The 55,857-nt window shown below is 51.0% G+C and carries 65 protein-coding genes and 1 tRNA gene (2 of these 66 running past the window's edge); 62 read left to right on the forward strand and 4 right to left on the reverse strand.

Going from position 1 to position 55,857, the window contains the following annotated elements; translation table 11 throughout:
- The 56 genes from tuf to HMPREF1091_RS02190 all read left to right on the forward strand — a co-directional run.
- Positions 1–236, forward strand: the 3' end of a protein-coding gene (tuf, locus tag HMPREF1091_RS01915) for an elongation factor Tu (protein WP_002563143.1). The gene continues 955 nt to the left of window position 1, outside the view; only the last 236 of its 1,191 coding nucleotides appear in the window; the start codon falls outside the window, past its left edge; it ends in the stop codon at positions 234–236.
- A 220-nt stretch (positions 237–456) separates the two neighbouring features.
- Positions 457–597, forward strand: a complete 141-nt coding sequence (gene rpmG, locus HMPREF1091_RS08210) for a 50S ribosomal protein L33 (RefSeq protein ID WP_443111233.1) — start codon at positions 457–459, stop codon at positions 595–597.
- Positions 598–608: 11 nt separating this feature from the next.
- Positions 609–684: transfer RNA gene (locus tag HMPREF1091_RS01920), tRNA-Trp, on the forward strand.
- Between the two features lie 76 nt (positions 685–760).
- Complete coding sequence (gene secE / locus HMPREF1091_RS01925; protein ID WP_002563145.1) at positions 761–1,129, forward strand: preprotein translocase subunit SecE; 369 nt, start codon at positions 761–763, stop codon at positions 1,127–1,129.
- The gene (gene nusG / locus HMPREF1091_RS01930) at positions 1,129–1,668 is read left to right on the forward strand and encodes a transcription termination/antitermination protein NusG (protein WP_002563146.1); all 540 of its coding nucleotides are present in this window, start codon (positions 1,129–1,131) and stop codon (positions 1,666–1,668) included. The genes secE and nusG overlap by 1 nt, the downstream gene beginning before the upstream one ends.
- A gap of 97 nt (positions 1,669–1,765) precedes the next feature.
- Entirely contained in the window at positions 1,766–2,194 is a 429-nt protein-coding gene (gene rplK, locus HMPREF1091_RS01935; protein WP_002563147.1) for a 50S ribosomal protein L11, read from the forward strand.
- A gap of 89 nt (positions 2,195–2,283) precedes the next feature.
- On the forward strand, positions 2,284–2,988 hold the full coding sequence (gene rplA, locus HMPREF1091_RS01940) for a 50S ribosomal protein L1 (protein WP_002563148.1): 705 nt from the start codon (positions 2,284–2,286) through the stop codon (positions 2,986–2,988).
- A gap of 250 nt (positions 2,989–3,238) precedes the next feature.
- The gene (locus tag HMPREF1091_RS01945) at positions 3,239–3,913 is read left to right on the forward strand and encodes a hypothetical protein (protein WP_002563149.1); all 675 of its coding nucleotides are present in this window, start codon (positions 3,239–3,241) and stop codon (positions 3,911–3,913) included.
- A 603-nt stretch (positions 3,914–4,516) separates the two neighbouring features.
- Complete coding sequence (gene rplJ, locus HMPREF1091_RS01955) at positions 4,517–5,038, forward strand: 50S ribosomal protein L10 (protein ID WP_002563150.1); 522 nt, start codon at positions 4,517–4,519, stop codon at positions 5,036–5,038.
- Between the two features lie 72 nt (positions 5,039–5,110).
- Positions 5,111–5,482: a 50S ribosomal protein L7/L12 gene (gene rplL / locus HMPREF1091_RS01960; protein WP_002563151.1), complete on the forward strand. Its 372-nt coding sequence runs from the start codon at positions 5,111–5,113 to the stop codon at positions 5,480–5,482.
- A 356-nt stretch (positions 5,483–5,838) separates the two neighbouring features.
- The gene (gene rpoB, locus HMPREF1091_RS01965) at positions 5,839–9,348 is read left to right on the forward strand and encodes a DNA-directed RNA polymerase subunit beta (RefSeq protein WP_002563152.1); all 3,510 of its coding nucleotides are present in this window, start codon (positions 5,839–5,841) and stop codon (positions 9,346–9,348) included.
- Positions 9,349–9,353: 5 nt separating this feature from the next.
- Complete coding sequence (locus HMPREF1091_RS01970; RefSeq protein WP_002563153.1) at positions 9,354–13,790, forward strand: DNA-directed RNA polymerase subunit beta'; 4,437 nt, start codon at positions 9,354–9,356, stop codon at positions 13,788–13,790.
- Positions 13,791–14,128: 338 nt separating this feature from the next.
- Entirely contained in the window at positions 14,129–14,497 is a 369-nt protein-coding gene (gene rpsL / locus HMPREF1091_RS01975) for a 30S ribosomal protein S12 (protein WP_002563154.1), read from the forward strand.
- A 48-nt stretch (positions 14,498–14,545) separates the two neighbouring features.
- Positions 14,546–15,016 (forward strand): 30S ribosomal protein S7, encoded by a 471-nt coding sequence (gene rpsG, locus HMPREF1091_RS01980; protein WP_002563155.1) that lies wholly within the window; start codon positions 14,546–14,548, stop codon positions 15,014–15,016.
- Positions 15,017–15,037: 21 nt separating this feature from the next.
- The gene (gene fusA, locus HMPREF1091_RS01985) at positions 15,038–17,134 is read left to right on the forward strand and encodes an elongation factor G (RefSeq protein WP_002563156.1); all 2,097 of its coding nucleotides are present in this window, start codon (positions 15,038–15,040) and stop codon (positions 17,132–17,134) included.
- Positions 17,135–17,181: 47 nt separating this feature from the next.
- Complete coding sequence (gene rpsJ, locus HMPREF1091_RS01990; protein WP_002563157.1) at positions 17,182–17,490, forward strand: 30S ribosomal protein S10; 309 nt, start codon at positions 17,182–17,184, stop codon at positions 17,488–17,490.
- A gap of 89 nt (positions 17,491–17,579) precedes the next feature.
- Entirely contained in the window at positions 17,580–18,224 is a 645-nt protein-coding gene (locus HMPREF1091_RS01995; RefSeq protein WP_002563158.1) for a zinc ribbon domain-containing protein, read from the forward strand.
- 234 nt (positions 18,225–18,458) lie between these two features.
- Entirely contained in the window at positions 18,459–19,079 is a 621-nt protein-coding gene (gene rplC / locus HMPREF1091_RS02000; RefSeq protein ID WP_002563159.1) for a 50S ribosomal protein L3, read from the forward strand.
- A gap of 42 nt (positions 19,080–19,121) precedes the next feature.
- Positions 19,122–19,748, forward strand: a complete 627-nt coding sequence (gene rplD, locus HMPREF1091_RS02005) for a 50S ribosomal protein L4 (protein WP_002563160.1) — start codon at positions 19,122–19,124, stop codon at positions 19,746–19,748.
- On the forward strand, positions 19,748–20,050 hold the full coding sequence (rplW, locus tag HMPREF1091_RS02010) for a 50S ribosomal protein L23 (RefSeq protein WP_002563161.1): 303 nt from the start codon (positions 19,748–19,750) through the stop codon (positions 20,048–20,050). The genes rplD and rplW overlap by 1 nt, the downstream gene beginning before the upstream one ends.
- A gap of 159 nt (positions 20,051–20,209) precedes the next feature.
- A complete protein-coding gene (gene rplB / locus HMPREF1091_RS02015; protein ID WP_002563162.1) occupies positions 20,210–21,043 on the forward strand; it encodes a 50S ribosomal protein L2 in 834 nt (277 codons plus the stop codon).
- 23 nt (positions 21,044–21,066) lie between these two features.
- The gene (gene rpsS / locus HMPREF1091_RS02020) at positions 21,067–21,327 is read left to right on the forward strand and encodes a 30S ribosomal protein S19 (RefSeq protein WP_002563163.1); all 261 of its coding nucleotides are present in this window, start codon (positions 21,067–21,069) and stop codon (positions 21,325–21,327) included.
- 15 nt (positions 21,328–21,342) lie between these two features.
- Positions 21,343–21,705 carry a 50S ribosomal protein L22 gene (gene rplV / locus HMPREF1091_RS02025; protein WP_002563164.1) on the forward strand — a complete coding sequence of 121 codons (363 nt, stop codon included), beginning with the start codon at positions 21,343–21,345 and terminating at the stop codon, positions 21,703–21,705.
- 4 nt (positions 21,706–21,709) lie between these two features.
- Positions 21,710–22,420 carry a 30S ribosomal protein S3 gene (gene rpsC, locus HMPREF1091_RS02030; protein ID WP_002563165.1) on the forward strand — a complete coding sequence of 237 codons (711 nt, stop codon included), beginning with the start codon at positions 21,710–21,712 and terminating at the stop codon, positions 22,418–22,420.
- A complete protein-coding gene (gene rplP, locus HMPREF1091_RS02035; protein WP_002563166.1) occupies positions 22,420–22,848 on the forward strand; it encodes a 50S ribosomal protein L16 in 429 nt (142 codons plus the stop codon). Before rpsC ends, rplP begins: the two co-directional genes overlap by 1 nt.
- 2 nt (positions 22,849–22,850) lie before the next feature.
- Positions 22,851–23,054, forward strand: a complete 204-nt coding sequence (rpmC, locus tag HMPREF1091_RS02040; protein WP_002563167.1) for a 50S ribosomal protein L29 — start codon at positions 22,851–22,853, stop codon at positions 23,052–23,054.
- 17 nt (positions 23,055–23,071) lie between these two features.
- Positions 23,072–23,338, forward strand: a complete 267-nt coding sequence (gene rpsQ / locus HMPREF1091_RS02045) for a 30S ribosomal protein S17 (protein WP_002563168.1) — start codon at positions 23,072–23,074, stop codon at positions 23,336–23,338.
- Between the two features lie 82 nt (positions 23,339–23,420).
- Complete coding sequence (rplN, locus tag HMPREF1091_RS02050; protein WP_002563169.1) at positions 23,421–23,789, forward strand: 50S ribosomal protein L14; 369 nt, start codon at positions 23,421–23,423, stop codon at positions 23,787–23,789.
- Between the two features lie 14 nt (positions 23,790–23,803).
- Positions 23,804–24,112, forward strand: coding sequence for a 50S ribosomal protein L24 (gene rplX / locus HMPREF1091_RS02055; RefSeq protein WP_002563170.1), 309 nt, complete (start codon positions 23,804–23,806; stop codon positions 24,110–24,112).
- 281 nt (positions 24,113–24,393) lie between these two features.
- Complete coding sequence (gene rplE / locus HMPREF1091_RS02060; RefSeq protein ID WP_002563171.1) at positions 24,394–24,960, forward strand: 50S ribosomal protein L5; 567 nt, start codon at positions 24,394–24,396, stop codon at positions 24,958–24,960.
- A gap of 65 nt (positions 24,961–25,025) precedes the next feature.
- The gene (locus tag HMPREF1091_RS02065) at positions 25,026–25,211 is read left to right on the forward strand and encodes a type Z 30S ribosomal protein S14 (protein ID WP_002563172.1); all 186 of its coding nucleotides are present in this window, start codon (positions 25,026–25,028) and stop codon (positions 25,209–25,211) included.
- A 100-nt stretch (positions 25,212–25,311) separates the two neighbouring features.
- Positions 25,312–25,710, forward strand: coding sequence for a 30S ribosomal protein S8 (rpsH, locus tag HMPREF1091_RS02070; protein ID WP_002563173.1), 399 nt, complete (start codon positions 25,312–25,314; stop codon positions 25,708–25,710).
- Positions 25,711–25,739: 29 nt separating this feature from the next.
- Positions 25,740–26,276 (forward strand): 50S ribosomal protein L6, encoded by a 537-nt coding sequence (gene rplF, locus HMPREF1091_RS02075; RefSeq protein ID WP_002563174.1) that lies wholly within the window; start codon positions 25,740–25,742, stop codon positions 26,274–26,276.
- A 62-nt stretch (positions 26,277–26,338) separates the two neighbouring features.
- Positions 26,339–26,707, forward strand: coding sequence for a 50S ribosomal protein L18 (gene rplR, locus HMPREF1091_RS02080; protein WP_002563175.1), 369 nt, complete (start codon positions 26,339–26,341; stop codon positions 26,705–26,707).
- Between the two features lie 11 nt (positions 26,708–26,718).
- The gene (gene rpsE / locus HMPREF1091_RS02085; RefSeq protein WP_002563176.1) at positions 26,719–27,240 is read left to right on the forward strand and encodes a 30S ribosomal protein S5; all 522 of its coding nucleotides are present in this window, start codon (positions 26,719–26,721) and stop codon (positions 27,238–27,240) included.
- Between the two features lie 2 nt (positions 27,241–27,242).
- Positions 27,243–27,431, forward strand: a complete 189-nt coding sequence (rpmD, locus tag HMPREF1091_RS02090) for a 50S ribosomal protein L30 (RefSeq protein WP_002563177.1) — start codon at positions 27,243–27,245, stop codon at positions 27,429–27,431.
- Between the two features lie 12 nt (positions 27,432–27,443).
- On the forward strand, positions 27,444–27,893 hold the full coding sequence (rplO, locus tag HMPREF1091_RS02095; RefSeq protein ID WP_002563178.1) for a 50S ribosomal protein L15: 450 nt from the start codon (positions 27,444–27,446) through the stop codon (positions 27,891–27,893).
- Entirely contained in the window at positions 27,887–29,173 is a 1,287-nt protein-coding gene (gene secY, locus HMPREF1091_RS02100) for a preprotein translocase subunit SecY (RefSeq protein ID WP_002563179.1), read from the forward strand. Before rplO ends, secY begins: the two co-directional genes overlap by 7 nt.
- 15 nt (positions 29,174–29,188) lie before the next feature.
- Positions 29,189–29,815: an adenylate kinase gene (locus HMPREF1091_RS02105; protein WP_002563180.1), complete on the forward strand. Its 627-nt coding sequence runs from the start codon at positions 29,189–29,191 to the stop codon at positions 29,813–29,815.
- The gene (map, locus tag HMPREF1091_RS02110; protein WP_002563181.1) at positions 29,812–30,600 is read left to right on the forward strand and encodes a type I methionyl aminopeptidase; all 789 of its coding nucleotides are present in this window, start codon (positions 29,812–29,814) and stop codon (positions 30,598–30,600) included. The genes HMPREF1091_RS02105 and map overlap by 4 nt, the downstream gene beginning before the upstream one ends.
- Before the next feature lie 93 nt (positions 30,601–30,693).
- Positions 30,694–30,912 (forward strand): translation initiation factor IF-1, encoded by a 219-nt coding sequence (infA, locus tag HMPREF1091_RS02115; protein WP_002563182.1) that lies wholly within the window; start codon positions 30,694–30,696, stop codon positions 30,910–30,912.
- Between the two features lie 136 nt (positions 30,913–31,048).
- Positions 31,049–31,162, forward strand: a complete 114-nt coding sequence (gene rpmJ, locus HMPREF1091_RS02120) for a 50S ribosomal protein L36 (RefSeq protein WP_002563183.1) — start codon at positions 31,049–31,051, stop codon at positions 31,160–31,162.
- A 15-nt stretch (positions 31,163–31,177) separates the two neighbouring features.
- Positions 31,178–31,546 (forward strand): 30S ribosomal protein S13, encoded by a 369-nt coding sequence (rpsM, locus tag HMPREF1091_RS02125; RefSeq protein ID WP_002563184.1) that lies wholly within the window; start codon positions 31,178–31,180, stop codon positions 31,544–31,546.
- Between the two features lie 12 nt (positions 31,547–31,558).
- On the forward strand, positions 31,559–31,960 hold the full coding sequence (gene rpsK, locus HMPREF1091_RS02130; RefSeq protein WP_002563185.1) for a 30S ribosomal protein S11: 402 nt from the start codon (positions 31,559–31,561) through the stop codon (positions 31,958–31,960).
- Between the two features lie 18 nt (positions 31,961–31,978).
- Positions 31,979–32,572, forward strand: a complete 594-nt coding sequence (rpsD, locus tag HMPREF1091_RS02135) for a 30S ribosomal protein S4 (protein ID WP_002563186.1) — start codon at positions 31,979–31,981, stop codon at positions 32,570–32,572.
- 23 nt (positions 32,573–32,595) lie between these two features.
- Entirely contained in the window at positions 32,596–33,537 is a 942-nt protein-coding gene (locus tag HMPREF1091_RS02140) for a DNA-directed RNA polymerase subunit alpha (RefSeq protein WP_002563187.1), read from the forward strand.
- Between the two features lie 35 nt (positions 33,538–33,572).
- Positions 33,573–34,136 carry a 50S ribosomal protein L17 gene (rplQ, locus tag HMPREF1091_RS02145; RefSeq protein ID WP_002563188.1) on the forward strand — a complete coding sequence of 188 codons (564 nt, stop codon included), beginning with the start codon at positions 33,573–33,575 and terminating at the stop codon, positions 34,134–34,136.
- 71 nt (positions 34,137–34,207) lie between these two features.
- Entirely contained in the window at positions 34,208–35,776 is a 1,569-nt protein-coding gene (locus HMPREF1091_RS02150) for an ABC transporter ATP-binding protein (RefSeq protein WP_002563189.1), read from the forward strand.
- The gene (locus HMPREF1091_RS02155; protein WP_002563190.1) at positions 35,773–36,558 is read left to right on the forward strand and encodes an energy-coupling factor transporter transmembrane component T family protein; all 786 of its coding nucleotides are present in this window, start codon (positions 35,773–35,775) and stop codon (positions 36,556–36,558) included. Before HMPREF1091_RS02150 ends, HMPREF1091_RS02155 begins: the two co-directional genes overlap by 4 nt.
- Positions 36,559–36,582: 24 nt before the next feature.
- Positions 36,583–37,392, forward strand: coding sequence for a tRNA pseudouridine(38-40) synthase TruA (truA, locus tag HMPREF1091_RS02160; protein ID WP_002563191.1), 810 nt, complete (start codon positions 36,583–36,585; stop codon positions 37,390–37,392).
- Between the two features lie 25 nt (positions 37,393–37,417).
- A complete protein-coding gene (locus HMPREF1091_RS02165; protein ID WP_002563192.1) occupies positions 37,418–38,173 on the forward strand; it encodes an LCP family protein in 756 nt (251 codons plus the stop codon).
- Positions 38,174–38,367: 194 nt separating this feature from the next.
- Positions 38,368–39,441 carry a glycosyltransferase family 2 protein gene (locus HMPREF1091_RS02170; protein ID WP_021736085.1) on the forward strand — a complete coding sequence of 358 codons (1,074 nt, stop codon included), beginning with the start codon at positions 38,368–38,370 and terminating at the stop codon, positions 39,439–39,441.
- Positions 39,442–39,444: 3 nt separating this feature from the next.
- Positions 39,445–40,125, forward strand: coding sequence for a response regulator transcription factor (locus HMPREF1091_RS02175; protein ID WP_002563194.1), 681 nt, complete (start codon positions 39,445–39,447; stop codon positions 40,123–40,125).
- 19 nt (positions 40,126–40,144) lie between these two features.
- Positions 40,145–41,284: a sensor histidine kinase gene (locus HMPREF1091_RS07965; RefSeq protein ID WP_002563195.1), complete on the forward strand. Its 1,140-nt coding sequence runs from the start codon at positions 40,145–40,147 to the stop codon at positions 41,282–41,284.
- Between the two features lie 150 nt (positions 41,285–41,434).
- The gene (locus tag HMPREF1091_RS02185; RefSeq protein WP_002563196.1) at positions 41,435–42,241 is read left to right on the forward strand and encodes an ABC transporter ATP-binding protein; all 807 of its coding nucleotides are present in this window, start codon (positions 41,435–41,437) and stop codon (positions 42,239–42,241) included.
- Positions 42,231–44,363: an FtsX-like permease family protein gene (locus tag HMPREF1091_RS02190; RefSeq protein WP_002563197.1), complete on the forward strand. Its 2,133-nt coding sequence runs from the start codon at positions 42,231–42,233 to the stop codon at positions 44,361–44,363. The genes HMPREF1091_RS02185 and HMPREF1091_RS02190 overlap by 11 nt, the downstream gene beginning before the upstream one ends.
- 179 nt (positions 44,364–44,542) lie before the next feature.
- Here HMPREF1091_RS02190 and HMPREF1091_RS02195 read toward each other — a convergent pair whose 3' ends face one another.
- Entirely contained in the window at positions 44,543–45,265 is a 723-nt protein-coding gene (locus tag HMPREF1091_RS02195) for a B3/B4 domain-containing protein (RefSeq protein WP_021736059.1), read from the reverse strand.
- A gap of 205 nt (positions 45,266–45,470) precedes the next feature.
- Between HMPREF1091_RS02195 and HMPREF1091_RS07970 the strand changes: the two genes are divergently transcribed.
- The 3 genes from HMPREF1091_RS07970 (at position 45,471) to HMPREF1091_RS02210 (ending at position 47,974) form a co-directional block, all read left to right on the forward strand.
- The gene (locus tag HMPREF1091_RS07970; RefSeq protein WP_002563199.1) at positions 45,471–46,295 is read left to right on the forward strand and encodes a GNAT family N-acetyltransferase; all 825 of its coding nucleotides are present in this window, start codon (positions 45,471–45,473) and stop codon (positions 46,293–46,295) included.
- Positions 46,296–46,401: 106 nt separating this feature from the next.
- Positions 46,402–47,181 carry a Cof-type HAD-IIB family hydrolase gene (locus HMPREF1091_RS02205; protein ID WP_002563200.1) on the forward strand — a complete coding sequence of 260 codons (780 nt, stop codon included), beginning with the start codon at positions 46,402–46,404 and terminating at the stop codon, positions 47,179–47,181.
- 76 nt (positions 47,182–47,257) lie between these two features.
- On the forward strand, positions 47,258–47,974 hold the full coding sequence (locus HMPREF1091_RS02210; RefSeq protein ID WP_002563201.1) for a DUF554 domain-containing protein: 717 nt from the start codon (positions 47,258–47,260) through the stop codon (positions 47,972–47,974).
- Positions 47,975–48,116: 142 nt separating this feature from the next.
- Here the strand turns inward: HMPREF1091_RS02210 and HMPREF1091_RS02215 are convergent, their stop codons facing one another.
- A complete protein-coding gene (locus HMPREF1091_RS02215; protein ID WP_002563202.1) occupies positions 48,117–51,161 on the reverse strand; it encodes an insulinase family protein in 3,045 nt (1,014 codons plus the stop codon).
- Positions 51,162–51,287: 126 nt separating this feature from the next.
- On the opposite strand from HMPREF1091_RS02215, the gene HMPREF1091_RS02220 reads away from it, so the two are divergent.
- Positions 51,288–52,229, forward strand: a complete 942-nt coding sequence (locus HMPREF1091_RS02220; RefSeq protein ID WP_002563203.1) for a DMT family transporter — start codon at positions 51,288–51,290, stop codon at positions 52,227–52,229.
- 96 nt (positions 52,230–52,325) lie between these two features.
- Here the strand turns inward: HMPREF1091_RS02220 and HMPREF1091_RS02225 are convergent, their stop codons facing one another.
- Entirely contained in the window at positions 52,326–52,775 is a 450-nt protein-coding gene (locus tag HMPREF1091_RS02225) for a universal stress protein (RefSeq protein ID WP_002563204.1), read from the reverse strand.
- A 178-nt stretch (positions 52,776–52,953) separates the two neighbouring features.
- On the opposite strand from HMPREF1091_RS02225, the gene HMPREF1091_RS02230 reads away from it, so the two are divergent.
- Together HMPREF1091_RS02230 and HMPREF1091_RS02235 are read left to right on the forward strand one after the other, a co-directional pair.
- Positions 52,954–53,928, forward strand: coding sequence for an undecaprenyl-diphosphate phosphatase (locus HMPREF1091_RS02230; protein ID WP_002563205.1), 975 nt, complete (start codon positions 52,954–52,956; stop codon positions 53,926–53,928).
- A 70-nt stretch (positions 53,929–53,998) separates the two neighbouring features.
- The gene (locus HMPREF1091_RS02235) at positions 53,999–54,478 is read left to right on the forward strand and encodes a low molecular weight protein-tyrosine-phosphatase (RefSeq protein WP_002563206.1); all 480 of its coding nucleotides are present in this window, start codon (positions 53,999–54,001) and stop codon (positions 54,476–54,478) included.
- Between the two features lie 17 nt (positions 54,479–54,495).
- Here HMPREF1091_RS02235 and HMPREF1091_RS02240 read toward each other — a convergent pair whose 3' ends face one another.
- Positions 54,496–55,857, reverse strand: the 3' portion of a protein-coding gene (locus tag HMPREF1091_RS02240) for a DUF3825 domain-containing protein (RefSeq protein ID WP_021736135.1). It continues 462 nt past the right edge of the window; the window shows 1,362 of its 1,824 coding nt (coding positions 463–1,824); its start codon lies off the right edge, out of view; its stop codon occupies positions 54,496–54,498.

Genomic DNA, 55,857 nt, shown 5'->3' on the forward strand with positions numbered 1-55,857 from the left:
GCGGCCGTCACACCCCATTCTTCAATGGTTACCGTCCTCAGTTCTACTTCCGCACCACCGACGTAACCGGCTCCATCGAGCTCCCCGAGGGTGTAGAGATGGCTATGCCTGGTGACCACGTCACCATCAACGCTGAGCTTCTTTACCCCATCGCTATGGAGGAGGGCCTGCGCTTCGCTATCCGCGAGGGTGGCCACACCGTAGGTGATGGTCGTGTAGCTACCATCGTTGGATAAACGATTAAGCTGACGTTATCAGACCCGGCGTCTTCGCAAGAGGGCGTCGGGTTTCTTTTCTCTATTGGCCTTACCGTTTGTTTTGATTGTTTTGTCAAGGATAGTTGCAAGAAGCTCCTGGTGCTTGACAAGATAGGAAGCAAGATGGTAACGTATCCCACCGCGTATAACTGAGAAATACTCTCAGTTATTTGGGTAACTGGGAGGTTTCATGCGTACTATGGTCACCCTCGCATGCACCGAGTGCAAGCGTAGGAATTACACCACAGATAAAAACAAGAGCAACAACCCCGAGCGTATGGAGTTGAAGAAGTATTGCCCTTGGTGCCACAAGCACACAATTCATAAGGAAACCCGCTAGGTTTTTCTAATACGCCAGTAGTTCAATTGGTAGAGCATCGGTCTCCAAAACCGACTGTTGAGGGTTCGAGTCCTTCCTGGCGTGCCAGTCAATACACCGGCCCGTCCCTTACCGGGCGGGCCGGATTTATGAGATGGGGTCATATACCCGAAGGGATGAGTTCATGGCGAACAAGGAGCGCAATAAGAGGAGTGCCCGTAAGGCTCGTGCACAAGAGCGTGCTGAGCGTGAGGCTATCCAGGCTGATGCCGCTTCCAATTCCCAGACCAAGGCGACAGCTAAGCCTGAGGTAAGAAAGGCGGAGGCAAAGCCTAAGGCACACAAGCGTCCTGGCTTTATCAGGCGTTCGCTTGGTTGGTTTGGTGATGTCCGCACGGAGATGCGCAGGGTTACATGGCCTACTAAGCCAGAGCTTAAGAACTATACCGTTGGTGTGCTTGCCATGCTTGTTGTGTTTGGCATTGTCATTTGGGCGGTTGACTTAGGCATCGTTGCGCTTCTTTCTGCATATGCAGGGTTGGGGGCAAAGTAATGGCTAAGCGTTGGTATGTCATTCATACATATTCTGGCTACGAGAATAAAGTTAAGGCAGATCTCGAACATCGTATTGAGACCTTTGGTTTGGAAAACGTTGTTGTAGACATCCAGATTCCTACCGAGGAAGTAACCGAGCTCAAAGAGGGTGGCAAGCGCGAGACCAAGGAAAGCAAAGTATTCCCTGGCTATGTGCTTGTTCGTATGGAGATCGATGACAATTCTTGGGCTGTTGTCCGCAACACTCCGGGAGTTACAGGCTTTGTAGGCATTGATGGAAAGCCTACGCCCCTTTCTCGTGACGAGTTTAACAAGATTATGCGTCGCTCCAGCAAGAGCGCAGATGCTCCTCGTCCTACTTCTACAGATCTTGAGGTCGGACAGTCCATCCGCGTTGTTTCTGGTGCACTTGCAGACTTTGATGGCACCATTTCTGAGATTATGCTCGCTTCGGGCAAAGTTAAGGTTATGCTTGCTATCTTTGGTCGTGAGACGCCCGTTGAGCTTGATATAGACAAGGTCGCGGCAATTAACTAGCTATTCCACCTCTTGCTTCTTTCGGTGAGGAATGCTTCTGAGGCAAGAGCGTATATAGACTTTATTACAGGTAACTATAGGTACACAGGAGAACATCATGGCTGAGAAGAACGTAGTTAAGTTCATTAAGCTTCAGATTCCTGCTGGTCAAGCAAATCCTGCTCCTCCAGTAGGTCCTGCTCTGGGTGCTGCACAGGTAAACATCATGCAGTTCTGCCAGGCATTTAACGCAGAGACTAAGGATAAGGCTGGCGATATCATCCCCGTTGAGATTTCCGTATACGAGGATCGTAGTTTTAGCTTTGTCTGCAAGACCCCTCCCGCAGCCAAGCTCATCATTAAGGAGCTGGGCATCAAGGGTGGTTCTGGTGTTCCTCAGCGCGATAAGGTCGGTCAGCTTTCTCAGGATCAGCTTCGCAAGATTGCTGAGATCAAGATGCCTGATCTCAATGCTAATGATATCGATGCAGCAATGAAGATTGTTGCTGGCACCGCTCGTTCCATGGGCGTTACTATCGCAGAGTAATCTGCACACTCGTTTTTGCTTGCCTCACAAGGAGTGCAAGCTTTAGGTGGGAGGGCACGCCGCCCGCATGTACCACACAAGGAGGATTTATGGCAAAGCACGGTAAGAATTATCGCAACGCTTCTCAGAAGGTCTCTTCAGACCTCTACAGCCCCAAGGCTGCTCTTGAGCTCGTAAAGGAGCTTGCAAGTGCTAAATTCGATGAGACCATCGACGTTTCTATCCGTTTGGGCGTAGACACCCGTAAGGCAGATCAGAACGTTCGTGGCTCCATCTCCCTTCCTAACGGCACCGGCAAGACCGTTCGTGTTGCAGTATTTGCAGAGGGCGAGAAGGCCCGTGAGGCAGAGGCTGCTGGTGCAGACATCGTAGGCGCAGATGATCTGGTTGCTTCCATCCAGGCTGGCAACTTTGATTTTGACGCTGCCGTTGCAACTCCTAACATGATGGCTAAGGTTGGCCGCATTGGTAAGCTGCTTGGACCTCGTGGTCTGATGCCTAACCCCAAGCTTGGCACCGTAACCATGGATGTTGCAAAGATGGTTGGCGAGCTTAAGGCTGGTCGTGTAGAGTATCGTGCGGATCGTTACGGCATCTGCCACGTACCTCTGGGCAAGGCTTCCTTTGAGCTTGCTGCATTGGTAGAGAACTACCAGGCTCTTATCACCGAGATTTTGCGTGTTAAGCCTGCAACCGCTAAGGGTCGTTACGTTAAGTCTGTTGTGGTTTCTTCCACCATGGGACCTGGCGTTAAGGTAGACGGCACCAAGGTTCGCGCCCTTATGGAGGACTAGTACCGCCTAGGTATACCTGTTTTACTTTTTATCTCACCAAACCATCTTCCACTTTCTTTAGGCAAGAGAGGGAAGGTGGTTCTTTTTATGGCTCGTCTCACCAGTAAAGAGGAATGCAACCTATAAGCCTAAAGCTAATAGCCCTATTTTTGTAAGCCTCCTGATAGCCAGATGGTATAGACTTAAATAAAATAATAAAGAAATATTTTTGAGTTGTACTTCTGAAAAGCGGTTTGGGTAGGGGGTTTGTATGAAGAAGATTAGAAACCAGACTATTCGAATGGTTTGTTTTGTCATTATCGGAATCGTGACTTCTCTCATGGTGGTAGCGCATTCTTTTCTTGACACGTCCATCTTTAGAGGGGATGCAGCGCAGGCACTCTTTATAAGTGGTATAGTTTTGCCATTTATTCTAATGTACTACACCATTCGTCTTTGCGATGACACCTCTCAGGTAGTGTTACCAATAGCAAGTGTAAGCCTCATCCTCTTTACCATTGGAGTTTTTCTTTTTACTGAAAGTCTCTGCGAGCTCCTTAAGCTTCCCGTTTATCATGCTGAGTACGCTGAGTATACTTTAAATTCCAAAAATGTTGTTCGATCGCCGCACTTGCTTTATGTTGGCTGTACCATTTTGTTTTGTATAGTGGAATGCATTATTACGACTATTGTTGTGCGCTTAGGTAAACGCGGGAACTGGGGCGCTTCTGCTGCCAATGGCGTAGGGGTTACAGGTCCTTCTCAGTCCATGCAGTCGATGCATCAGCCGGCACAGCAAATGCAAATGCCAATGTCACCAATGCCGCAGGCACTAGTAGCGCCAACTGCACAGCAACCTCAACACGGCGATGGATCTTTTCAAAGAGCTGCTCAATCAGGCGATAAAAACTCAGATTACGATCTCGATTCTTTCTTAGGAAATTAGCGTAGCTGAGATAAGTATGCAGCCCTGCAATATGTATAGCTGCGGGATACCTGTTTATTCCTAAAGCACCTCATCTCACCGATGGGGTGTTTTTTTGTATAGCAAATACAGGTATTGTTTATGGTTGACGATAGGGTTTGGCAAATTTACTCAACAAGCTACGCTACTTAAGGCAAACACTAAAGTTTCTGATAATGACCATGAGAAAAAAGATAGTAAGTCTGCAGTAGATACCTATGGTGATGAGGCGGTAGCAAACTACCTTTATAACTTGATTCAAGAACCGAGTGCTTAAGCATGACAAAACTATGGAATAACAGCGCAGTACGCAGGACCTTCTCGCTTGTACTTGACGAGAAGACCGTCTCGTTGCAAAATAATCAATTGCTAAAACACAAGTTTTAGCAGACGTTTAGCACGTCCACTGCCAGAGACAGCTGGTGCCCACAAGGGCCTAAGGGGAGCAGTTGCACCCGCCCGCCGAGGTGGTCTAAAGAGCTTGTATCTTCTGACCCCGTCTGGCAAAAGTTGGCGGGGTCTTTGCATGCAAGGGCCCACCGTGCAGGTGGTTCGTGCCCGAGCTATGCATAAAGGAGGTGTCACATGCCAGCACAGTCCAAGTTCGATATGCTCGAGAAGGTATCTGCCTCTCTCGAGAATGCTGCAGGTCTTTTTGTAATCGACTATCGCGGTCTTTCTGTAAAGGAAGCACAGCAGCTTCGTCGTAACCTACGTGAAGCCAATGCAGAGATGAAGGTCTACAAGAACAACATCGTAAAGATTGCTCTTGAGAAGGCCGGTCTGCCTGCGATTGATGAGGTACTGATCGGTACCTGCGCATACGTTTTTTACGAGAACGACCCTGTAGATGCAGCTAAGGTCATCAAGGAGACAAGCAAGTCTCTGAAGAAGATTGAGTTCCTTGGCGGTATCGCAGACGGTAAGGCAGTTAACGCAGCAGAGGCAAACGCTATCGCAGATCTTCCTTCTCGCGAGGAGCTTATTGCCAAGTTCGTTGGTTGCATTTCCAATCCTCTTTCCGGCGTTGTCCGTGTACTCAATGGCCCCGCACAGGGTCTTCACACGGTGCTTTCCGCAGTGGAGGACCAGAAGAGCGCCGCATAGCAGCGTGATTCACCCAACTTTTACATTGAGCTAAGGGCATCAAGAGGGTGCCCCTAACAAAGGAGAATTGACATGGCTGTCACCAAGGATGAAATTATTGAGGCTCTCAAGGAGATGCCAGCGCTCGAGCTTTCCGAGCTTGTACACGAGCTTGAGGAGGTATTCGGCGTATCTGCAGCTGCTCCCGTTGCTGCTGTTGCTGCTCCCGTTGCTGCTGAGGCTGCTGAGGAGAAGACCAACTTTGACGTAGTTCTCGAGGGCTTTGGCGAGAACAAGATTGCTGTTATTAAGGTAGTTCGTGAGCTCACCTCTGCTGGTCTGAAGGAGGCCAAGGAGATGGTAGAGTCCGCTCCTAAGGCAATTCTTGAGGGCGCAAAGAAGGAAGACGCTGAGGCTGCTAAGGCTAAGCTCGAAGAGGCTGGCGCTGCTGTAACCCTTAAGTAAATCCTTTTTTGGATATACCTCTTACAAGCCTTACCGCTGTAAGAATAGGTGTGAGGGCAGTTAAGAGAGTAGCTTGTTCACAAGCAAAGACCCCTGGCCACATGCCGGGGGTCTTTTTTCGCTCTGATTTGCCAATAAAATCGTTCACAAAGCCAGCTGTTTGGTGTACACTAATAGGTCCACACGGTACCTACATATTCTTATTTTTGTTTAAGCAGGTAAACAGCTTGTCTGTTTTCTTTACTGTAAAAAACAGCTAAAGTCAAGCATTTTAATTGACCAAACCTACTTCCTTCGGTAAATTATTAGATTGCGATATTTGTCGCATTATGTCGTTCCGAAGGAGGAAACACCTGGTGCCTACCACAAAGATTTCCACTACTACCTCCGCAAATGCACGTGAGCGCGTGAGCTTTAGCAAAATTCGCTCTAACGTCGAGCCACCCAACCTCATTGAAGTTCAGAAGGAGTCGTTCCGTCGTTTTATGACGACCGGTTTGGACGAAGCCTTCGCAGAGGCATCTCCTATCGAGAATGCCGCTGGAACTATGGAGGTTTCGTTTGGCGAGCATCAGTTTGGAGATCCTGCGCACACCATAGCAGAATGCCGTGCAAAGGATATTTCTTATCAGGCTCCCATGCTTGTAGAGGTTCGCTTCGTCAACAAAGAGACAGGCGAAATTAAGGAGCAGCTCGTATTCATGGGTGATTTCCCACTCATGACCGAGCGTGGTACGTTTATTATCAATGGCTCTGAGCGCGTTGTTGTTTCTCAGCTTGTCCGTTCCCCAGGTGTGTATTTCTCTGAGGAGACGGATAGCGGTGTGCTGGTACACCGTGCCCAGTTTATCCCCGCCCGCGGTGCATGGCTGGAGTTTGAGGTCGATAAACGCGGTCAGCTTGTGGTATCTATCGATCGCAAGCGTCGTCAATCTGCAGCCTTGTTACTGCGCGCCCTGGGCATTGCAGAGTCCGATGATGACATTCTCAACCTGCTGGGTGATTCTGACGTAGTCCGCTCCACCATCGAGCGCGATTCCGTACAGACCCGCCAGGCTGCGCTAGAAGAGATTTATCGTCGTCAGCGTCCCGGCGAGCCCGTTACGGCAGATTCTGCTCGCTCGCTGCTTGATGGCCTGTTCTTTAACCCCATGCGCTATGACCTTGCTAAGGTCGGCCGCTACAAGATCAATAAAAAGCTGACGCTTGACACAGAGGCAGATGTCACCACGCTTACCGAGGAGGACATCGTCGTTGCTCTGCGTTATTTGCTTGCGTTGCATGCTGGCGATACTACCAAGAAGGTTGACGACATTGACCACTTTGGTAACCGTCGTGTACGCACGGTAGGCGAGCTGGTACAAAACCAGTTCCGTATCGGCATGAGCCGTATGGAGCGCGTCATTCGTGAGCGCATGGCTTCTCAGGATGCGGACGACATCACACCGCAATCCCTTATCAACATCCGTCCTATTGTGGCAGCAATCAAGGAGTTCTATGGCTCTTCTCAGCTGTCCCAATTTATGGACCAATCCAATCCGCTTGCTGGTCTTACCAATAAGCGTCGTCTTTCTGCGTTGGGACCTGGCGGTCTTGCGGGCCACAAGTCCGGCTCCAGCCGTCGTACCAATGTTCCTACGGCAGTGCGTGACGTTCACAACTCTCACTATGCTCGTATGTGTCCTATCGAGACCCCCGAAGGACCAAACATTGGTCTTATCGGCTCGTTGGCACTGTACGCCCATGTAAACGAGTACGGCTTTATTGAGTCTCCGTATCGTCGTGTTGTGGATGGCACCCTTACGGACGAGGTCGTATGGATGACAGCAGATGAGGAGGAGCAGCACAACATTGCTCCTGCTAACACCCCTGTTGATCCCAAGACGGGCGAGTTTATTGAGCTCGATCCTCTTACCGGCAAGCTTGCCAAGCCCACCCGCGTGGTTGCTCGTACCCGTGACTTTGACGGTTCCTTTGGTGCACCTGCACAGGTGCCCGTAGAGGACATTGACTTCATGGACGTTTCTGCCCGTCAGCTTTTGTCGGTAGCAGCAACGCTCATTCCCTTCCTTGAGCACGATGACGCTAAGCGTACCCTCATGGGTGCAAACATGCAGCGTCAGGCCGTGCCCCTGATCAGGGCATCCGCGCCTTTGGTAGGTACGGGCATGGAGGCTCGTGCGGCGCTTGATTCTGGCGAGATGATCTGCGCTGTTGAGGACGGTCGTGTTGTAGAGGTAGACGCGCTTCACGCAGTGGTTAAGGGTGCCAGTGGCGAGAAAAGCTACGAGTTCCCCAAGTTTGAGCGTTCCAACCAGTCCACCTGCATTAACCATCGCCCCGTTGTTAAGCTTGGCGATGACGTTGTGGCTGGTCAGCCTTTGGCAGACGGTACCTCTATTGATAAGGGTGAGCTTGCTTTGGGCAAGAACTTGCTGGTAGCGTACATGCCTTGGGAAGGCTTCAACTACGAGGACGGTATCGTTGTTTCCGAGCGTGTGGTAGAGGAAGACCTGCTTACCTCTATTAACATTTCTCGTCATGAGGTTGATGCCCGCGATACCAAGCTTGGCGCAGAGGAAATTACGCGTGAAATTCCTAACATGTCTGAGGACATGGTCGCCAACCTTGATGAGGACGGCATTATTCGCGTTGGTGCAGAGGTCGGCCCTGGTGACATTCTGGTTGGCAAGGTTACCCCTAAGGGCGAGACAGCCCTCACCGCAGAGGAGCGCTTGCTGCGCGCTATCTTTGGTGCCAAGGCCCATGATGTCCGCGACACCTCTTTGAAGATGCCTCATGGTTCCTACGGCCGCGTTGTAGAGGTAGTTCGCTTTAGCCGTGAAGCCGGCGACGATCTGCCCCCAGGAGTAAATGACCTGGTCCGCGTCTTTGTCGCCCAGCGTCGTAAGATCCAGCAGGGCGATAAGATCTCTGGCCGTCACGGTAACAAGGGCGTTGTATGTCGTGTTCTTCCCGTTGAGGATATGCCGTATATGGCAGACGGTACACCCATCGACGTGCTGCTCGACCCCCTGGGCGTTCCTTCTCGTATGAATGTGGGACAGCTGCTTGAGTGCCACCTTGGTTGGGCTGCAAGCAACGGTTGGGACACTACGTCGGATCAGTCTGATACCTACGTGCCCGGCCCCATGTTTGTCTCGACGCCCGTCTTTGATGGCGCCAATGATGAAGAAGTGGCAGAGGTGCTGCGTCGTGCCAACGTAAACTTGGTCAACAAGGCCAAGCAGGAGTATGGCGAGCATATCAACGAGGCCTTCATCCCTCAGCTCAATGACATGGGCAAGACCACGTTGTATGATGGCCGCACCGGTGAGCCCTTCCGCGATCAGATCACTGTGGGCACCAGCTATATCTTGAAGCTTGGGCACATGGTTGACGATAAGATCCACGCTCGTTCCACCGGTCCTTACAGTCTGGTAACCCAGCAGCCTTTGGGCGGTAAGGCTCAATTTGGTGGTCAGCGCTTTGGTGAGATGGAAGTTTGGGCTCTGTACGCATACGGCGCTGCCAATGTGCTCCAGGAGATTTTGACCGTTAAGTCCGATGACACCATTGGTCGTGTTAAGACCTACGAGTCTATCGTGAAGGATGAGAATGTACCTGCTGCAGGTACGCCTGAGTCCTTCAAGGTTCTTGTCAAGGAAATGCGTTCACTCGCACTTTCCATTGAGCCTATCAACTACAAGAAGGTTTCCAGGAACACCGCAGCCAACACCGTATCTGACCAGAGTGTGGACGATGTATTCTCCGCAGTAGATGAGGCTGCTTCCTTGATTGGGGACCTATCTAACGCTGCAGACGTCGAAGTTCTTGTCGGCGACGTCCAGAACGATAAGGAGTAACAAACGTGGCAGATTTCGATAGCACCGACTTCGATGCCATTAAGATCTCGCTTGCTTCTGCCGATCAGATCCGTAGCTGGTCTTTTGGTGAGGTAAAGAAGCCTGAGACGATTAACTACCGTACGCTCAAGCCAGAAAAAGATGGCTTGTTCTGCGAGAAGATCTTTGGACCAGTCAAGGACTGGGAGTGCTCTTGCGGTAAGTACAAGGGAATTCGTTTTAAGGGCATCGTATGCGAGCGCTGTGGCGTAGAGGTAACCAGTGCCAAGGTTCGTCGTGACCGCATGGGTCATATCGAGCTTGCCGCTCCTGTGAGCCATATCTGGTACTTCAAGTCTCCTAACAGCTTCCCTCTGGCTCGTTTGCTTGATGTTAAGGGCAAAGACCTTGAGAAAATTCTCTACTTTGCAAGCTATGTCATTACCGAGGTAGATACCGAGGCCCGTGAGGCCGATAAGGACGATCTGCGCGAGGAGCTTGCAGCCGATATTGAAGAGCTGGATGCAGAGCGCGATGAGCAGATTGCGCGCGTTCGTGAGCAGGGAGAAGACTCTGGCAACAGCTTTGATGATGTAGAGCCTCTGACCGCAGATGAGGTGCGCGCCGAGGTAGCAGACATCGAGGAAGAGTACGAGGAAGAAAAGAATCTTCGTCGTGAGGCGTATGAGCGCTTTATGCAGCTCAGCAAGCGTGATCTCATCTCTGATGAGTCCCTGTTCCGTGAGATGAAGCGCTACTATTCCATCTACTTTAAGGGAGGCATGGGCGCCGAGGCAGTACGTGATCTTCTGCGCTCCATTGACCTGGAGAAAGAGTCCAAAGAGCTGCGCGAGATCATCGCAGACGTAGATGGTCAGAAGGCCAAGCGCGAGAAGGCCGTCAAGCGTCTGGAAATTGTCGATGCCTTCCTGGAGGGTCGTAATGATCCTGCGGACATGATCTTGGATGTTATCCCTGTTATTCCGCCAGATCTGCGTCCTATGGTTCAGCTTGATGGTGGTCGCTTTGCCGCGTCCGACCTCAATGACCTGTATCGTCGCGTGATCAACCGCAACAATCGCCTCAAGCGCTTGCTTGATCTGGATGCTCCCGCAATCATTGTCAATAACGAGAAGCGCATGCTGCAAGAGGCGGTAGACGCGCTGTTTGATAATGGTCGTCGTGGTCGTCCGGTAACCGGTCGTGGTGGTCGTCCTCTGAAGTCTCTTGCAGAGGCACTCAAGGGCAAGCAGGGTCGCTTCCGTCAGAACCTGTTGGGTAAGCGCGTAGACTACTCTGGCCGTTCGGTAATCGTTGTAGACCCCCAGCTTAAGCTGCATCAGTGTGGCCTTCCCAAGGCTATGGCACTGGAGCTGTTTAAGCCCTTTGTCATGCGTCGTCTTGTTGAGCTTAACAAGGTTGAGAATATCAAGGGTGCTAAGCGCGCCATTGACCGCGCTATCCCTGCGGTATGGGACGTTTTGGAAGAGGTCATCCAGGACCGCCTGGTATTGCTCAACCGCGCCCCAACGCTGCACCGTCTTTCCATCCAGGCATTTGAGCCCGTTTTGGTAGAGGGTAAGGCTATCCACCTGCATCCTCTGGTTTGCGCACCCTTTAACGCAGACTTTGACGGCGACCAAATGTCGGTACACGTACCTCTTTCCACGCAGGCTCAGACCGAAGCACGCGTTTTGATGCTTTCGTCCAACAATGTCCGCAGTCCAGCCTCGGGCAAGGTGCTTACCGTTCCTTCTCAGGATATGGTCTTTGGCGTGTACTTCCTTACTACTTCCAAGGATGAGGTTGCTGGCCAGGGTCGCGTATTCTCCAACTTCGATGACGCTATGAGTGCGTACGATTCTCGTAGCGAGCTGGATATTCAGGCAAAGATTACGGTTCGTGTAACGGCTGCTGACGCTAACGTAGAGAAGGACGGCAAGAAGTTCTTCCGCGTTCGCAATGGCCGCAATGATGTTGTGGACTTTGATGTAACCGACGCCGCCGCTCGCTTTGAGACCACGGTTGGGCGCATTATCTTTAACCGTCAGTGCCTGCCTGCAGACTATCCCTTTATCAACTACAAGATGGTAAAGAGCGATATGAGCAAGCTGGTTAATGACTGCTGTGATCGCTACTCGCTCACAGAGGTAGAAGAGATTCTCGATAGCATCAAGTATGCTGGCTTCCACTTTGCAACCCGTGCAGGCCTTACGGTCTCTGTATGGGATGCGGTCATTCCTGATGACAAGGAGCAGATGCTTGAAGAAGCACAGACTGCGGTTAATGAGATCAACGAGAACTACGAGGATGGCCTTCTGTCCGAGCGTGAGCGTCACGCCGAGGTAATTCAGGCGTGGACGGCATGCACGGAGGAGCTGGGCTCTAAGATGTTGGATGGCTTTGCAGAGGACAACCCCATTTACATGATGGCTGATTCCGGTGCTCGTGGTTCTAAGACGCAGCTGCGCCAGCTTGCTGGTATGCGTGGTCTGATGGCAGACATGTCCGGCGATACCATCGACCTGCCCATTAAGGCAAACTTCCGTGAGGGCCTTGAGCCTTTGGAGTACTTCATCTCTACCTATGGTGCCCGTAAGGGTCTGGTAGATACCGCGTCTCACACCTCCGACTCCGGTTATCTAACCCGTCGTTTGGTCGATGTGGCCCAGGACGTTATTGTGCGCGAAGAGGACTGCGGTACTGATGAGGGCGTTACCTACAACCTTATCAAGCCTGGTACCACCGACCTCAACACGGATCTTATTGGCCGCTGCGCCCTTAATGACATCGTGGACGAGACGGGCAATGTGGTTCTTGCCAAGGATGAGTACCTTGAGTCCGCAGACGACATTCAAAAGCTTGTTGATGCGGGACTTAAACAGGTTGAGCTGCGCGCTTTGCTTACCTGCCGCTCCAAGTACGGCGTATGCCAGAAGTGCTACGGTTGGGATCTTTCCACCCGTCGTCCCGTCAACATTGGTACGGCAGTTGGTATTATCGCAGCTCAGTCCATTGGTGAGCCCGGTACTCAGCTTACGATGCGTACCATTCACTCCGGCGGCGTAGCAGGTGCAGACGATATTACGCAGGGTCTTCCTACCGTTGCTCGTATGTTTGACGTTGTAGGTAACGTTAACGAGAAGATCTTGGGTCGTGAAGCAGACCTGGCCGAGAACTCCGGCGTTCTTAAGATTATTCCTGAGACTACCGACTACATCCTTCAGATTGTGGATCCAGAAGACACCACCCGCATTATTGTGGAGAAGAAGGTTCCGGTATCTGTTCGCTTTATGCCTGGTATTGAGGACGGCTGTACGGTTCGTGCTGGTGACCAGATTACCAAGGGCTTTGTAAACTTCCGCCGTTTGCGCACGCTGACGGATATTGAATCTACGATGCACATCTTCGTAGAGTCTGTTAAGGATGTTTATACCAGCCAGGGCGTAGATTTGGACGACAAGCACATTGAGGTAATTGCTCGTCAGATGCTGCGTCGTGTTCAGATTACCAACCCCGGCTCTTCTCGCTATCTGCTTAACCAGTATGTGGACCGTTACGAGTTTGCGGATACGGTCAAGGAAATCCAGCTTGCTGGTGGCACGCCTCCCGAGGCAACCCCCGTTATCCTGGGTACCTTGCGCGTTGCAAGCTCTATCGATTCTTGGCTGTCCAGTGCATCGTTTATCCGTACTGCTGGCGTCCTTACCGACGGTGCCATTAGAGGCGAGGTTGACAACCTGCTCGACCTTAAGTCAAACGTTATTGTTGGTAAGCAGATTCCTGCTGGTACTGGTCTTTCCGCCTACAACGATGTTGAGCTTACCTATCACGGTACGCCCATTACTAAGTCAGCAAACGAGAAGACCTTGCCCGAATGGGCACCTGATATGCTTAAGGATATTGAGGAGAAACTCCCTCAGCATCTTGACTGGGTGGGCGATGAGTACCCCATGGGTGGCGTCTATTCCAAGAATGGCCGCACGCTTTCCAGCGAAGAAGCTAAGCTGTATCTGTTTGACGATCTGGGTGTATCTCAGCGTTGGACCAACAAGTTTAGCGAGGTTGGCATCGAGACCGTAGGTGATCTCATTGGTAAGACCGAGGATGATCTGCTACGCATTGATGGCATTGGTGCTAAGGCCATTGAGGAGTTGCGTGACGGTCTTGAGGCACATGACCTGCTGTATATTCTTGAGCCTGATGATGATGTTGCCGATGATGAGGACTTAGCACAGTTGCTTAACATGGTATTTAGTCCCGATGATGACGGCGATATCATGCTGGGCACGGCAGCTCCTGCAACACATCGCTTTACGGATGAGTTGATTGGTGCTCCTTCTTCTAGTGGTAGCTCTGACATGGAGGCTATCAATGAGGATCTGGATTCTCTTGATGACCTGTTAAGTCAGGTGGTTCGTCAGGAAGACGCAGCCGCAGCAGCTGATGACGAAGAAGAGTAGGTCTTTGTAAGCTTTATCTGCTTACGACATAAGCGTGAACAACCTCCCGTTTTCTGTATTGAAAGCGGGAGGTTTTTTAATGTTTCTGTTGTACGTTCATAGCTTGTGGTGTGCAGTTCGTAGTTCAGGGCTCGTCGTTGCGTTATTAAAACTAATAATGCAACGACACAAAAAAATGTGCTCAGGCTGTGAAGTCAGGATACGCCCGGTACCGTGGTGTGTTGACGCTCAAGCTTAAGCGTTGTATCGTTCCACATTGCGACAATTCTAGGTGATGGTGCTGCGTCGCCTTTGAGGGTTAGCATATTTGTTTATCAATAGGTAAGAAGGAGAAAACTTTGCCTACAATTAATCAGCTCGTTCGCCAGGGCCGTGTGAGCGTCAAGGCCAAGTCTAAGAACGCTGCTCTCCAGCACAACCCACAAAAGCGTGGCGTGTGCACGCGTGTATTCACCACCACCCCTAAGAAGCCTAACTCGGCTCTCCGTAAGGTTGCTCGTGTACGCCTGGTAAATGGCATCGAGGTAACCGCATACATTCCTGGTGAGGGTCATAACCTTCAGGAGCACTCCATCGTGCTTATCCGTGGTGGCCGTGTTCGTGACCTTCCTGGTGTTCGTTACAAGATCGTCCGTGGTGCTTTCGACTGCGCAGCAGTTCAAAACCGTAAGCAGAGCCGCTCTCGCTACGGTGCTAAGCGTGGCTAATTAACCAAGGATTACACATTCGTTCCCTAAAGTTCTGAGGAGAAAATAATGCCGCGTCGTGCAGCAGCAGTTCGTCGTGAGGTTCAGCCTGATGCCGTTTATAACAACAGGCTGGTCACTCAACTTATTAACAAAATTTTGCTTGACGGCAAGAAGTCTACCGCCGAGCGCATCGTATACAGCGCCTTTGATCTGGTAGCCGAGAAGACCGGTGAGGATGCCCTTTCCGTATTCAAGAAGGCTATGGACAACGTACGTCCTACCCTTGAGGTTAAGCCTAAGCGTGTTGGTGGCGCTACCTACCAGGTACCAATGGAGGTTAACTCCCGTCGTGCTACCACCCTTGCAATCCGTTGGCTCGTTGGCTTTTCTCGCACCCGCAAGGAGAAGAGCATGTCAGAGCGTCTTGCAAATGAGATTGTGGATGCCTCCAATGGCGTTGGCGCTTCTATCAAGAAGCGTGAGGACGTATTCAAGATGGCAGAGGCTAACCGCGCCTTCTCCCACTACCGCTTCTAATTGGAGGGTCTGGAGTAATTTATGGCAAAGGTTAAGTATAAACTCGAAGATCTTCGTAATATCGGCATCATGGCTCACATTGATGCAGGTAAGACCACAACTACCGAACGTATCCTTTACTACACCGGCAAGACCCACAAGATTGGTGAGGTTCATGACGGTGCAGCTACCATGGACTGGATGGTTCAGGAGCAGGAGCGCGGCGTAACCATTACGTCTGCTGCAACTACCTGCTTTTGGAAGGATCACGTCATTCAGATTATTGACACCCCAGGTCACGTAGACTTTACCGCTGAGGTAGAGCGCTGCTTGCGTGTTCTCGATGGTGCCGTAGCTGTCTTTGACGCTGTAGCAGGTGTACAGCCTCAGTCTGAGACCGTTTGGCGTCAGGCTTCTAACTACAATGTTCCTCGTATTGCGTTCATCAATAAGTTTGACCGCATTGGTGCAGACTTCTTCCATGCTATTGACACCATGAAGGAGCGCCTGTCTGCTAATGCAGTCGCCATTCAGATTCCAATGGGTGCAGAGGACCAGTTCTGGGGTCTTGTTGACCTTGTCACCATGGAAGCATGGGACTTCAAAGAGGACGCCAAGGGCATGATCTTCCCCGAGAAGATGGATGCTATTCCAGAGGAGTTTGCAGATCTTGCTGCCGAGAAGCGCGAAGAGCTTCTCGAGGCTGCTGCCACCTATGACGATGAGCTCATGGAGATGATCCTTGAGGATCAGGAGATTCCTGCAGATAAGCTCAAGAGCGCTATCCGTGCTGGTGTTCTCGCTAACGACCTTAACCCGGTATGCGTTGGTTCTGCATACAAGAACAAGGGCGTTCAGGAGCTGCTTGACGCGGTTATCGATTATCTGCCTAGCCCCTTGGACATTCCTGATGTTGAGGGCACTGATCCCAAGACCGGCAATACGCTCACCCGTAAGGCAGACACCAAGGAGCCCTTCTCGGCTCTTGCCTTTAAGGTTATGACTGACCCCTTCGTAGGTAAGCTCACGTATTTCCGCGTATATTCTGGTCAGGCAGAAGCTGGTAGCTACGTGTACAACTCCGTTAAGGATGGTCGCGAGCGTCTTGGCCGCATCCTTGAGATGAACGCTAATGACCGAGTAGATCGTGAAGAGTGCTCCGCAGGTGATATTGTTGCAGCCGTTGGTCTGAAGAACACCACCACTGGTGACACCCTGTGCGATGAGCACAACAAGATCATTCTCGAATCCATTGAGTTCTCTGATCCTGTAATTGACGTTGCGGTAGAGCCCAAGACCAAGGCCGAGCAGGACAAGATGAGTGTTGGTCTTGCCAAGCTTGCCGAGGAGGATCCAACCTTCCAGGTTCACACCGATCATGAGACCGGCCAGACCATTATTGCTGGTATGGGCGAACTCCACCTGGAGATCATCGTGGACCGTTTGCGTCGTGAGTTCAAGGTAGACGCAAACGTTGGTAAGCCTCAGGTTGCGTATCGTGAGACCGCTGGTCATGCTGTTCAGCATGCAGAGGGCAAGTTCGTACGTCAGTCCGGTGGTCGCGGTCAGTATGGTCATGCCATTATCGACATGGAACCAGCTCAGCCCGGTACTGGCTATGAGTTTGTTAACGCAATCGTTGGTGGTGTTATCCCCAAGGAGTACATTCCTTCTATCGACAAGGGCATCCAGGAAGCTCTGAACAGCGGCGTTGTAGCTGGCTATCCAGTAGTGGACATCAAGGTAACCCTCGTTGACGGTTCATACCATGAGGTTGACTCCTCTGAGGCAGCCTTCAAGATTGCTGGCTCTATGGCTATCAAGGATGCACTCAAGAAGTCCGATCCTGTTTTGCTTGAGCCTATCGAGGACGTCGTTGTCGAGACTCCCGAGCAGTACATGGGCGACGTCATGGGCAACCTGTCCAGCCGTCGTGGCAAGATTGAGGGCATGGAGGACCGCAAGGATACCAAGATTATCCGCGCTAAGGTGCCTCTGGGTGAGATGTTCGGCTATGCAACCGATCTTCGTTCCCAAACTCAGGGTCGCGCTAGCTATACCATGCAGTTCGGCTCTTATGAGGCAGTCCCCAAGGCTGTTGCCGAGGAGATTGTAAGCAAAGCCGGCGGTAACGCCTAAGAGACAAACCCTTACGAGCTCTAAGCTCAATGATGGAGGTACTTAAAGTGTCAAGTCAGAAGATTAGGATTCGCCTCAAGGGCTACGATCACGAGGTAGTAGATCAGTCCTCGAAGCTTATCGTTGATACCGCACAGAAGACTGGTGCTCGCGTTTCCGGCCCCATTCCTCTGCCCACCGAGCGCAATCTCTACACCGTGATTCGCTCACCCCACAAGGATAAGGACAGCCGTGAGCAGTTTGAGATGCGTACTCACAAGCGTCTCATCGACATTCTCGAGCCTACGTCCTCTACAGTCGATTCGCTTATGCGTCTTGATTTGCCAGCAGGCGTAGACATTCAGATTAAGCTCTAAGCAACCAGCTTAGTAAGCAGGTGTTACGTGCTAAGAGCCCTTGGGAAACCAGGGGCTCTTGTTGTATAGCCCATCTATAAGGAGTACCTATGTATTGTTCACAATGCGGCGCTCAAAATTCTGATGATGCAAAGTTTTGTACCAGTTGTGGTTCGGCGCTTCATGCTGTATCAGCCTCTGCTGCTACAAAAGGACCCGCTAACCCAGCAAAGGAGCCGGAGAAAGATTCGGTATCAGAGGCAAAAGCTTCTATGGGTCAGATGTTCAATTCTGCCGAGAAGGGCGTCCAGCAGGTTGCAGAAAACATTTCAAAGAAGCGCTACCGCGTATTTGAAGAGCCTAAAACAAAGCTTACTATCTGCATACTCATAGGGGTTATCGGCAGCGTGCTTGGCTGTATAATGCCCTATTTCACCGCAAGCTTTACGAGCTTTATGCGTGCTTCGCGCAGTGTTTCTCTCATCCAGAGCGGCGATGGCTTTTTGATCATCCTTGGGGCAGTTGTTACGTTTGTTTTGTATAACCTTCGCAAGGATAAGGCAGGTGCGGTGTGTAGTGGCGCTACCGCTGCAGTAGGCCTTATCAATATCTTCCATACCAACTCTGTTGTTGGTAATTCAGGTATGGGCATCTTTTTGTCGTATGGCATCGGTTATTATCTGCTGCTAGCGGCATCAGTGGTCTTTGCGATTGCGAGCTATCTTTTGTTCAAGGAGCTTAAAGCGAGCAAGTAAGCATGTAGGTAAATCTTATAGATACGCCCGACTACGTGGATATGTAAGCCGCAGGTAGATGCCAAGCTATTTATACGTAGACATTGTGAAGTCATAAAAATGCGTCTACAATAGTTAGGCTGCACCTATAGGGTTTATAGGCCTTGTGGGTGCAATCACACAGGTTGTGGTCCGCTGGGGAAGAGCGTAGGGTGCGCTCTGTAGGTCCTATGACCACCGAAGGTAAGGATTAGTATGGTCAGCACGATTCTCGGCCGCAAGCTTGGGATGACGCAGGTATTTGACGAGAATGACAATGTCGTACCTGTAACCGTAATCCAGGCAGGCCCCTGCGTTATTTCGCAGGTCAAGACCAAAGCAACAGACGGCTATGATGCTGTACAGATTGGCTTTGGTGACATCAAGTCCAAGCAGGTAAATAAGCCTATGGCAGGTCATTTTGCCAAGGCTGGCGTTGAGCCCATGCGCACGCTGCGTGAGGTTCGCGTTGAGGATGGTTCTCAGTTCAACACCGGTGACGTGATTTCTGTAGCCGATTTTGCTGAGGTTGCTTCTGTAGACGTTACCGGCACTTCCAAGGGTAAGGGCTTCCAGGGCACCATCAAGCGTTGGAACTTCCACCGTGGACCTATGACTCACGGTTCTCGTAACCAGCGCAAGCCCGGTTCTATTGGCCAGTGTGCATATCCTGCACGCGTCCGTAAGGGCCTCCACATGGCAGGTCACATGGGCGACGAGCGTGTAACCGTTAAGAACCTTAAGCTGGTTCAGGTTGACGCCGAGCAGAACATCATGCTCGTAAAGGGTGCTGTCCCTGGCGGTAAGAACGCTATCGTCTCTATCCGCATGGCCTAAGGCCACACAGTACCAAGTCTTTAGGCTAACAAGGAGAACATGATGTCTAAGATCGAAATCAAAAACGCTGAGGGGAAGGCTGTAGACACAGTCGAACTTTCCTCTGACGTTTATGGCATTGAGCCAAACATCCCTGTAGTACACCAGGTTGTGGTATGCCAGGCTGCTTCTATGCGTCAGGGCACTCACGCAACCAAGAATCGTTCTGCTGTTTCTGGCGGCGGCGTTAAGCCTTGGCGTCAGAAGGGCACCGGTCGTGCTCGTCAGGGTACCATCCGTGCTCCACAGTGGGCTGGCGGTGGCGTTGTCTTCGGACCTACCCCTCGCTCTCACGCACGTCGTACTAACGCTAAGGAAGTAAAGCTCGCACTGCGTTCCGTACTTTCTGGCAAGCTTGCGGACGCCGAGCTCGTAGTAGTGGACAGCCTCAACTTTGATGCACCCTCTACCAAGCAGGCTGTTGCTCTGCTTAAGAGCCTTGAGCTTGCGGGCAAGCGTGTTACCGTTGTTGTTTCTGACGAGGACATAAACACCTTCTTGTCCTTCCGTAATGTCGAGAAGGTCACGGTAATTGGTGCCTCTGAGGCAACGGCAGCATCTCTCATCGACAACAAGGCACTTATCATGAGTGTTGATGTTGCTAAGCACTTCGAGGAGGTGCTCGCATAATGAACTCTGCATATAACGTAATCATTCGCCCTGTCATTTCTGAGCGTTCTTTTGACCTTATGAGCCAGCATAAGTACACCTTTGAGGTAGCACAAAATGCTGCTAAGGAAGAGATTGCTGATGCCGTGGAGAAGCTTTTCAACGTTCGCGTTGTAAAGGTCAACACCATGTCAGTAAAGCCTAAGAACAAGCGTGTTCGCTACGTTACCGGCAAAACTCGCAGCTGGAAAAAGGCAATCGTTACCCTTGCCGAGGGTGATTCCATTGAGATTTTTGGCAACCAGCAGGTAGCCGAAGCGTAAGTTTGGTAGTAAGGCCCCCACAAACGTGGGGGCATACGTAATGTGTCGTGCGTTATATGGATACGCTCGGCACCGTGGTAATCCGGTGTTACTTCGCTCGAGGCGAAAGCCTCAATCCCTTAAACGAAGTGGCTAACGGATAAAGAAAGGGAAAGTTTTATGGGAGTTAAGCACCTTAAGCCCACAAGCGCGGGCCGTCGCTTCCAGACAATTTCGGATTTTGCCGAGATTACGACGGATAAGCCAGAGAAGTCCCTTCTCGCCCCGCTCTCTAAGCATGCAGGTCGCAACAACAATGGTCGCATTACCACCCGTCACCAGGGCGGCGGCCACAAGCGTCAGTACCGCATCATTGATTTTAAGCGCAACAAGGATGGCATTCCTGCTAAGGTTGCCACCATCGAGTACGATCCTAATCGTTCTGCTCGCATTGCACTGCTTCACTATGTAGACGGCGCAAAGGCATACATTCTTGCACCCAAGGGCCTCAACGTAGGTGATACCGTCATTTCCGGCACTGGTGCAGACATCAAGCCTGGCAACTGCCTGCCTTTGTCTGACATTCCAGTAGGTACCTTGGTACACGCTGTAGAGTTCCAGCCTGGTAAGGGCGCTGCAATTGCACGCTCCGCTGGTACCTCCATTCAGCTCATGGGTAAGGATAATGGCTACGCAGTACTTCGTATGCCTTCCTCTGAGCTTCGTCGCGTGCTGCTTACCTGCCGTGCAACCATCGGCGAGGTTGGCAATGCGGATCACTCCAACATTACGGGCGGTAAAGCTGGCCGTAGTCGTTGGCGCGGCATTCGTCCTACCGTACGTGGTACGGTCATGAACCCCGTTGATCACCCCCACGGCGGCGGCGAGGGCAAGAACCACACTTCTGGTCGTCCTTCTGTATCTCCTTGGGGCAAGCCATCCAAGGGTGCTAAGACACGTGACCCGAAGAAGGCTTCTAACCGTCTGATTATTCGTCGTCGTAAGACGAAGTAAACACGAGTAGTAGGAGATATTAAATGAGCAGAAGTCTCAAGAAGGGCCCGTTTGTGGAGACTCGCCTCCTTGCGCGTGTTGCTGCACAAAACGAGGCTGGCACCAAGGACGTAATCAAGACCTGGTCGCGTTCCTCTACCATCTTCCCCGAGATGGTTGGTCATACCATTGCTGTTCACGATGGTCGTAAGCATGTTCCCGTATACGTGACCGAGTCTATGGTTGGTCACAAATTGGGTGAGTTCGCACCAAGCCGCACATTCCGCGGCCACAAGGTTAAGTAGGGGAGGTAACGACAAATGGCAAACAACACCGCCTCTCAGGAGGTTCGCGCAACCGCCAAGTACGTCCGCGTTGCTCCCCGTAAGGCTCGTCTCGTCGTTGGTACGATTCGCAATCTGTCCGTCGATCGCGCTTTGGAGAAGCTCGCTTTTACCGAGCGCGCCGTTTCCGTTGATGTAGAGAAGGTACTGCGCTCTGCAATTGCAAATGCCGAGAATAACAATGGTCTTCGTCGCGAGAACCTCGTTGTTAAGGCTGCCTTCGTAGACGAGGGTCCTACGCTTAAGCGCATTCGTCCTCGTGCTAAGGGCTCCGCTTCACGCATCAACAAGCGCACGAGTCACATTACTGTAGTTGTCGCTCCACGAAAGGAGGCATAAGAGCATGGGTCAGAAAGTTCAACCTACTGGCTTCCGTCTTGGTATTACCGAGAACTGGCGTTCCCGCTGGTTTGCAGGAAGCAAAGAGTATGCTAAGAACCTCGGTAACGACCTCGAGATCCGTCGTTTTCTCGAGAAGCGTCTCGCTCGTGCTGCTCTCTCCCGCGTGGAGGTCGAGCGTGCCGGAGATAAGGTAAAGATCGCTATCTTTACCGCTCGTCCTGGTATTGTCATTGGTAAGAAGGGTTCCGAGATCGATGTGCTTCGCGCTGATCTCGAGAAGCTCTGCAAGGCCGAGAAGGGCCAGGTTACCGTAGACGTTGTAGAGGTAAAGCGTCCTGAGCTCGACGCAAACCTCGTTGCTCAGTCCATTGCTGAGCAGCTTGAGCAGCGTATTGCTTTCCGTCGTGCTATGCGTAAGGCTGTTCAGTCTGCTCGCAAGGCCGGCGCAAAGGGCATTCGTATTCAGTGCTCTGGTCGTCTTGGTGGCGCCGAGATGGGTCGTCGTGAGTGGTACCGCGAGGGTCGCGTACCTCTGCACACCCTGCGCGCAAAGATCGACTACGGCACCAGCACTGCTCGCACCACCATGGGTGCTTGTGGTGTAAAGGTTTGGATTTATCTTGGCGAGAAGCTTCCTGGTCAGCCTGCACCTAATCCTGCACTTGAAGGCACCAGCCGTCCTCGCCGTCGTGGCGAAAGGAGGAGCAAATAATGCTAGCTCCTAAGCGCGTACTGCACCGCAAGGTTCAGCGTGGCTCCATGAAGGGTGTTGCCAAGGGCGGCACCAAGCTCAACTTTGGTACCTATGGTATCCGTGCTGAGGAAGCCCACTGGATCACCAACCGTCAGATCGAGGCTGCTCGTATTGCTATCACCCGTCGCATGCGCCGTGGTGGTAAGGTCTGGATCACCATCTTCCCCGACAAGCCAATCTCTAAGAAGCCTGCCGAGACCCGCATGGGTAAGGGTAAGGGTAATCCCGAAGAGTGGGTAGCCGTAGTAAAGCCTGGTCGTATCATGTTTGAGATCACTGGCGTTGCTGACGACGTTGCTCGTGAGGCTTTGCGTCTTGCGCAGCACAAACTTCCTATTAAGACCAAGATTGTTACCCGCGCCGATCAGGACGGGGAGGATAAGTAATCATGAAATCGACTGAACTCCGCGAGCTCTCTGATGAAGAGCTTGCTCAAAAGCTTGAGGACGGCCGTGCTGAGCTGTTTAACCTCCGCTTCCAGATGGCTACCAGCCAGTTGGATAACACGGCGCGTGTAACCCTCGTTAAGCGTGACATTGCGCGCGTCCAAACAGAGATGCGTGCTCGTCAAATTGCAGCACAGTCTAAGTAGATCGCAGGAGATAAAATATGAGCGATATCGAATCCAGGAATTCGCGCAAGCTCCGCACTGGCGTCGTTACGTCTATCTCTGGCGAGAAGACCGTGACCATCCAGATTGTGGATCGCAAGCGTCATCCCAAGTACGGCAAGATGATGACCATCACCAAGAAGCTTCACTGCCATGATGAGAAGGGCGTTGCTGGTTTGGGCGACACCGTTCGCGTTATGGAGACTCGTCCTCTGTCTAAGACCAAGAGGTGGCGTGTCGTTGAGGTCGTTGAGAAGGCCAAGTAAGCACGATCTTTAAGTATTCCACTCCATGCCATGTGTGCCGCTCGATGGGCACACCTCTGGCAGGATATGTTCGGAGGATCTGATGATTCAAATGGAGACCATGCTCGCAGTTGCCGATAACTCCGGCGCGCGACGCGTGAAGTGCATCAAGATTCTGGGTGGTTCCAAGCGTCGTTACGCCGGCATTGGCGACGTCGTCATTGGTGCTGTTCAGGAGGCCACCCCTGGTGGCAATGTAAAGAAGGGCGATATCGTACGTTGCGTTATCGTTCGTACCGTTAAGGAGACCCGTCGTAAGGACGGTAGCTACATCCGTTTTGATCAGAACGCATGCGTTGTAATCAACAAGGATGGCAATCCTATCGGTACCCGTATCTTCGGGCCAGTGGCTCGTGAGCTGCGTGACCGCAAGTACATGAAGATCGTCTCTCTCGCACCTGAGACGCTGTAGGCAAGGGAGCGAACATGAAAATTAAGAAGGACGACCTCGTAGTAGTTCTCTCCGGTAAGGATAAGGGCAAGCAGGGCAAGGTTTTGCGTGCGCTTCCCTCTGAGAACAAGGTTGTTGTAGAGGGCGTTGCCATCATCAAGAAGGCTATGCGTCCCAACCAAACAAACCAGCAGGGCGGCATCGTATCCATGGAGGCTCCTATCGATGCTTCCAATGTTGCCCTCATTGATCCCAAGGATGGCAAGCCTACCCGTGTAGGTGTGCGTGTATCCGAGGATGGCACTAAGGTTCGCTATGCAAAGCGTTCCGGTGAGGAAATCTAAGCACACGCTTGATTTTTTTGATAACTTACAAGACCTCATCCATCTGGATGGGGTCTTTTGGTATATCAGGCACCCTCATCAAGTCACGGTAGCCATGCCTGTGCAGACAAGGTGTGAAAATATCGAGATAATCCACGAAATAGTGGCATTGTGCGATTCAAATCACTAGACTGTATCGGTGCATGTCTATGCAAAGTGGGCGTGCTATGGCCCTTTGCATGCCAAACAAAGGGGTGCGAGGTGGTCCCCGCGCATAAGCCACCATGAGTTAAGGAGACAACATGGCAGATCAGAAGGACAAAGTAGTCCCTCGCCTTAAGGAGCAGTACTTCGCCACCGTTCGTGACGAGCTCCAAAAGCAGTTTGGTTACACCAACGTAAACATGATCCCTAAGTTTGAGAAGATCGTGGTTAACATGGGTGTGGGTGAAGCTGCAACCGACGCTAAGGCAATTGACGGTGCTGTAGCAGACCTTCGTGTTATTACTGGTCAGCAGCCCATCGTTACCCGCGCTCGTAAGTCTATTGCAACCTTCCACCTGCGCGCCGGTATGCCCATTGGCGCTAAGGTCACGCTTCGCGGTGACCGCATGTGGGAGTTCCTCGATCGTTTGATCTCTGTTGCAATTCCTCGTATCCGCGACTTCCGCGGTATTTCCGATAAGAGCTTTGACGGCCGTGGTAATTTTTCCATGGGCGTAACCGAGCAGCTTATCTTCCCTGAGATTGATTTTGATAAGATGGATCACACGCGTGGCATGGATATCACTATCGTTACCACTGCTCATACAAACGAAGAGGGCAAGGCTCTTCTCGCCGCCTTTAACTTCCCCTTTAAGAAGGACTAAGGCATTTATTATTTTGGTAAGTCGCGCCTTGGTATCCACCAAGACGGCTTTATGAAGGAGGATTTGTGGCTAAGACATCGATGATCGTCAAGGCTTTGCGTGAGCCGAAGTACTCTACGCGCACCCAGAACCGTTGCCAGCGTTGTGGTCGTCCCCACTCCGTGTATCGCAAGTTTGGTCTGTGCCGTGTGTGCTTCCGTGAGCTTGCAAGCAAGGGCGAGCTTCCTGGCGTAAAAAAGGCCAGCTGGTAAGCAGCTGCTTGCTTAAGGAAGCAGCCATGTAAAGGCGCTTTTACCACGGGTTTAAGCGAACCAAACATGGAAATTCATCTCTAACAAAGGAGAAAACTACATGAACGTTACCGATCCTATTGCTGATATGCTTACGCGCATCCGCAATGCGAACTCTGCTGGTAAGGCAAGCGTATCCATGCCTTCCACCAAGGTTCTCGTTGAGATTGCTCGTGTTATTAGCGAAGAGGGCTACGTAGAGGGCTATGTCGTAGAGGACACCAAGCCCCAGAAGACCTTGACCATTACCTTGAAGTATGGTCAGCGTCGCGCTAAGACCATCAAGGGCATCCGTCGTATCTCAAAGCCTGGTCTGCGCATTTACTCTGCAGCGCAGGATCTGCCCCGTGTATTGGGTGGTCTTGGTACCGCAGTTATCTCTACCTCTAAGGGCATGATGTGTGACCGTGACGCACGCAAGAAGGGCGTTGGCGGCGAGGTCATCGCTTATATCTGGTAAGACTCTAAGGAATTAGGAAAGGAGACACCGTGTCTCGTATCGGTAAAAAGCCTGTCCAGATTCCTTCTGGAGTCACCGTGACAGTAGATGGTTCAAAGGTAAGCGTAAAGGGCTCCAAGGGCGAGCTTACACGTACCTTCTCTGAGCTAGTTAACATTGCTCAGGAGGGCGAAGAGATTTTGGTTTCACGCGTAGATGATTCCACCGAGTCCAACGCACAGCAGGGTCTTGTACGTACGCTTATCAACAACATGGTTATTGGCGTTTCCGCTGGTTTTGAGAAGCAGCTTGAGCTTACCGGTGTTGGTTACCGTGCCGCTCTGAAGGGCAAGGACCTTGAGCTTTCCTTGGGCTATTCTCATCCCGTACCGTATCCTGCACCTGAAGGCATTAGCTTTGAGGTACCCGATAACACTCACATTAACGTAAAGGGCATCTCTAAGGAGCAGGTTGGCCAAGTTGCAGCTGAGATTCGTGCCAAGCGCGCTCCAGAGCCTTACAAGGGCAAGGGTATCCACTATGTTGGTGAGCACATCCGTCGTAAGCTGGGTAAGGCTGCTAAGTAACCTCGCCTTGCGAATAAAAAAGACCGTCACCCCGTTAGGTGCCGGCATAAAAAGGAGTGTTAATGAACAAGTTTAAGGCAAAGCAGCTCGGACTTAAGCGCCGTCAGCGCCGTGTTCGTGCCAAGATTTCGGGTACTCCCGAGCGTCCTCGCTTGAGCGTACACCGCACCAATGCCAACATTTATGCACAGGTAATCGACGATGTCGCTGCCAACACCATCTGTGCTGCCTCCACGCTCGACCCTGAGTTCAAGGCAACCGGCAAGGTAGCTTCTAACATTGATGCTGCCACATTTGTAGGCGAGCTCGTTGCAAAGCGCGCTGTCGAGAAGGGCGTAACTGAGGTTACGTTTGATCGTGGTGGCCGTGTCTACCATGGTCGTGTCAAGGCACTCGCAGATGGCGCCCGCAACGCGGGCCTGAAGTTCTAGGAGGAATTTAGATGGCACGTGATCGTAAGCGCCAGCAAGAGACTGATCTTCAGGAGCGCGTAGTATTCATCCGCCGCGTTTCCAAGACCGTTAAGGGCGGCCGTCGTATGTCTTTAGTCGCACTCGTAGTCGTAGGCGATGGCAAGGGCAACGTAGGTCTTGGTTCAGGTCGTTCCGCTGAGGTGCCTCTGGCAATTCAGAAGGCAGTTGACGATGCTAAGAAGAACATGTTTAAGGTACCCATTACCGAGTCTGGTTCCGTACCTCATGCAGTAGAGGGCCACTATGGCGCAGGCCGCGTTCTTATTCAGCCTGCAGTAGAGGGTACCGGCGTTATTGCCGGCGGTCCTGTACGTCCTCTCTTTGAGCTTGCTGGTATCACCAACGTACTTGCAAACTCTCTTGGCACTAATAACGCACTTAACATGATTAAAGCAGCCGCAGAGGGTCTCAAGGAGCTTGAGAGCCCCGAGCAGACCGCTGAGCGTCGTGGCCTGACCGTCGGCGAGATGTTCGTCGGTAAGGAGAACTAATAATGGCAGACAAGACTCTTAAGGTTACGCTCGTTCGTAGCGCCGTAGCTTCTGTAAAGAAGGACCAGACGGCAACATGCCGTGCAATGGGCCTTCGTAAGATTAACGACGTAGCCGTACTTCCCGATAACCCCAGTGTCCGAGGCATGATCTTTAAGGTCAAGCACCTCGTGACTGTAGAAGAGAACTAGGAGTTAGCCACTATGCAACTCAACGATCTTCGTCCTGCAGAGGGTGCAAAGAAGGCCCGCAAGCGTGTGGGTCGCGGTAACTCCTCTGGTTATGGCACCACCGCTGGCCGCGGTCAAAACGGTCAGCTTTCCCGCGCTGGTGGCGGTAAGGGTTCAGGCTTTGAGGGTGGTCAGCAGCCTTTGGCTATGCGCCTTCCTAAGCTTCCTGGTTTCCGCAACATCAATCGTGTCGAGTACGCTGCTGTAAACGTATCTCGTCTCGATGGTCTTTTCTCCGATGGTGACACGGTTGACGGTGCCGCCTTGGTAGAGAAGGGCGTAATCAAGTCTGAGCTTGTTCCCGTTAAGGTCCTCGGTGACGGCGAGATTACTAAGAAGCTTACCGTCAAGGTGGATAAGGTTTCCGCTTCTGCTCAAGCTAAGATTGAAGCGGCTGGAGGAAAGGTTGATCTCCCGTGCTAAAGGGAATCGCCAACGCATTTCACATCAAAGAGCTCCGTGGCAAGATTTTGCTTACGTTGGGTATTTTGTTCCTGTACAGGATTGGCTCGCACATTCCTGTACCGGGCATTCCCCTTGCAGGCATGCTTGCTGCGTATAAGAATGCGGCTTCTAATGCAAGCTTTATTTCGGTGCTCGACCTGTTTTCAGGCGGCGCACTCTCTCGTGTTTCGCTGTTTAGCTTAGGCATCATGCCCTACATCACTGCAGAAATTATCATGCAGATGATGCAGACCGTTGTTCCTTCCTTGAGCGAACTTGCTAAAGAGGGCGAGTCCGGCCAGCGCAAGATCACACAGTATAACCGCTATATTACGATTGTACTTGCGTTTATCAGTGCTGTTGGCTACCTGTTCTTGTTCAAGAGTCCCGCTTTTGGTATCAACTTTGCAAACAGTGGCGCGCCCGAGCTTATCATGGACATTGTGGTTGTGGTAACCATGGTTACCGGTGCCATTATGATCATGTGGCTTGGTGAGGTTATCACTCAGCGCGGCATTGGTAATGGTATGTCTTTGATCATCTTTACCAACATTATGAGTGGCCTGCCTTCAGCAATTCAGGGTACCGTTCGTGCGTCCGATAAAGGCCTTTTGTATGCAGCGCTTACGGTATTGGTCATTGCGATCGTTATTCCGTTCATTGTATATATCGAGCGTGGACAGCGTCGTATTCCCATCCAGTATGCAAAGCGCGTTGTGGGTCGCAGGATTATGGGTGGTCAGTCTACCTATTTGCCCATTAAGGTAAATACGGCAGGCGTTGTACCCATCATCTTTGCTTCTGCAATTCTGTACTTCCCTGCACAGATTGCTGTGTTCTTCCCAGGTGTAGCTTGGATTAAAAACATGGCTAATGCGGTATCCGCAGGCTGGATAAACTGGACTCTTTCTGTTTTGCTGATCGTCTTCTTTGCGTACTTCTATACTTCCATGGTATTTAATCCAGAGGAGACAGCAGACAATCTTAAGAAGCAGGGTGGCTTTATTCCTGGCGTACGCCCCGGTGCCGCAACCGCTGCGTATATCAAGAGCACACTTGATCACATTACGCTGCCTGGTGCTATCTTTATGGCACTTATCGCAGTCGTTCCTTCTATTGCATTTACCTTTACGTCCAATGCGCTTATTAGGACGTTTGGTGGTACCTCAATCCTGATTATGGTTGGTGTTGCAATGGACACCATCTCTCAGCTTGAGGCACAGTTAAAGATGCACAACTACGAAGGCTTCTTTAAGTAAAGAAGGGTGACGCAGATGAACATCGTATTGCTCGGCGCTCCTGGCGCAGGAAAGGGAACCCAGGCACAAAAGCTGGTGGCTGAGTTTGGAGTAGCACACATCTCCACGGGTGACATGCTTCGTGCCGCCGTTAAAGCTCAAAGCCCCTTGGGTGTAAAAGCTAAGTCATTTATGGACGCAGGTACCTTGGTACCCGATGAGCTTATTATTGACTTGGTCAAAGAGCGCCTTAGTGCACAAGATGCACAAAAAGGCTTTATCCTGGACGGTTTCCCTCGCAATACTGCTCAGGCACTTGCTCTTGACGCTGCATTGGAAGCTATGGACAAGGCTATTGACGCTGCCTTGTTGGTAGATGTAGCTGCCGATGTTATTGTCGAGCGCTTGAGCGGGCGTCGCACCTGTAAAGTATGCGGATATACCGGTACCGCTGCAGATCATGCCTGTCCTCGCTGCGACGGAGAAATGTATCAGCGTGATGACGATAAGCCCCAGACCATTAGGCAGCGTCTTGCTGTCTATGAGGAGCAGACCTTGCCACTCATAGCGTACTATCAAGAGCGCGGTTTACTCAATAAGGTTGACGGCGATCGTCCTGTCGATGTTGTTTACTCGGATGTAAAGGATCAGCTCGGTTTATGATTATTATCAAAACACTGCAGCAGATCGAAGAAATGAAAGTCTCTGGAGCGCTGTCTAAGATGGCGCTCCGCCGCGTTGGCGCTGCAATCAAGCCGGGCGTGAGCACGCTTGAGCTTGATCAAATTGCGGAAAGCATCATTCGCATGCACGGCGGCACCCCAACCTTTAAGGGATACGGCGGCTTTCCAGGCTCTATTTGCGCAAGCATCAATGAGCAAGTAGTCCATGGCATTCCTTCTGCTGACGTTCGCCTTTCGGAAGGTGACATCATTTCTATTGATACGGGAGCAACGGTCAACGGTTGGGCGGGCGATAATGCCTGGACTTTCTTTGTTGGCGAGCCTTCTCGTGAAGCAAAGGCCTTGTGTGAGGTAACTCGCGATTGCCTTAAGGCAGCAATTGCGCAGGCACTCCCTGGCAATCACCTGGGAGATATCGGTAACGCTTGCCAAGAGCTTGCCGAGAAGAACGGCTTTGGCGTGTTGCGTGAGTATGTGGGTCATGGCGTTGGTCGTGATATGCACGAGGAGCCAAATGTTCCCAACTACGGCAAGCGCGGTCGTGGCGTTCGCCTGCAGGTTGGCATGGTAATTGCCATCGAGCCCATGATTACCTACGGAAGCCCCGTTGTTGAGGTAGCCCCTAACGGTTGGACCGTCTCTACGGTTGATCGTTCTTTGGCTGCACATTACGAGAATACCGTGGCAATTACCGAAGACGGTCCCGTAGTAGTTTCTGCCGACGATAAGGGCGCTTGGTGCTCCCTCTATGGTGGGCAACTTTAAAATCTGTGTTCAATTAGTGACGATTGGTCAAAATGCCTGCAGTTTAGGTATGATGTCTAATCGCCGATATTGTGCGAGGAGAGGTATACACCAGTGAGCAAACAGGACGCAATCGAGCTTGAGGGGAAAGTACTTGAGCCACTGCCCAATGCGATGTTCAAGGTTGAGCTCGAAAATGGAAGCACCATCCTGTGCACCATCTCGGGTAAGATCCGAATGAACTACATTCGCATTCTTCCTGGTGACAAGGTTGTAGTGGAGATTTCTCCCTACGATTTGACTCGTGGACGCATTACATACCGTTACAAGTAGGTAAGCGTCTTGTCCCCTGTGGACACAAACGGTTATTCACGCCTGCGGCTGGGCGAGTAGATAGCGCATGATCAGCTCCACCTGATCAGCCACCATAGCACGAGGGTTCGTAATAGAACTATCGAGAGGAACTAAAATGAAGGTACGTCCTTCCGTTAAAAAGATGTGCGATAAGTGCAAAGTCATTCGCCGTCACGGTAAGGTATACGTGATTTGCGAGAACCCGCGCCATAAGCAGCGCCAGGGCTAAGAGAGGAGCACGAAGTTGGCCCGTATTAACGGTGTTGACCTCCCACGCGAAAAGCGTGTCGAGATCGGTCTAACTTATATCTACGGCATTGGCCGCACCAGCGCTTCTAAAGTTTGTGAAGCTGCTGGAGTAAATCCAGATACTCATGTACGAGATCTTACTGAGGACGAAGTAACAAGGCTTCGTGACGCCATCGACGCTAACTACACCGTCGAGGGTGACCTTCGTCGTGAGGTTCGTCAGAACGTAGCCCGCTTGATGGAGATTGGCTGCTACCGTGGCCTTCGTCATCGTAAGGGTCTTCCTGTCCATGGTCAGCGCACCCACACGAACGCTCGTACCCGTAAGGGTAAGCGTCGTCAGGTCGGCGGCAAGAAGAAGTAGGGAGACTAGACAATGGCTACACAAAAGAAGAACGCTCGCACCCGCGTAAAGCGCTCTGAGCGTAAGAACATTGCTGTTGGACAGGCTCACATCAAGAGCACTTTTAACAACACAATTATTTCGATTACTGACCCTCAGGGTAACGTAATCGCATGGCAGTCCGCTGGTACCGTTGGCTTTAAGGGCTCTCGTAAGTCCACTCCTTTTGCTGCACAGATGGCAGCAGAGGCATGTGCCAAGGCAGCTATGGAGCACGGCCTGCACAAGGTTTCCGTGTTCGTAAAGGGCCCCGGCTCTGGTCGTGAGACCGCCATTCGTTCCCTCCAGGCTGCTGGCCTTGAGGTTTCGAGCATTCAGGACAAGACCCCCATTCCGCACAACGGTTGCCGTCCGTGCAAGCGTCGTCGCGTGTAGTAAGGAAGGATCACTAACATGGCAGTGGATAGGACGCCTGTTCTGAAGAGGTGCAGGTCTCTTGATATTGATCCCATCGTTATGGGCATCAATAAGAAGTCCAATCGTACGCCTAAGCGTACGCGCCGCAACGAGTCCGAGTACGGCCGTCAGCTGCGCGAGAAGCAAAAGGCTAAATTCATTTACGGTGTTCTCGAGAAGCAATTCCGTGGCTACTATGCCAAGGCTATTAAGATCGAGGGCATTACTGGTGACAACCTGATGACGATTCTTGAGAGTCGTCTTGATAATGTTGTCTTCCGTCTTGGTTTTGCACGCACTCGTAAGGAGGCGCGTCAGACGGTACGTCACGGTCACATTACCGTAAACGGTCATCGTGTTGACATTCCTTCCTATCGCGTAAAGGCTGGCGACGTTGTTGCCGTAGCTGCTAAGGCCAAGGATTTGCTTCCTATCAAGGAGGCTTTGATTTCCACCGAGCACATGGCTGTACCCGCCTGGCTTGAGGTTGATATTGAGAAGCTCCAGGGCAATGTACTGCAGCTTCCCACTCGTGATCAGATTGATCTCGACATCGACGCTCAGCTCATCGTCGAGCTCTACTCCAAGTAGTCCAGCTCTGGTTGGAGGTATACATGTCCGAATTCATCCGCCCTACCGTCTCTGTTGAGGAGATTAGCGACACCATTTCACGCGTCATTGTTGAGCCTTTGGAGCGTGGTTATGGTGACACCTTGGGTAACTCCCTGCGTCGCGTTCTTCTTTCCTCACTGGAAGGTGCGGCTGTTGAGGCAATCAGGATTGATGGCGTTCAGCATGAGTTCACTTCGGTAGAGGGCGCCTATGAAGACGTTACCGATATCGTTTTGAACGTAAAAGAGCTTGTCTTCCAGGCAATGGGAACAGGCGATGAGGCTGAGGCATCCATTAACATTGATGGTCCTGCAACAGTTACCGGTGGCGATTTCTCTGTACCAGCAGAGTTTAATCTTATCAACCCTGAGCACGTGATTTGCCACCTTGGCGAGGGTGCTCACCTGTCAATGTCTTTGCGCATTGGCACTGGCCGTGGTTACGTGAGTGGCGAGGACAACAAGCGTGATTCCGATCCTATCGGCATCATTCACATTGATTCTCGTTTCTCTCCTGTGCGTCGCTGCGCTAAGGCTGTAGAGCCTTGCCGCGTTGGCCAGCACACGGACTACGATCGTCTTATCCTCGAGGTAGAGACCGATGGCTCCATCGCACCTCGCGATGCTGTTGTTGAGGCCTCTAACATTATCAATCAGCATATGAGCGCCTTTATGGCTCTTGCTGAGCAGACCGAGGAGCCCGAAGAGCAGTCCATCTTTGCAGCCGAAGAGACGGACGACAACAGCGATCTTGATAAGCAGATTGAGGACTTGGATCTTTCCGTACGTTCTTATAACTGCCTCAAGCGTGCAGCAATTCATTCTGTACGTCAGCTTGTTGAGTTCTCCGAGAACGATCTTCTCAACATCCGTAACTTCGGCGTCAAGTCCATCGAAGAGGTTAAGGATAAGCTCGAATCGATGGGTCTTGGCCTTAAAGCTTAAACCCCGCCACTTACACGCTTAGAGGAGTAGTAAGAATGAGGCACAACAAAAAGCGCGGCATGAAGCTTGGTACCAACGCAAGCCACACCAAGGCCATTAAGAAGAGCCTGGTTTGCGCTTTGCTGGCTAATGACCGCATTAAGACTACACAGGAGCGCGCCAAGGCTATTCGCCCTGATGTTGATCGCGTAATTACCTGGGCTAAGAGAGGCGACCTTGCTGCTCGCCGTAATGCCATTGCTAAAATTGGTGATGCAGCTCTGGTTTCTGAGGTCTTTGATAAGGCAGCTCAGGGCTTGTGGGCAGACCGCAATGGTGGTTACACCCGCATTATGAAGCTGGGCGCTCGCAAGGGTGACAACGCTGAGGTTGTTATCATTGAGCTTGTGAACGAGCCTGTAGCTTCCAAGAAGGCTGCAAAGCCTGCAGCAAGCGTAAAGAAGATTGCTCAGCCTGTGAAAAAGGTAGAGGAGCCTGCAGCAGAGCCTGAGGCAGACGCCACCAAGGATGAGGCTGTTGAGGCAGAAACTTCTGAGACTGAGACCACCGAGGTAGAGGCTTCTGAGACAGAGGCTACTGAGGCTGCTGACGCTGAGTAGCTTATAGCTAATGCATTGATAAGAGGTCCACTCAGGTGGGCCTCTTTTCTTATGTAAGGAGAGGAGGGCACGTGATCGAGTTTAAATCAGTGAACTATGCATATCCTCGTAGTGATACGAGCTCTGCTGCTTTACGTGCCCGCTCACTATCGGTAGCGCCGGGGGAACACGTATGCATTGTTGGAGCAAATGGCTCTGGCAAATCTACGCTGCTGCGCTTGGCTAATAAAACGTTGCTGTCAAGTTCTGGCAGTGTCGTGCTTGATGGGCAGGAGCTTGAAGCTCTATCTGCGGAAGAAGTCCACAGGCGCGTTGGCATGGTAAAGCAAGATCCTACCGTGCAGATTGTGGCTTCTCTGGTGTACGATGAAGTTGCTTTTGGCCCCCAAAACCTCGGGTTGTCCGCGTCCGAAAGAGACGCGCGTTGTAAAGAGGCATTGGAGCTCGTTGGCCTATCCGGCTTTGAACAAAGAAGCACGCATAGTCTTTCTGGCGGTGAGCAGCAGCGGCTTGCGCTTGCTGGCGTTTTAGCTATGAGGCCAGACTATATCCTGCTCGATGAAATTACCTCATATCTTGACTGGGGTTCTCGGCAGCGTATACGTCAGATCGTTGATGGTCTGGCACATGACGGCATGGCTGTGGCTGAGGTAACCCATTATGCACAGGACGTAAAACATGCCGATAAGATTGTCCTGTTGGAGCACGGCTGCATAAGTTGGCAAGGAGCAACAGAAGAGTTTTTGAGCTCACCAAAGTTGTTAGAGCGCTCATGCTTGGTGGGTACACCTGCCTGGGCTGGCTGCGGCTCTCGGTTCTTTGTTGGCACCCCTAAGGCTCAGCATGCGGCTAGCGATAAGCCAAGCGAGCAAGGCAGACAAGGCAAGCAAAGCGCACAAGGCGCACGAGAGGGGCAAGGAGCCTCTCAGAGGCAGGTGCTTCAGGCATCACAGCTGTGTATCGATGCCATCTTGCATGATGTTTCGCTTGAGGCAGGCAGGGGAGAGCTGCACATTATTGCTGGTAAATCAGGTGCAGGTAAGTCTACCCTTGCGCGAGTGCTATCGGGTCTGATTAGCCCTCATGCTGGGTGGGTTGTCTGTGAGGAAGCCAAGGTACGCCCTGGAGATGTAGGCTTAGCGTTTCAGCGTACGGCAGATCAGTTGTTTTGCGATACCGTGCTGGAAGACGTTATGTTTGGACCGCTGCAGCACGGTGCGTCAGAGGAACAAGCGCGTGATCGTGCTGTTGAGGCGCTGCAGCTATTGGGTATAGAACCACAATGGCATGAGCACAATCCGCTTAGTTTATCGGGTGGGCAGGCTCGGCGTGTGGCGCTTGCGGGCATTATTGCACTGCAGACGAAGGTATGCATCTTTGATGAGCCTACAGCTGGCCTTGATGCGCAAGGGCGAGCAGAGTTTCATGCCCTAGTGGCCTCGCTGTGCCAAGCAGGCCGTACCGTTCTTGTGATAACGCATGACCTTGAAGAATGGCTGGATCAGGCTAATGCTATAACACTGCTGAATAAGGGACGTATTGCGTGGTCGGGCGCCTCACACAAGGCAAGGACAGCACTGGCAGAGGCGGGGATTTTAGAAGACCGAGAAGCGCAATCCTGTTTGGGCAGGCGCTCATGAAACCGACGATACCATTTGGCTCCTACAGCCCTCAACAAAGCTGGCTCCATGCCCTTGATGCCCGCATAAAGGTCCTGTCCCTGATCGTGCTGCTCGTGGCAAGCCTGATGGTTCACTCGGGAGCAGGATTGGCGTGTCTTGCGGGATTGTTGCTTGGTGCGCTCGTGGTTTCACATGCCAGTCTTAGTAGCTTGCGGCAGGCAGCTCAACCCCTGGCCCTTATCACTGCAGTAAGCTTGCTGGTAAATGGGCTTGTTTTGGATGGAACGGGTACGCTTGTGCTGGTGGGGCCAGTTGGCCTGGCAACAGCGGGGCTTGCACGCAGTGCTCAAGCGTTGGCGCGAGTGTATATCTTACTTGGGTTTTTCTTGGTTATAGCCACAACAACTACTGCTTTACAGCTAGCAGAAGCGTGTGGAAGAGCTATCCAGCCCCTCGCGCGCTTCGGGCTACCTGTGGGCGACATCACCATGGTTTTATCGCTTGCACTGCGCTTTATGCCGCTGTGTGCCGAAGAATATCATCGGATCATGCTGGCGCAAAAAGTGCGCGGTGTCCGGTTTAATACAGGCAGCATTGCGCAGCGGCTGGAAAAATGGCTTTCTGTATTGGTGCCCGTGGTGGTTGGCTTGTTTTATAAGGCGGATGAGCTTGCCATTTCCATGCAGGATCGCTGTTATGCCAGTGCGGTAAGAAGGCATGAACCAAAGCCATTGGATGGTCGCGATGTTGCGCTGTTTGTGGTGGTTACATTGACAAGCGTACTTGCCTGTATGATGTAACAAACGTACAACAGAGGACGGGTAATGCAAGCAGTGCAAGAACATGAGGCAACTATGGTACTCAAACTGGGGTATCGTGGTGCGGGCTTTTCTGGTTTTGCAGCCCAGCCGGGTGATGTGCGCACCGTAGCTGGAGAGCTGAGTCGTGCACTGTCTGTGTACCTGCATAGACCCGTAGAGATTACCTGTGCAGGGCGCACGGATGCGGGTGTGCATGCGTTAGCGCAGCATGTGAGTTTGCCCGTGTATGAGCATGAGTTGAGCCTCAGTGGCCCGGTTATCAAGCGGGCGCTTAATGCCCTGGTGGGAGATGACATCTCCGTATCCGAAGTATATAAGGCACGTGCGGGTTTCTCGGCACGCTTTGACGCAGAAGCTCGCAGCTATCGCTATCGTATTGCAGACGGCTGGACAAGGCCGGTTATGGCATGGGATCATGCGTGGTGGCTGCGCACTCAGCCAGACGTTAAGGCCATGAATCGGGCGGCTCAAGCGCTGGTAGGGGAGCACGATTTTAAGAGTTTTTGTAAGGCGGCCTCTGCGGTAGACAAGCCAACACAGCGCCGGGTTTTGTCGGTAGGCGTGTCTCGCATTGAGGAGGCGGGCGAGCAGCTCATTGCGGTGGATATTACGGGCAATGCTTTTTTGCACTCCATGGTGCGTACGATTGTGGGCAGTCTGGTTGAGGTAGGCTGCGGTCGTAAAGAGGAACGCTGGATCCGCGAGGTGTTGGCACAGTGCGATAGGCGTGCGGCAGGTCAGTGTGCTCCAGCAAAGGGCCTGGTATTTACCGCAGTCCACTATCCTACGGATTCATTTGAGCCCTGGCTATAAGAGAAAGACTGAGGAAAGGTTGGGCATGAAACAGCGTAAGCGGTATGAACGAAGTGATGTTTCGGCACCGGGCGCGCATAAAACACGCAATGCGCTGGTCATACTGGCCGCTTTAGCGCTTGTGCTTGGTATTGGTATCTTTGCTCTGTGGAATCTTGCACAGAAAAATTCAAATTTGGGCGATACGGACTTATCGGGATCCATCAAAAAAGATGGCGGCAAAAATATTGCTACCGGCAACACGCAGCTTTCAGATCATGCCGTTACCACGGTGCTGGTGTTTATTCATGCTGATAATGACGAATCGACTCTGAGCTCTGTTAAGCTGCTGAGTCTTGATCAAAGTGCAGGTAAAGGCTATATAGTGAGCTTGCCCACAGACATGGTGGTCAGCTTGGATGGTGCGCAAACAACACTGGCTGAGGTGTTTAGCAAGCAGCAGTCTCGGGGCAGCATAGGTGTGGTTTCTGGGGCAACAGGGGTACAGATCTCGCACGTTATGGTGGTGGACTCGCAGGGCTGGGAAAAAGTGCTAGGGCTTTCCAGTGTTGGCGCTACGCAGCTTGCGAGACAAGCAAAGGATTTGCTCGGTTTGCTCCATACAGATATGTCGGCGCCCGACTTGCTTAATCTTGCAGAGACTGCCCATGGCATTGGGAGAAAAAATCTGGCCATAGTAGATGCTCCCTGCACCAGTGTTGCTGGGACGGATGGTGCAACCCAAACGGTAGTTGATCCTGAGCAGTTGGGATTAACCATCGGCACCTTGGTGGAAAAGTAGTAGGGTGGCAAGCCAGTAGGATAGCTGAATGGCAGGGCGCCAAGCAATCAGCCGGCCATTCAGCAAACCAACCAACTCATGCTTTTCTCGTTCCTCAACTGTTGGGTTCTCGTGATGCATCAAGCTACAGGTAAACTATTGTCATAATGATGTGGCAGATTGGTTGTAAAAACGTGACAGAAGCCGGGGGTTTTATGGCTCGCAATAATCCAAAAGTCTCGGTAATTATGCCCGTGTATAACGTTGCGGCGTATGTTGGTCGTGCAATAGAGAGCTTGCAAGCCCAGACTATGAGCGATTTTGAGCTATTGGTGATTGATGATGGCTCACAGGATCGCTCTGGGGATATTTGTGACCGTATGGCCGAGAAGGACGTTCGTATTGATGTCTTTCACACTCCTAATGGCGGAGCTCCGGCGGCGCGCAATTTGGCGCTGGATCATGCGCGTGGTCAGTACGTGTACTTTATGGATGCGGATGACTGGGCAGAACCGTCCATGCTCGAAGAGATGGTGGCCTTAGCAGATGAGCAGAGTGCACAGCTGGTTGTAGCTGGGTTTTATATTGATACCTTTTATGCCAAAAATAGTAACGAGCACCTCAGTGAGCTTAAGTCTCAGCCGTCTTGTGTGTATACAACACAGGAAGATTTTAGGGCCCAGGCCTATAAGCTATTCGATGAGAACCTACTCTATACGCCGTGGAATAAGCTGTTTTTGCGCGCACGCATTGAAGAGATGAACCTGCGCTTTAGGCCTACGTTTTGGGATGATTTTCCCTACGTGCTGGACTATATCCGTGATATAGATAAGGTGGTCGTAACGGAAAAAGCCTACTATCACTTTATTCGCTCGCGCACGGAGTCAGAAACAGCACGGTGGCGCCCCCAGATGTACGAGAAACGCGAAGAAGAGCATGGCTGGATGCTGGATTTGCTTGAGCATTGGGGTCTATCAGAAGATGCCGCGAGCAAAGAAATGGTTATGCGCCGCTACGTTGAACGTCTTATTGGCTGCATAGAAAACGTGTGCAATCCCGCGGCACACCTAACGCGCACTCAAAAAGTGGAAGCCATCCGGCAGATGATCAGTACGCCGCAGGCGCAAGAAGCAGCACGTGTTGCTCAGCCTCACTCACGGGTTATGCGTACGCTTATAAAGCCCATTATGCAAAAAAATGCAGTTCAGGCCTATATCGAAGGCTCGTTTATTTCATTGGTAAAACGTCACAATACCCGTATCTTTGCGACGCTTAAGGCTCATAGGTAGTATATGGCTTGTATTTTTGTTGTTGAGGACGATGCATCCGTTCGTGAGCAGCTTTGTGTACTGCTTAAAAATGCCGGTCACCGTGTTGTGCTCCCAAACAGTTTTGAAACCATCGTGGCAGACGTTTCTGTTGCCTCACCAGATATTGTTTTGCTCGATCTGGGGCTTCCAGGTACGGACGGGCAGTATGTGCTGCGGGAGCTGCGTCAAAAGTCTACGGTACCTGCTATGGTATTGACCAGCAGGGCCTCGGAGCTGGATGAGCTTATGAGCATGAGCTTGGGGGCAGACGGGTTTCTCGCCAAGCCCTATAATGGGCAAATATTGTTGGCCCATATAGATGCCATCATGCGTCGAACACAGTCTGCAAACGCGAACTCTCGGACGCTCAGTTTTGGGGGCATAACCTTGGATCTTTCCCGCTCATTTGTGTCCATGGGCGAGAAAAGCGTGGAGCTGACCAAAAATGAGCTACGTATCTTAGAGACGTTGCTGCAGGGTAAGGGCGCTATTGTGTCGCGCGAGACCATTATGGAAGTGCTTTGGAACTCCGATGAGTTTGTGGACGACAATACCCTTACGGTTAACATGAATCGCCTGCGTCGCACCCTGGATAAGGTCGATGCGGGAGGGCTGATTGTTACTCACCGCGGCCAGGGTTATTCCATAGCAACACAGTCATAGCAACTATAGAGGCAGCGCTATGCTTTTTTCGTACGGTAAATCTCATGTGTCATCATTGGTGTGCTGCTTGCTAGCAGCTGCTATACCGGCGCTGTTAGCATATGTTGCTGGCATGAGCCTCGACTTTTGCTTGTTGTGCATGCTGCTGGTCCTTATGATGCTTGCCATTGCTGGGGCGGTCAATTATCTGCGCGTTGCTTCTTTTTTGCGCTCACTTGAACGCATTGCGCAGCAAACCAAAGATGTTCCTGCAGCCCATGCCGCAATTGAGCTGCTGGAAAGACCAGACTTTTACGAGGGAGAACTTGCTTATAACGCATTGCGCACCATTGTTTTGGGGTCGCAGCGTCAAACTGCAGAGGCTCAAGCGCAAATGAATCAATATCGTGATTATATTGAGACCTGGGTGCATGAGATTAAAACGCCGCTTGCCGCGGCACGGCTTATGTTGCAAAACGAACCAACGTCTTATGCCCGTGGTTTGCAGGCAGAGCTGTCGCGTACAGAGGAACTTGCCGAGCAGGCTTTGTATCTGGCACGCAGTACCTCTGTCGAGAAGGACTATGTCATTTGCCAGACATCACTTACCACGGTGGTAAACACGGCTATTAAATCCCGCATGCATACCCTCATTGCAGCGGGCATGCACGTGGACACATCTGATGTAGTGGCACAAGATTTACAAGTAGCCTGTGATTCCAAGTGGCTTGTATTTATTATTGGGCAGCTTATTGATAATGCCGTGCGTTATCGTAAAGAGCAATCGCAAAGTGCCGACATGCAAGAAGCCGCTACGCAAAGTGCCAGCGCGCAAGGCGCCAGCACGCAAGATGCCAGCGCGCAAGACGCCGGTGCGCAGAACAGCACGTGTGCACCAACCGTGCGCTTCTCGGCACGTATATGCAACGACAATACCGCCTATGAGCGCATAGATCTCCACATATGGGACAACGGTTGCGGCATTGCGCCAGAGGATATCAGCCGAGTATTTGACCGTGGGTTTACGGGTCAAAATGGTCGCAAACACGCGCGTAGCACCGGTATCGGCCTGTATTTAGTGGCACAGTTGTGTTGTAAAATGGGTCAGACCGTAACGCTTACCAGCTTGCAAGGCGAGTGGACCGATGTTTGTATCGGCCTGCCAAACTTACAAAAGTGAAAGCCAAGCGTAAGCTAATTCGATGGCATCAGATGCTTGAACATCCGATGATAGGAGTGTCAATAAAGCCGCTTGGCTCGTAAGTCCCAGCAAGCCGTCTGACAAGGCATCCGGCACGCAGCCTAGCGCAATCTATTTGGAGGACACTCTATGAATAAGCATATGATGAACACCCCAAGAAGCTACACCAATGCCTGTCCTGCGCTTGTGGTTTCTCAGGTAGAAAAAATCTATGGCGGTGCTGACACTTCCACGCGTGCTTTAGCAGGTGTTAGTTTTACGGTGCAGTCGGGAGAGATGGTCGCCATCATGGGTCCTTCCGGTTCTGGTAAATCCACCCTGCTTAATTGCATTTCCACCATTGACATGCCAACAGCAGGTACTGTCGCCATTGGCGGACAGGAAACCGCAACGCTTTCCCAAAAGAAACTGGCAGCATTTCGTCGTGAAAGCCTAGGCTTTGTTTTCCAGGATTCTAATCTGCTCGATACCCTGACTGCCCGAGAAAATATTGCCCTGCCACTCTCTATTGGACGTGTCCCTGCGGCTCAGATTCAGGATAGCGTGACTCGCGTTTCTACCATCCTTGGCGTTACGGATGTTTTGGATAAATATCCTCATCAAATGAGTGGCGGCCAGCGTCAGCGCGTTGCTGCTGCACGCGCCATCGTAACCAACCCCACTCTCATTTTGGCAGACGAGCCTACTGGTGCTCTGGACTCTAAAAACGCCCGTATCCTACTTGAGTGCTTTGAAAAACTCAACACCACCCAACAAGCAACAGTGCTTATGGTTACCCATGATGAGTATGCGGCAAGTTGGTGCCAGCGCGTCATTTTTATTCGTGATGGCAAGCTATTTGCCGAGCTGGTTCGTGGCGATAAACCCCGTCGTGAGTTCTTCGATCGTATTATTGAGGTTGTGGCTACGATTGGTGGTGACGTAGATGCTCGTTAAGTTAGCATTTCGTAATGTACGTCGCTCTGCCCGTGATTACCTGGTGTACTTCTTCACGCTTACCATTAGCGTTGCTGTCTTTTATGCTTTCAATACGATTGCCGTGCAAGCAGATTTTTTGAAGACTGATGCGCGCGAAATGGTAAAAGCAATCTATGGTCTTATCGTAGGATTGACCGTTTTTCTAGCGATTATCACTGGTTTCTTGATGGTATATGCCAACAACTTCCTTATGCGTCATCGCAAAAAAGAGCTGGGTTTGTACCAAGTGTTAGGCATGCCTCGTTCTATGGTGGCTCGAACCATTACTTTGGAAACCCTGCTTGTCGCTGCTGCAGCGCTGGTAATTGGTTTTTCTACAGGCGCCCTTCTCTCTCAGGTGCTGTTGTTTGTAACTGCCGCGCTGTTTGGTTCTAAGGTTGAAGAATTTAAATTTTTCTTCTCATCGCAGGCATTTTTAACTACCTTTTTCTGCTTTGCCGTCATCTTTATCATCATGGTGTTCTTTAATTTGCGTTCCCTGCGCAAAGTTCAGCTGGTAGAGCTTATGAGCGCCCAAAAGAAAGCCGAGAAAACCCACGTAAAGAGCTTGTTTTTTCCTACTCTTGTGTTTGTTGTTGGCGTGGTGTGCGTGGGCGTTGCCTACTGGCGTCTTAACACGCATGGCTTCCCTAAACTTGGTGGCTCCGGAACTGAAGTGGATTTTCTTGTTACTACGCTGCTTGTGTCAATTGGTACACTCATTTTGTTCTATGGTTTAGCGGGAGCTCTTACCGCGCTTGCAAGACGTTCTAAGAGCTATTATTTCTCGGGATTGCACAGCTTTAGTGTACGAGAGATATCCAGCCAAATTAACACCAACTCCATCTCCATGGGCTTTGTTTCTCTGATTTTGTTTTTAGCTATTACTTCAGTTACAACTGGTATGAGCATTACTAGTGCTTTGCAGGCTGCTCAAAACGCAGCGCTTCCTTACAGCGCAAGTATCCTTGCATATGGTGGTGCCCAAGAAGACGGCGCTGCAGATTTTATGGGTGCTTCTGAGCGCCTTAAGGCTGCTGGCTATGATCTGTCTAAGCTTGGCAAGGTGTCTACTATGCTACTGCGCATGCCCAAGGGTTGGGAAACCAACGATCCCAGCATTGCTTCTCTTACCTTAGGTAGTTTTACTGAGGCCGCTCATATGAAGCTACCTTCCGCCTTTAAAGACGCAGATGTAGCGAGCAAGGCGCTTCAGGCTATCAGCTTGGATGAGTACAATGCTCAGCGCGAAATGATGAACATGGAACCCATTACCTTGGCTTCTGATGAGTACCTGGTTACATCTAATATGGATGATGTTAATCAAATTTATGCAGCAGCTCTCAAAAATGGCTATATCATTGAGGTTGCTGGGACCAAGCTTAAGCCCTCTGGCTTGGGTGCTATTTCTGATGTTTCTGCCAACCTCATGAATTTCTCGATTGCAAGCAATTCAGGTACCTTAGTTGTTCCCAATGAGCTGATTGATGCTTTTATTCCTCGTATAAGCGTTATTAACGTGGCATATGCCTCGACAAGTGCTGCCGATATTGCTAAGAATGATGAGTCTATTAAACAAATCGGAGACCTTGATAGCGCTACGTTGTCTTCGCTGATATATAACAAAGAAGGCTATTCAACAAACGCCATTCAGATATTAACGCGCACTGATATGCTTGAGACAGCTAAGGGGCTGCGTGGCGTGGTAACGTATCTGGTGTTGTATATAGGCTTTGTATTGACCGTTATCTGTGCTGCAATTTTGGCTATTCAGCGCTTAAGTGCAGCTTCTGAATCAAGTGCTCGCTTCCGTATCTTGAATGATCTTGGTGCTTCCGAGAAGGACCTGCTGAGTTCTCTGAGGTTCCAAACAGTTCTGTCTTTTGTGGCTCCTTTGCTGGTAGGTATAGCTCATTCAATCTGTGCATTGGTTGTGATCGTTGAGATTATCCGCTCTTTGGGTGGGGTAAACATTGCTACCAACTCGTTGCTGATCGCAGGCATCTTTATAGTGGTGTACGGTGGTTATTTGGCGCTTACCTATGGTATGTCCCGCCGCATGGTGCTCAATGCGCTCAGTGTCAAGCGTCATAGCTTGTAAGTCCAAAAGGTTTTATTGATACGAGCTCTTTCAACAACAGCCCGTAGCTCATTTAAAAACAGCTCGTAGCTCATTTGAACTGCGGGCTGTTTATGTATCTGTATGTGCCGGCGGATAGGTAAGGAAATGCGCAGTGAGCATGAGATTGGGTGTTTGGTCTAAAACCGCTACCTGGATGCTTACTCAGCGAGGATGCAACTACGTTTTTCTGAGCTTATACAGGTCTGAGTATATATAGTGCCTCCTAGATGTTTCTCAATAAGGGTGGCAAGTTGACAGAGAGCTTCTGCCATTTCTTGGGTGCGTTTAGGATCTACGCACTCAGTGACGATAAACGCATTGCGAGTTGTATCGGTGATGGCGGTACGTTGCCCATCTCGCCAATTAAGGCAGCGGCATACTGCGCCAGTATCATCGAGGTAAGCTAACTCACCGGGAAGTGTAGGATCCGATCCTTCTCCTAGAGGATCAAACTCGTCTCCACCATCGGTTATAGTGAGGACAAGGTTGCCAACAAAGCTATCTACATCCTCTGCCCCAAAGGGCAGGGCATAGCGTAAAGAGCAGGCATTGTAGATATCTACGAGCGGTGTAATATCGCCTATAGGATTTCCTTTGGATACGCGCTTGAGGAGATTCTCAATAGAAGCGCGAGCACCCTTCTTTGTTTTGAATTTCTGATAGGCTTCTCGCCATACAGCAATAACACTATTTTTAGAAATCTGAGGGTCTTCTATCCATGTTTCTGCTTTAAGGTTGGCGTGAACAAGCAGGCTATGTATAGCCGCTTTATCCTCATGAGATAGTTCATGAGGAGTTTTAAGCCCTGTTGCCACAACAACGCCTAATTGAGCCATAGGAAAGATCTGCCAAAATGAGTCGTCTACGATGAACTGTTTCATGAGTACCCCTTCTGTCGTATCGAGATCAGTACATGACGTCATAGACATCCTCTGCTATTTGTCTTGGTGCGCTGAGTATCTGTTTATGTATTGAGCGTCCGCTTATGTGATTTATTCCTCCCGTACCCGAATTAAAACATGAGTTGAATAAACTAATAGTACTATTGGTGTATATGCAAAAAGATAGGTATATATGGGAGTAAGTATGGCTATTCCTCGTCGTTGCAATGAAAGTGATCGCACCAAGGTTTTGGAATATATTGCCAAAGATCCTGAGGTCACCACCTTTATTATGGGTGATATAGAGCAATTTGGTATGGGTGATCCCGTGCGTGTGTTTGCCCTTGTCAATGATGACGGCAGCTGGGATAGCATAGTGCTTATGTTCTACGCCAATTATGTATGCTATAGCCAAAATCAGCTGTTTGATGCGCTGGGCATGGCACAACTCATTAAAGAAGAAATGAGCGAGCTGTTCTATGGCAGCATCAACGGACCTTATGAGGTTATCTCTGCAATTGCTCCTTTTTTTGACGAGCTGTCGATAACCTCTTCTAATCTTGCGCGTTTAACTGCGCTTAATACCAATAAAATTGCGCCCGCGCCAGACGGCACGAGCATTCGTCCTCTTACGGAACAAGATTATGATGAGCTCTTTGCCCTTTTAGGCAGCACCGATGAGTATCATGAGCTGTACCGTGATGCTCGTTCTATAGCAATGGCAAAGCAACAAAAAATAGCAAACGCTGCTCATGGCTGCCTTACGTATGGAGCATTTTATGAGGGCAAGCTTGTCTCAACAGCTTCCACCAGCGCAAACAACTCTCTTTCATCTATGATCATTGGTGTGTGCACGCGTAAAGATATGCGCAATTATGGATTAGCGACGGCCGTGGTGGCCCAACTCTGCACGGATGAATTAGCAGCGGGCAAGAAGTTTTTGACGCTGTTTTATGATAATCCCACGGCAGGCCACATTTACAAGCGCATTGGCTTTGAAGAGGTAGCACAATACGCTATATTGCGTTAACCGCGAATACCTAATGATTGAGAAACAACAAGATATGCAAACTATGCGGGCTATGCAAACCATGCATGGCACAAGGGACTATGAGTGAGTAGGTAATAGCAAAGTAATGACAAAGATTAAAGCTGTATTTTTTGATGTAGACGGTACACTCTTTTCCTTTAAAGATCATGCAGAACCCCAGTCCACACGCCAAGCGGTGCGCAAGTTACGCACAGCGGGTATTATGCCTATTTTGGCAACGGGCCGTCCGACCTATCAATTTAACGGCCTGGATCTTGAGCCCTTTGAAACCTTTATTACGCTTAACGGACAGCTCTGTTTTTCGGGTGACGACGTGTATCGTAAGGTAACCGTAAGCCCAGAAGATGTACGAGTTATTGTCGAGCGCACGCAGGCTGGCTTGCATCCTACCTTGTTTATGGAGCGCGAGAAGTTCTACGTTTTTGAGCATACCGATCGTGTGAGCGCAGTAGAGGATCTGGTAGGGATTACCTTCCCCTCAGGTGATGCCTCTTGGGCCTTAGGCAGCGATATTTACCAGTTCAACATCTATCAGGATCCTTCGCTGGATCAGGATATTTTGGACTGTACGTCCAGTGTTACCATTACGCGCTGGACGGATTTGTTTGCCGATGTATTCCCCAAAGGTGGCGGTAAGGCCGCAGCGATTGCTCAGACCTTAGAGTATTTGGGCATTACTCCGCAAGAGACCATTGCGTTTGGTGATGGCGGCAATGATTTGTCCATGTTTGAGCTGGTGGGTACTGCTGTAGCAATGGGTAATGCGTCTGATGAGGTAAAGGCTGCCGCTGATGTAATTACTGACGATGTTGATCATGATGGCATTTATAATGCCTGTGTCCGACTTGGTCTTATCGACGCATGACGTATAAAACGATGCGTGCGGACACTATCTACCAAAGGCAAGCTATAAAGAAAGATACAGCAGGCAGAAGAGCTTTATGGTTATCTTAGGTGCGTTAGTTAATGGCATTGCTGCTGTTGTAGGTGGTGTGCTGGGTGTGGCGGTAGGCACAAAGCTCAAGCAGGACCTAGGCGATTTTCTTATGGTGGGCATGGGTCTGTGCATTGTTCTTACGGGCGTGCAGGGCATGGCCGCTGGAGGGTCTGTACTACAGGTAACTCTTGCCATTACTTTGGGTGGCATTATTGGGCATCTTCTTAATTTGGATGGCATCATTCACCATTTTGGCGACCGCATCCAAGGCCGTATGCAAGCTTTTACTGAGGGCAATCCTGTGTTTGCCAACATCTCTGCTGGTTTTGTTAACGCAACCCTCGTGATCTGCATTGGCTCTATGGCCATTGTGGGTTCGCTGCAAAGTGGGTTGACCTTAAATCATGCTACCTTATTTGCAAAGTCTCTGATGGACATGGTTATTACCATGTTGATGGCCACCACTATGGGAGCGGGTGTTATCCTCTCCGGCATTGTGGTATTTGTCTATGAGGCTCTGCTTAGCCTTGCGGCAAACGTTATTGCCCCATACCTAACACAGGCGGTTATTACACAAATGCTGGCAACGGGTTCCTTGCTTTTGTTTGCCGTTGGCTTAAACCTGGCAAAAATTACTGACATCAAGGTAGCCAATTTTCTTCCGGCCTGTTTTCTGCCCATTGTGCTGGTGCCTATACTTATGGCCTGTGGGTTGATGTAGCGTCATGTAGTGTTGTTTATGCCGTGCTGTGTCGTAGCGTTATTAATTTTAATAACGCTACGACAGGTTGAAAAGACAGGTCGAAAACTAAGGCGGCTTGAAAACTAAGGCAGCTTTGCCTGTGTGAAACAGTCTTTTGTTGTTATGCCTCCGTGGCGGCGCCCATCAGGGGAACGATCGTCAAATCAAGCTTCGATGTCTCAAGTAAAGCTTGACTACCAAAAACGCAGATTCCGCGCTTCTCACTGAGGTCAGAAAGTGCTTCTGCACGTTCACGGACCTTCTCGACAGTGGCATGAAGTGCCTCTTCACGATGGCGGAGACGCACTTGAGGATCTTGACCGCTCATGCGCATAAGATCTTGTCTACGAACCAGTGCGTGGGGCTTGGTGGGCGTGTCAAAACTAGAAACGGTGCTTACCACGTAGCCAGTAAACTCGTCATCGCTGGGGCTCCAGGTCTTGAGCCATTGAGCGGTGTTTTCATAGCGCTGGATCGTGGCATCTACGTTTGGATCGCGGTAGGAGAAGAAGCGTGCAACGCCGGTATTGGTAGTGTCAAAGCTGCAGCCATACGCACCACCACGTACACGGACCTCATTCCATAGGTAGTCTAGGATGATTGCGCGGTTTGCAACAGCCCAAACGCCATCAGAAACACAGCCATCTGCCTGGCCGTCCTTGCCCTCAACCACAAATACGACATTGCCAGGAACGGCAAAAGCCTCATTCTTAATACGTGGCTCGGGGATCTGCAGCTTAGACGTAGTATTGAGGCCTGTGTTGGAGTCCTGACCGTTGCCGGCGGGTATGGATGCGCCTGTGGGCACGGGCACGGGTGCTGCAGTTGCAAATTCTCCTATGGCTTCCCACCAGCGAGCAAGTTCATCATCGCTTCCGGTAAAGCTCAGCTCCATGGTATCAGCGGTAAATATGTCGTGAGTCATGCGCTCAAGGGTGGCACAGAGCTCATCCGCACGTTCATCAAAGTGGTCGATAAGGTCGCAGAGGAACTGATAAAAATCAACACCATTGAGCTGCTCGGTAACCAACGCATTCTTACGGAAGTAAGAGAGCATGCGGTTGATGGCGCACGAATGGCCAGCGCCAATAAAGGCTTGCTCCATACTAATGCGGCGCTGTTGAAGGGCATTAAGGATGCGATCCTTATCTATGAATTGGGTGGAAGACCAGATTTCTGCAGGAATATGCGCAGCGTAAGGGAGCTTCTCGCTCAGAGACGCACTGCTTACAACAAGTCTTGGGCACGCGGCGTGCACGTCATCTACTCTGCCCGTGCTTTCCACAAAGAACGAAAGCCTGCCAAGGTTGGTCTCTATGAGTGTGTCGAGCTCAGCGGCACTGTGCTTGGCGGTTTCCAGCTTACCCAAAAGGTCGCTCAGGATACTTACGTAGGGCAGGTCATCCCAGGCAATGTTGCGCAGGTCAAAGTAGCTGTAGATATAGTTGATGTGTTTGGTGGGTACCTCGTGCACATAGCTGGGAGCCGGATAGCTATCCACCAGGTGCACGCCGGGTTCAGGAGCGGCAGGGCCAATGTCCTCTATGCCGAGTATGGGCAAGCTGGCAAGTGCCTCGGGGCTGTCCGGTGCATCCTGTTCTGCGCGCAGAGCTGCTGCTTCACGGGAGATGTCTGCAAGCTGTTCGCTCGTACGTGTGGCTGCAAAGGCTGCGAGCTCTTGTACTTCTGCGTCTGCATCGCCCTTCTCGGTAGGAACAAGCTCAACCTGAGCGGAGTGAACAGAAGAGCAGATGAGCTCGTCCAGCAGTGTTTCATACCAGCTGTTTTCCAGCGCTTGGCGCAAAAAGGCCAACGAGTCCTCATAATGCAGGTAGCTGATAGGGTTAGCGTCGTCATACAGCCAGCTGTTGAGAGCTTGCATGGCTAAAGCCACTCCGTCAGGGTAGCCGCCCCACTCGCTTTCTCGCAGATTAAACTCTGCCTGCGCTAAAGAGGCACCGATGAGGTGGTTGCCAATGCCTTTGTCGATCAGCTCACGGCAGGTGGTATACACCAGCTCGCGGAACGCGTCTGCGACGTCCGGCTTGGCGCCCTTGAGCTCAATGAGCACAAAGGGCTGAGCTACGCTATCCATGAGGTAGCTCACCACGTCATCGCCCAGATTGGCGTTAAGGATTGCACGTTTGAGGGGCGCCTCGTTGGATCCCATGAGCGCGTCCATGAGAATATCCACGCCGAGCACGCGCGTACGATCCTTTGCCCCGCCGATAACAAAGCCCAGGGTAACGCTGGCATTGTCGGGCGTGGTGGCCATGGTTATCTGCGCCGGGGAAGCTACAACGGGCTGCTGGATAGCCAAGGGGTTGGGAGCGTTGGTAGTGCGTGTGGGTGCTGCACTGTAGCGCGTATCGAGAAACGCAAGAGCACGCTTGATGTCCAGGTTTCCGTACAAAATGGTGTAGCTATTGGAGAGCGAGTAGTGACGTGCGTGGGTGTCGATAAACTCGTCATAGGAGAGTTGCGGGATAGCGCGAGGATTGCCACCAGATTCAAAGCGATACGCTGTGTTAGGGAAGAGCTGGCGGTTCATCTCGGCTATCATGATTTCGTCAGGATCAGACAGGGCGCCTTTCATCTCATTAAAGACAACGCCATTGTAGCTGAGCGTTTTGCCATCATCTGACAGCTCGTAATGCCAGCCTTCTTGCTCCAGAATGCGAGGACGCTTATAAATGGCTGGGAAGAGCACGGCATCAATATACACGTCCATGAGGTTATACAAGTCTTGCTCATTGGTGGACGCTACGGGATACATGGTTTTATCGGGGAAGGTCATGGCGTTTAAAAACGTCTGCATGGAGGTCTTAAGCAGGTTGGTAAAGGGTTCTTTTACTGGAAACTTATCCGAGCCGCAGAGCACTGAGTGCTCCAAAATGTGAAATACACCGGTGTCATTTGTTGGGGGAGTTTTAAACGCAATGCTAAAGGCCTTGTTGCTGTCTGCATTTGCCAGCCACAACGTGCGTGCACCCGTAGGATTATGGCGTATGACATAGGCTCCACCTGAGATTTCTTCAATTGTCTCAAAGCGCTCGACGGTAAAGTTGGCAATGGTTGTGCCGTCTGCAAGCTCTGGGAGCTGTTCTGTGTAGTCCTGAGTGTTCAGTGTGCTGGTCGGAATATTCCTATCTGTGGTAGTATCCATGCGTTCCTTTCATACGTGACAAAGATATGCCCCGTGCATGTTTGAGCATGTTGACGCTCATTTTTGTCTGGCTAGATGGTACCCTCTTTTTGGCATTTGAAATCATTTTATTGGACTGGGGGCAGCGTGACCAACAAGCTACCACAAGAATATACAGATACCGAGGTAAAACTGGAGTCGAGCAAGACAGCACAGAAGCGGCTTTTGCGGGGCGTGCTTATTACACTTGCTGGTGGCGCATGTTGGGGTATTAACGGTACCTTTGTAAAGATTTTGCTTGAGGTATACAACATACCTGAGCTATGGCTGGCATGTGTACGTGAATTGTTTGCGAGTGTGTTGTTTTTAGCTACGGCCTACGTGGTTAATCGGAGCAGTCTTACGAGCATTCTCAAAAATAAAAAAGACCTGTTTAATCTAGCGTGGATTTCTATCGTATCCATCCTGATGTCCAACGTCTCATATGTCATGACCATTAGCTATACCAATTCGGCTACCGCTACGGTATTACAGGCGCTGAGCGTGGTCCTTGTCCTGTTTTATGTGTGCGTACACAATCGGCGGCAACCACGAGGTCGTGAGCTTATAGGTATTGTGTTGGCAATTGGCGGCACGTACTTATTGGCAACGGGAGGTAATCCGTCTGAGCTTAACGTGCCACTCTTGGGTCTTATATGGGGCGGAGCATGCGCGCTTTCTGCTGCTGCGTTAGCAATTTTGCCGAACGATCTGCTCAATAGATGGGGAAGCTTTGTGGTAAATGGCTATGCCATGCTCTTCTCGGGCCTTGTCCTTGCGCTGTATGTGCAGCCATGGAATTACATCCCTAGCATTGATGCAGCTGGTTGGGTACTCATTGTGTTTTCAATTGTGGTGGGAACCTATGGTGCCTACGCCCTGTTTTTGCAGGGCCTGCATGAGGTGGGCTCTGTACGTGCAAGTATGCTGAGCACTTCCGAACCCTTGGTTGCTATGATCTCATCCATCTTGCTCTTGGGTACGAGCTTTTCAGTTACCGACCTCATTGCCTTTGCCATGATTATTGTGATGGTGTACCTAACGGCATAGACCTTGCAGGTGCTGAAGGGTTGGCGCGTGCCTAAGGCTTGCGCAGGCCTCGAGTTTGCGCACACAGACCTTGCAGGTGCTTAAGAGCTTGTGGATTTATTTAACAACTAGGATGTCACAGGAAGTTGCACGGAGCAAAAACGTAGAGATGGACCCCAACAGGGCATACTTGATGGGGGACAAACCACGAGCACCACAAATGACAAGATCCGGATCAATGGGATCGAGAAGCTCCTCTTTGAGGGTCTCGCGAACACGCCCGTACTTTACAACAACCTCAACGCCATTGATATCTGGGTCATTTTGCACGGCTTCAACGGTTGTCTCGATAGACTTGCGGAAGAGATCTTCGAGCTTAGGGATGAGGTCAATAGGATACGTACCTGCGGTTTCCAGCGCTGTGGAATCCATAACATGGCCAATGTAGAGCTTGGCATGATTGTTTTTTGCTACAGCAACAGCGCGGTTGAGTACCGTATCCTGCTCCTCGGTGCCGTCCAGCGCAACAAAAACTTTGTTGTATCCTAGGCTTTCATAGTTTGACATGTTGCCTCCTCCGTCCGTGGAGTTGTTGTTATAGCTATCGTACCCTTGTTGTGCCTTTGGTATTTAGGATTTTTGTTAGTGGTAACACAGGCGGCTTTGCGCGCGGAGCTTTGCGCGTACCATGGATGGGAAAGCAACGTAGTGGCGTTGGGGTACGACCAATCAGAAAGAGAAGCTCGTGGACCTGCTTATAGAGATTCTTAAATCTATCCTTTTTGGCATTGTGGAAGGCATTACCGAATGGCTGCCCGTTTCATCCACAGGTCATATGTTATTGCTGAGTCAGTTTGTAACGTTGAACGTAAGCAAGGACTTCTGGGACATGTTTTTGGTGGTTATCCAGCTGGGCGCCATCCTTGCGGTTGTAATTTTATTCTTTAGCAAGCTCAATCCTTTATCGCGTACCAAAGATGCCGCCGAGCGCACTAACACTTGGAAGCTTTGGGCCAAGATCGTTGTTGCCTGCGTTCCTGCCGCTGTTGTTGGCATTCCGCTGGACAACTGGATGGAGGAGCATCTGGGAGGTCCCTTTGTTATTGCCGGTGCTTTGATTGTGTATGGAATTATCTTTATTGTTATCGAGAAATACCGAGAAGTTCGTGCAAAGGCACTGTTGGCACAGGGCGAGAAAGCCGTGGCGGCAGCGCTTGTTGGGAAGGGGGCTGCATCGGGAGCCTCAGCTCCCAAGCACATGGCAGTGCCCAACATACATGATGTGAGCGTATCCGAGCTGGCCGATACTGAAGCCAAGATTTCCGATGTATTCCAGATGACCTGGCCTGTGGCTTTGGGTATTGGTGCATTCCAGGTACTCTCTATAATTCCAGGTACTTCTCGATCCGGTTCCACCATTATTGGTGGTTTGCTCCTTGGCTGTTCTCGTGCGGTGGCCGCAGAGTTTACCTTCTTTTTGGCAATTCCTGTCATGTTTGGTGCAAGCCTGTTGCGCTTGGTAAAGTTTTTCCTTAAAGGCAATGCCTTTACGAGCGCTGAGCTTATGATTTTGGGCACTGGGTGTTTGGTGGCGTTTGTGCTGTCGTTGCTTACGGTTCGCTTTCTCATGAGCTTTGTAAAGCGTCACAACTTCCAGCCTTTTGGCGTGTATCGAATTGTGCTAGGAGCTTTGGTTATTGCATACTTTGCGCTGGTCTAACGCGTGCCAAAGGTTTGGACAAAAGTATTGAGAAGCCAGCGATGAAACCGGCACGACCAGGGAGGGTTTGATGTCGAGAAAACCGACAAAAACGTTGAAGATCCTGTTTGTGTGCTATGGTAACATCTGCAGGTCAACCATGGCGCAATACGTCATGCAAGACTTGGTGGAAAAAGCCGGACTGAGCGATGCCTTCTTTATTGATTCTGCTGCTACTTCCACAGAGGAGATTGGTAATCCGGTTGACCTTCGCACACGTTATCAGCTGGAGCAAAAGGGTATTTTTTGCGGGAACCATCGTGCACGTCAGATGACAAAGGCAGATTATGCATCATTTGACTATCTTATCGGCATGGACTCAAATAATCGACGCAATATGATGCGCATACTTGGCACAGACCCCGAGCATAAGGTTTCTTTGCTGCTGGATTGGTCGGGCGCTTGCCGCGGCATTGCAGACCCCTGGTATACCGGGGATTTTGCTACTACCTACGATGATGTTCTCGAAGGCTGCACTGCCGTTCTTACAGCCCTTCAAAGCCAGCTATAAAGCTTAACGCACAAGTATTACGCTAGCCAATCGGGGAGTTCAAGGCTGATCACCTGCGCAGCGCCACGAGCAATCCTGCGAGCAACTACGTTTACCAACTCATAGCCCTTCTCGACAGGCGTGAGCACAAGAGCGTAGGCGTCAAGACCTGCAGTCTGTAGAGGAAGTGCGACAAGCGTCTGATTAAGCTCGGTGCTATAGACGGGCGCGATGAGTCGATAGTTGCGCTGAGCCGCTTTAAAAGCCGTGGTGCACGCATCAAAAAAGTCCTGCTTTGACAAGGTTTCCAAGATGGAGTCGGGCAGCATATTTGCAAGGTGCTTGGCCGGGATTTCCAGTTGGGCGTTTGTCGCAATATAAAGCAGCTGTGCATCCATCTCAAAATGGGGAGCTTGGGGTAGCTGAGGTAGAGCAGCAAGCTGTTCTTGCAGGCCAGGCGTGTGCGTGGTGCTAAAACCAGCAAATTGCCAAGGAGTTGCCTTTGCAGATGGCGTAAAGCACAGGTATATATCCTCATTAAAGGGTGTGAGCAGGCCAGTGTTAAAGGCGGCAAAAGTGCCGTCAGCGGTTTCAGACAAGCGCTCACTGTGCTGCGCACGATAAAACACCGCACTGAGATACGAGCACAATTCATGCGGTGTAAAGCTATGAGCAGGCATGAAGTCTTTGAGTGCTGAGGCCACATTTTCCCAGCTACCAATTAGTGCATACTGAGCAAGAGCAGTGAGTGCAGCAGCTTGAGGCTGGGCTGAGGTACGAGTAATGAGTAGCTCATCACAGGCGCAAGAAAGTGTCTGGTTAGTATCATCTGTCTGCCGATAAGCGCTGTCTGAGGTGCGGTTATTGTTAGTGATAATACTTGTGACTTTCCAGGGCTTGCTGGTAGTGGAAGCCCGATTTTTTTGGATGGTAACCAAGGTATTAGTGCTGGTTGTAAGAACAAAAGAAATTGTGCTGCGTGTTCCGCTGAGAGATCCGGTGGAGCGTGCAACAGTCCAGCTAGTTTGCAACAGTTCAAGTGCGTTGGTATTAGCGGGGGTACAGTCGTAGATTTTTTCGAGCAGATCGGTGGGGCAGGCAACGTCGTTGATAAAGTCTTGAGGTAATGAGGACTGCAACACTACTGGAATATAGGCTTCTACCTGAGATGGTACTGCAAAAGTTTGTGCAGGGATCGCAGGCTCACCGCTTTGTTGTTGAGGGGTGTGAGTAATGTTGAGCGAGATTGTTGGCGCGGGTATAGAGGGGGCTTCTGGTATTGGTGCGGGAGCTGGCTCAGGAGTGAGATCGGGTTCGGACTCAGGATCAGTTGTTGGATCGGGTGTGAGTTCGGACTCGTAAGTGGGTGCAAGATCAGGAGTAGGCTCAGGCTCGGGTTC

Origin of the sequence: Atopobium minutum 10063974 (assembly GCF_000364325.1) — a bacterium.
Taxonomy (GTDB): Bacteria; Actinomycetota; Coriobacteriia; order Coriobacteriales; family Atopobiaceae; genus Atopobium; species Atopobium minutum.

Excerpts from the sequence above, each read along its gene's own strand:
- rpmG (WP_443111233.1), top strand. The coding sequence starts at position 457 with ATGGTCACCCTCGCATGCACCGAGTGCAAGCGTAGGAATTACACCACA.
- secE (WP_002563145.1), top strand. The coding sequence starts at position 761 with ATGGCGAACAAGGAGCGCAATAAGAGGAGTGCCCGTAAGGCTCGTGCA.
- nusG (WP_002563146.1), top strand. The coding sequence starts at position 1,129 with ATGGCTAAGCGTTGGTATGTCATTCATACATATTCTGGCTACGAGAAT.
- rplK (WP_002563147.1), top strand. The coding sequence starts at position 1,766 with ATGGCTGAGAAGAACGTAGTTAAGTTCATTAAGCTTCAGATTCCTGCT.
- rplA (WP_002563148.1), top strand. The coding sequence starts at position 2,284 with ATGGCAAAGCACGGTAAGAATTATCGCAACGCTTCTCAGAAGGTCTCT.
- HMPREF1091_RS01945 (WP_002563149.1), top strand. The coding sequence starts at position 3,239 with ATGAAGAAGATTAGAAACCAGACTATTCGAATGGTTTGTTTTGTCATT.
- rplJ (WP_002563150.1), top strand. The coding sequence starts at position 4,517 with ATGCCAGCACAGTCCAAGTTCGATATGCTCGAGAAGGTATCTGCCTCT.
- rplL (WP_002563151.1), top strand. The coding sequence starts at position 5,111 with ATGGCTGTCACCAAGGATGAAATTATTGAGGCTCTCAAGGAGATGCCA.
- rpsG (WP_002563155.1), top strand. The coding sequence starts at position 14,546 with ATGCCGCGTCGTGCAGCAGCAGTTCGTCGTGAGGTTCAGCCTGATGCC.
- fusA (WP_002563156.1), top strand. The coding sequence starts at position 15,038 with ATGGCAAAGGTTAAGTATAAACTCGAAGATCTTCGTAATATCGGCATC.
- HMPREF1091_RS01995 (WP_002563158.1), top strand. The coding sequence starts at position 17,580 with ATGTATTGTTCACAATGCGGCGCTCAAAATTCTGATGATGCAAAGTTT.
- rplC (WP_002563159.1), top strand. The coding sequence starts at position 18,459 with ATGGTCAGCACGATTCTCGGCCGCAAGCTTGGGATGACGCAGGTATTT.
- rplD (WP_002563160.1), top strand. The coding sequence starts at position 19,122 with ATGTCTAAGATCGAAATCAAAAACGCTGAGGGGAAGGCTGTAGACACA.
- rplW (WP_002563161.1), top strand. The coding sequence starts at position 19,748 with ATGAACTCTGCATATAACGTAATCATTCGCCCTGTCATTTCTGAGCGT.
- rplB (WP_002563162.1), top strand. The coding sequence starts at position 20,210 with ATGGGAGTTAAGCACCTTAAGCCCACAAGCGCGGGCCGTCGCTTCCAG.
- rpsS (WP_002563163.1), top strand. The coding sequence starts at position 21,067 with ATGAGCAGAAGTCTCAAGAAGGGCCCGTTTGTGGAGACTCGCCTCCTT.
- rplV (WP_002563164.1), top strand. The coding sequence starts at position 21,343 with ATGGCAAACAACACCGCCTCTCAGGAGGTTCGCGCAACCGCCAAGTAC.
- rpsC (WP_002563165.1), top strand. The coding sequence starts at position 21,710 with ATGGGTCAGAAAGTTCAACCTACTGGCTTCCGTCTTGGTATTACCGAG.
- rplP (WP_002563166.1), top strand. The coding sequence starts at position 22,420 with ATGCTAGCTCCTAAGCGCGTACTGCACCGCAAGGTTCAGCGTGGCTCC.
- rpmC (WP_002563167.1), top strand. The coding sequence starts at position 22,851 with ATGAAATCGACTGAACTCCGCGAGCTCTCTGATGAAGAGCTTGCTCAA.
- rpsQ (WP_002563168.1), top strand. The coding sequence starts at position 23,072 with ATGAGCGATATCGAATCCAGGAATTCGCGCAAGCTCCGCACTGGCGTC.
- rplN (WP_002563169.1), top strand. The coding sequence starts at position 23,421 with ATGATTCAAATGGAGACCATGCTCGCAGTTGCCGATAACTCCGGCGCG.
- rplX (WP_002563170.1), top strand. The coding sequence starts at position 23,804 with ATGAAAATTAAGAAGGACGACCTCGTAGTAGTTCTCTCCGGTAAGGAT.
- rplE (WP_002563171.1), top strand. The coding sequence starts at position 24,394 with ATGGCAGATCAGAAGGACAAAGTAGTCCCTCGCCTTAAGGAGCAGTAC.
- rpsH (WP_002563173.1), top strand. The coding sequence starts at position 25,312 with ATGAACGTTACCGATCCTATTGCTGATATGCTTACGCGCATCCGCAAT.
- rplR (WP_002563175.1), top strand. The coding sequence starts at position 26,339 with ATGAACAAGTTTAAGGCAAAGCAGCTCGGACTTAAGCGCCGTCAGCGC.
- rpsE (WP_002563176.1), top strand. The coding sequence starts at position 26,719 with ATGGCACGTGATCGTAAGCGCCAGCAAGAGACTGATCTTCAGGAGCGC.
- rpmD (WP_002563177.1), top strand. The coding sequence starts at position 27,243 with ATGGCAGACAAGACTCTTAAGGTTACGCTCGTTCGTAGCGCCGTAGCT.
- rplO (WP_002563178.1), top strand. The coding sequence starts at position 27,444 with ATGCAACTCAACGATCTTCGTCCTGCAGAGGGTGCAAAGAAGGCCCGC.
- HMPREF1091_RS02105 (WP_002563180.1), top strand. The coding sequence starts at position 29,189 with ATGAACATCGTATTGCTCGGCGCTCCTGGCGCAGGAAAGGGAACCCAG.
- map (WP_002563181.1), top strand. The coding sequence starts at position 29,812 with ATGATTATTATCAAAACACTGCAGCAGATCGAAGAAATGAAAGTCTCT.
- rpmJ (WP_002563183.1), top strand. The coding sequence starts at position 31,049 with ATGAAGGTACGTCCTTCCGTTAAAAAGATGTGCGATAAGTGCAAAGTC.
- rpsK (WP_002563185.1), top strand. The coding sequence starts at position 31,559 with ATGGCTACACAAAAGAAGAACGCTCGCACCCGCGTAAAGCGCTCTGAG.
- rpsD (WP_002563186.1), top strand. The coding sequence starts at position 31,979 with ATGGCAGTGGATAGGACGCCTGTTCTGAAGAGGTGCAGGTCTCTTGAT.
- HMPREF1091_RS02140 (WP_002563187.1), top strand. The coding sequence starts at position 32,596 with ATGTCCGAATTCATCCGCCCTACCGTCTCTGTTGAGGAGATTAGCGAC.
- rplQ (WP_002563188.1), top strand. The coding sequence starts at position 33,573 with ATGAGGCACAACAAAAAGCGCGGCATGAAGCTTGGTACCAACGCAAGC.
- HMPREF1091_RS02155 (WP_002563190.1), top strand. The coding sequence starts at position 35,773 with ATGAAACCGACGATACCATTTGGCTCCTACAGCCCTCAACAAAGCTGG.
- truA (WP_002563191.1), top strand. The coding sequence starts at position 36,583 with ATGCAAGCAGTGCAAGAACATGAGGCAACTATGGTACTCAAACTGGGG.
- HMPREF1091_RS02165 (WP_002563192.1), top strand. The coding sequence starts at position 37,418 with ATGAAACAGCGTAAGCGGTATGAACGAAGTGATGTTTCGGCACCGGGC.
- HMPREF1091_RS02170 (WP_021736085.1), top strand. The coding sequence starts at position 38,368 with ATGGCTCGCAATAATCCAAAAGTCTCGGTAATTATGCCCGTGTATAAC.
- HMPREF1091_RS02175 (WP_002563194.1), top strand. The coding sequence starts at position 39,445 with ATGGCTTGTATTTTTGTTGTTGAGGACGATGCATCCGTTCGTGAGCAG.
- HMPREF1091_RS07965 (WP_002563195.1), top strand. The coding sequence starts at position 40,145 with ATGCTTTTTTCGTACGGTAAATCTCATGTGTCATCATTGGTGTGCTGC.
- HMPREF1091_RS02185 (WP_002563196.1), top strand. The coding sequence starts at position 41,435 with ATGAATAAGCATATGATGAACACCCCAAGAAGCTACACCAATGCCTGT.
- HMPREF1091_RS02190 (WP_002563197.1), top strand. The coding sequence starts at position 42,231 with ATGCTCGTTAAGTTAGCATTTCGTAATGTACGTCGCTCTGCCCGTGAT.
- HMPREF1091_RS02195 (WP_021736059.1), bottom strand. The coding sequence starts at position 45,265 with ATGAAACAGTTCATCGTAGACGACTCATTTTGGCAGATCTTTCCTATG.
- HMPREF1091_RS07970 (WP_002563199.1), top strand. The coding sequence starts at position 45,471 with ATGGCTATTCCTCGTCGTTGCAATGAAAGTGATCGCACCAAGGTTTTG.
- HMPREF1091_RS02205 (WP_002563200.1), top strand. The coding sequence starts at position 46,402 with ATGACAAAGATTAAAGCTGTATTTTTTGATGTAGACGGTACACTCTTT.
- HMPREF1091_RS02210 (WP_002563201.1), top strand. The coding sequence starts at position 47,258 with ATGGTTATCTTAGGTGCGTTAGTTAATGGCATTGCTGCTGTTGTAGGT.
- HMPREF1091_RS02215 (WP_002563202.1), bottom strand. The coding sequence starts at position 51,161 with ATGGATACTACCACAGATAGGAATATTCCGACCAGCACACTGAACACT.
- HMPREF1091_RS02225 (WP_002563204.1), bottom strand. The coding sequence starts at position 52,775 with ATGTCAAACTATGAAAGCCTAGGATACAACAAAGTTTTTGTTGCGCTG.
- HMPREF1091_RS02235 (WP_002563206.1), top strand. The coding sequence starts at position 53,999 with ATGTCGAGAAAACCGACAAAAACGTTGAAGATCCTGTTTGTGTGCTAT.